Origin of the sequence: Actinomadura sp. NPDC048955 (assembly GCF_040649435.1) — a bacterium.
Taxonomy (GTDB): Bacteria; Actinomycetota; Actinomycetes; order Streptosporangiales; family Streptosporangiaceae; genus Spirillospora; species Spirillospora luteofluorescens.
Genome location: NZ_JBEZJI010000001.1, coordinates 167,634 through 224,623 on the forward strand (window position 1 = coordinate 167,634; position 56,990 = coordinate 224,623).

At 73.6% G+C, this 56,990-nt stretch carries 52 protein-coding genes (2 of these 52 cut by a window edge); 40 read left to right on the plus strand and 12 right to left on the minus strand.

Annotation, left to right across the window (positions count from 1 at the left end; genetic code table 11):
* The 5 genes from AB0C84_RS00820 to AB0C84_RS00840 all read left to right on the plus strand — a co-directional run.
* Positions 1–170 carry the final stretch of a pyridoxal phosphate-dependent aminotransferase gene (locus AB0C84_RS00820; RefSeq protein WP_361059774.1) on the plus strand. The gene continues 994 nt to the left of window position 1, outside the view, so 170 of the gene's 1,164 nt are visible here — the last part of the coding sequence; its start codon lies beyond the left edge, outside the window; it ends in the stop codon at positions 168–170.
* A gap of 107 nt (positions 171–277) precedes the next feature.
* A complete protein-coding gene (locus AB0C84_RS00825) occupies positions 278–1,264 on the plus strand; it encodes a carbamate kinase (RefSeq protein WP_361059777.1) in 987 nt (328 codons plus the stop codon).
* A 39-nt stretch (positions 1,265–1,303) separates the two neighbouring features.
* Positions 1,304–2,416, plus strand: a complete 1,113-nt coding sequence (locus tag AB0C84_RS00830) for a ring-opening amidohydrolase (protein WP_361059780.1) — start codon at positions 1,304–1,306, stop codon at positions 2,414–2,416.
* 71 nt (positions 2,417–2,487) lie between these two features.
* Positions 2,488–3,183, plus strand: coding sequence for an SseB family protein (locus tag AB0C84_RS00835; protein ID WP_361059783.1), 696 nt, complete (start codon positions 2,488–2,490; stop codon positions 3,181–3,183).
* 71 nt (positions 3,184–3,254) lie between these two features.
* The gene (locus AB0C84_RS00840) at positions 3,255–4,007 is read left to right on the plus strand and encodes a phytanoyl-CoA dioxygenase family protein (protein ID WP_361059786.1); all 753 of its coding nucleotides are present in this window, start codon (positions 3,255–3,257) and stop codon (positions 4,005–4,007) included.
* A 2-nt stretch (positions 4,008–4,009) separates the two neighbouring features.
* Here AB0C84_RS00840 and AB0C84_RS00845 read toward each other — a convergent pair whose 3' ends face one another.
* A complete protein-coding gene (locus AB0C84_RS00845; protein ID WP_361059789.1) occupies positions 4,010–5,080 on the minus strand; it encodes a DUF2332 domain-containing protein in 1,071 nt (356 codons plus the stop codon).
* Between the two features lie 77 nt (positions 5,081–5,157).
* On the opposite strand from AB0C84_RS00845, the gene aroC reads away from it, so the two are divergent.
* From aroC to aroQ, 4 genes are read left to right on the plus strand one after another with little or no spacing between them, the layout of a single operon-like run.
* The gene (gene aroC, locus AB0C84_RS00850; RefSeq protein ID WP_179842803.1) at positions 5,158–6,336 is read left to right on the plus strand and encodes a chorismate synthase; all 1,179 of its coding nucleotides are present in this window, start codon (positions 5,158–5,160) and stop codon (positions 6,334–6,336) included.
* A gap of 8 nt (positions 6,337–6,344) precedes the next feature.
* Positions 6,345–6,854: a shikimate kinase gene (locus AB0C84_RS00855; protein ID WP_361059792.1), complete on the plus strand. Its 510-nt coding sequence runs from the start codon at positions 6,345–6,347 to the stop codon at positions 6,852–6,854.
* Positions 6,851–7,924 (plus strand): 3-dehydroquinate synthase, encoded by a 1,074-nt coding sequence (aroB, locus tag AB0C84_RS00860; RefSeq protein WP_338742407.1) that lies wholly within the window; start codon positions 6,851–6,853, stop codon positions 7,922–7,924. The genes AB0C84_RS00855 and aroB overlap by 4 nt, the downstream gene beginning before the upstream one ends.
* Complete coding sequence (gene aroQ, locus AB0C84_RS00865) at positions 7,921–8,364, plus strand: type II 3-dehydroquinate dehydratase (RefSeq protein WP_361059795.1); 444 nt, start codon at positions 7,921–7,923, stop codon at positions 8,362–8,364. The genes aroB and aroQ overlap by 4 nt, the downstream gene beginning before the upstream one ends.
* Positions 8,365–8,377: 13 nt before the next feature.
* Here the strand turns inward: aroQ and AB0C84_RS00870 are convergent, their stop codons facing one another.
* Positions 8,378–8,953 (minus strand): TetR/AcrR family transcriptional regulator, encoded by a 576-nt coding sequence (locus AB0C84_RS00870; RefSeq protein WP_179842799.1) that lies wholly within the window; start codon positions 8,951–8,953, stop codon positions 8,378–8,380.
* Positions 8,954–9,124: 171 nt separating this feature from the next.
* Here AB0C84_RS00870 and AB0C84_RS00875 point away from each other — a divergent pair, with 171 nt between their 5' ends.
* Together AB0C84_RS00875 and AB0C84_RS00880 are read left to right on the plus strand one after the other, a co-directional pair.
* Complete coding sequence (locus tag AB0C84_RS00875) at positions 9,125–9,790, plus strand: enoyl-CoA hydratase-related protein (RefSeq protein WP_361059799.1); 666 nt, start codon at positions 9,125–9,127, stop codon at positions 9,788–9,790.
* An 80-nt stretch (positions 9,791–9,870) separates the two neighbouring features.
* The gene (locus tag AB0C84_RS00880; RefSeq protein ID WP_361059802.1) at positions 9,871–10,917 is read left to right on the plus strand and encodes an LLM class F420-dependent oxidoreductase; all 1,047 of its coding nucleotides are present in this window, start codon (positions 9,871–9,873) and stop codon (positions 10,915–10,917) included.
* On the opposite strand, the gene AB0C84_RS00885 is transcribed toward AB0C84_RS00880, so the two are convergent.
* Together AB0C84_RS00885 and AB0C84_RS00890 are read right to left on the minus strand one after the other, a co-directional pair.
* Positions 10,892–11,596, minus strand: a complete 705-nt coding sequence (locus AB0C84_RS00885; protein WP_361059805.1) for a hypothetical protein — start codon at positions 11,594–11,596, stop codon at positions 10,892–10,894. The two genes, AB0C84_RS00880 and AB0C84_RS00885, sit on opposite strands and share 26 nt — an antisense overlap.
* 129 nt (positions 11,597–11,725) lie before the next feature.
* The gene (locus tag AB0C84_RS00890; protein WP_361059808.1) at positions 11,726–13,204 is read right to left on the minus strand and encodes an FAD-dependent oxidoreductase; all 1,479 of its coding nucleotides are present in this window, start codon (positions 13,202–13,204) and stop codon (positions 11,726–11,728) included.
* Between the two features lie 157 nt (positions 13,205–13,361).
* Here AB0C84_RS00890 and AB0C84_RS00895 point away from each other — a divergent pair, with 157 nt between their 5' ends.
* The 6 genes from AB0C84_RS00895 (at position 13,362) to AB0C84_RS00920 (ending at position 18,443) form a co-directional block, all read left to right on the plus strand.
* Positions 13,362–14,453 (plus strand): Xaa-Pro peptidase family protein, encoded by a 1,092-nt coding sequence (locus AB0C84_RS00895; protein ID WP_361059811.1) that lies wholly within the window; start codon positions 13,362–13,364, stop codon positions 14,451–14,453.
* Positions 14,454–14,486: 33 nt separating this feature from the next.
* On the plus strand, positions 14,487–15,044 hold the full coding sequence (gene efp, locus AB0C84_RS00900; RefSeq protein WP_179842794.1) for an elongation factor P: 558 nt from the start codon (positions 14,487–14,489) through the stop codon (positions 15,042–15,044).
* Position 15,045: 1 nt separating this feature from the next.
* The gene (gene nusB / locus AB0C84_RS00905; RefSeq protein WP_179842793.1) at positions 15,046–15,462 is read left to right on the plus strand and encodes a transcription antitermination factor NusB; all 417 of its coding nucleotides are present in this window, start codon (positions 15,046–15,048) and stop codon (positions 15,460–15,462) included.
* 385 nt (positions 15,463–15,847) lie between these two features.
* Positions 15,848–16,633, plus strand: coding sequence for a methyltransferase domain-containing protein (locus AB0C84_RS00910; RefSeq protein WP_361059816.1), 786 nt, complete (start codon positions 15,848–15,850; stop codon positions 16,631–16,633).
* A 4-nt stretch (positions 16,634–16,637) separates the two neighbouring features.
* The gene (locus AB0C84_RS00915) at positions 16,638–17,903 is read left to right on the plus strand and encodes a DNA polymerase IV (RefSeq protein WP_361059819.1); all 1,266 of its coding nucleotides are present in this window, start codon (positions 16,638–16,640) and stop codon (positions 17,901–17,903) included.
* A 147-nt stretch (positions 17,904–18,050) separates the two neighbouring features.
* Positions 18,051–18,443 (plus strand): DUF3040 domain-containing protein, encoded by a 393-nt coding sequence (locus tag AB0C84_RS00920; protein WP_179842790.1) that lies wholly within the window; start codon positions 18,051–18,053, stop codon positions 18,441–18,443.
* Positions 18,444–18,536: 93 nt separating this feature from the next.
* On the opposite strand, the gene AB0C84_RS00925 is transcribed toward AB0C84_RS00920, so the two are convergent.
* The 3 genes from AB0C84_RS00925 to AB0C84_RS00935 are packed head-to-tail and all read right to left on the minus strand — an operon-like array spanning position 18,537 to position 23,450.
* Positions 18,537–21,089, minus strand: a complete 2,553-nt coding sequence (locus tag AB0C84_RS00925; RefSeq protein WP_361059822.1) for a DUF3488 and transglutaminase-like domain-containing protein — start codon at positions 21,087–21,089, stop codon at positions 18,537–18,539.
* Positions 21,090–21,098: 9 nt separating this feature from the next.
* Complete coding sequence (locus AB0C84_RS00930; protein WP_361059825.1) at positions 21,099–22,367, minus strand: DUF58 domain-containing protein; 1,269 nt, start codon at positions 22,365–22,367, stop codon at positions 21,099–21,101.
* A gap of 3 nt (positions 22,368–22,370) precedes the next feature.
* The gene (locus AB0C84_RS00935; RefSeq protein WP_312879030.1) at positions 22,371–23,450 is read right to left on the minus strand and encodes a MoxR family ATPase; all 1,080 of its coding nucleotides are present in this window, start codon (positions 23,448–23,450) and stop codon (positions 22,371–22,373) included.
* Between the two features lie 374 nt (positions 23,451–23,824).
* Here AB0C84_RS00935 and mraZ point away from each other — a divergent pair, with 374 nt between their 5' ends.
* The 19 genes from mraZ to AB0C84_RS01030 all read left to right on the plus strand — a co-directional run bounded on the left by mraZ (position 23,825) and on the right by AB0C84_RS01030 (position 45,650).
* On the plus strand, positions 23,825–24,256 hold the full coding sequence (mraZ, locus tag AB0C84_RS00940) for a division/cell wall cluster transcriptional repressor MraZ (protein ID WP_179842788.1): 432 nt from the start codon (positions 23,825–23,827) through the stop codon (positions 24,254–24,256).
* Positions 24,257–24,501: 245 nt separating this feature from the next.
* Positions 24,502–25,524 carry a 16S rRNA (cytosine(1402)-N(4))-methyltransferase RsmH gene (gene rsmH, locus AB0C84_RS00945; protein ID WP_258938989.1) on the plus strand — a complete coding sequence of 341 codons (1,023 nt, stop codon included), beginning with the start codon at positions 24,502–24,504 and terminating at the stop codon, positions 25,522–25,524.
* Complete coding sequence (locus AB0C84_RS00950; protein WP_361059830.1) at positions 25,521–26,318, plus strand: hypothetical protein; 798 nt, start codon at positions 25,521–25,523, stop codon at positions 26,316–26,318. Before rsmH ends, AB0C84_RS00950 begins: the two co-directional genes overlap by 4 nt.
* A gap of 34 nt (positions 26,319–26,352) precedes the next feature.
* The gene (locus AB0C84_RS00955; protein ID WP_361059833.1) at positions 26,353–28,662 is read left to right on the plus strand and encodes a penicillin-binding transpeptidase domain-containing protein; all 2,310 of its coding nucleotides are present in this window, start codon (positions 26,353–26,355) and stop codon (positions 28,660–28,662) included.
* A gap of 81 nt (positions 28,663–28,743) precedes the next feature.
* Entirely contained in the window at positions 28,744–30,318 is a 1,575-nt protein-coding gene (locus AB0C84_RS00960; RefSeq protein ID WP_361060198.1) for a UDP-N-acetylmuramoyl-L-alanyl-D-glutamate--2,6-diaminopimelate ligase, read from the plus strand.
* On the plus strand, positions 30,315–31,712 hold the full coding sequence (gene murF / locus AB0C84_RS00965) for a UDP-N-acetylmuramoyl-tripeptide--D-alanyl-D-alanine ligase (RefSeq protein WP_361059836.1): 1,398 nt from the start codon (positions 30,315–30,317) through the stop codon (positions 31,710–31,712). Before AB0C84_RS00960 ends, murF begins: the two co-directional genes overlap by 4 nt.
* A complete protein-coding gene (gene mraY / locus AB0C84_RS00970; protein WP_179842783.1) occupies positions 31,709–32,767 on the plus strand; it encodes a phospho-N-acetylmuramoyl-pentapeptide-transferase in 1,059 nt (352 codons plus the stop codon). Before murF ends, mraY begins: the two co-directional genes overlap by 4 nt.
* Positions 32,749–34,221, plus strand: a complete 1,473-nt coding sequence (murD, locus tag AB0C84_RS00975) for a UDP-N-acetylmuramoyl-L-alanine--D-glutamate ligase (RefSeq protein WP_361059841.1) — start codon at positions 32,749–32,751, stop codon at positions 34,219–34,221. Before mraY ends, murD begins: the two co-directional genes overlap by 19 nt.
* A gap of 2 nt (positions 34,222–34,223) precedes the next feature.
* The gene (ftsW, locus tag AB0C84_RS00980; protein ID WP_179842781.1) at positions 34,224–35,480 is read left to right on the plus strand and encodes a putative lipid II flippase FtsW; all 1,257 of its coding nucleotides are present in this window, start codon (positions 34,224–34,226) and stop codon (positions 35,478–35,480) included.
* 40 nt (positions 35,481–35,520) lie between these two features.
* A complete protein-coding gene (murG, locus tag AB0C84_RS00985; RefSeq protein ID WP_089312300.1) occupies positions 35,521–36,615 on the plus strand; it encodes an undecaprenyldiphospho-muramoylpentapeptide beta-N-acetylglucosaminyltransferase in 1,095 nt (364 codons plus the stop codon).
* Positions 36,612–38,051, plus strand: a complete 1,440-nt coding sequence (murC, locus tag AB0C84_RS00990; protein WP_361059846.1) for a UDP-N-acetylmuramate--L-alanine ligase — start codon at positions 36,612–36,614, stop codon at positions 38,049–38,051. The genes murG and murC overlap by 4 nt, the downstream gene beginning before the upstream one ends.
* Positions 38,052–38,184: 133 nt before the next feature.
* The gene (locus tag AB0C84_RS00995; RefSeq protein WP_361059849.1) at positions 38,185–38,952 is read left to right on the plus strand and encodes an FtsQ-type POTRA domain-containing protein; all 768 of its coding nucleotides are present in this window, start codon (positions 38,185–38,187) and stop codon (positions 38,950–38,952) included.
* Positions 38,953–39,283: 331 nt separating this feature from the next.
* A complete protein-coding gene (gene ftsZ, locus AB0C84_RS01000) occupies positions 39,284–40,732 on the plus strand; it encodes a cell division protein FtsZ (RefSeq protein ID WP_361059852.1) in 1,449 nt (482 codons plus the stop codon).
* A complete protein-coding gene (gene pgeF, locus AB0C84_RS01005) occupies positions 40,729–41,457 on the plus strand; it encodes a peptidoglycan editing factor PgeF (protein WP_361059855.1) in 729 nt (242 codons plus the stop codon). Before ftsZ ends, pgeF begins: the two co-directional genes overlap by 4 nt.
* Positions 41,454–42,212: a YggS family pyridoxal phosphate-dependent enzyme gene (locus AB0C84_RS01010; protein ID WP_361059858.1), complete on the plus strand. Its 759-nt coding sequence runs from the start codon at positions 41,454–41,456 to the stop codon at positions 42,210–42,212. The genes pgeF and AB0C84_RS01010 overlap by 4 nt, the downstream gene beginning before the upstream one ends.
* A 105-nt stretch (positions 42,213–42,317) precedes the next feature.
* Positions 42,318–42,854, plus strand: coding sequence for a cell division protein SepF (gene sepF, locus AB0C84_RS01015; RefSeq protein WP_089312294.1), 537 nt, complete (start codon positions 42,318–42,320; stop codon positions 42,852–42,854).
* A gap of 21 nt (positions 42,855–42,875) precedes the next feature.
* Entirely contained in the window at positions 42,876–43,172 is a 297-nt protein-coding gene (locus tag AB0C84_RS01020; protein ID WP_179849209.1) for a YggT family protein, read from the plus strand.
* A gap of 57 nt (positions 43,173–43,229) precedes the next feature.
* Positions 43,230–44,153 carry a DivIVA domain-containing protein gene (locus tag AB0C84_RS01025; protein WP_258939001.1) on the plus strand — a complete coding sequence of 308 codons (924 nt, stop codon included), beginning with the start codon at positions 43,230–43,232 and terminating at the stop codon, positions 44,151–44,153.
* Positions 44,154–44,306: 153 nt separating this feature from the next.
* Positions 44,307–45,650, plus strand: a complete 1,344-nt coding sequence (locus AB0C84_RS01030) for a hypothetical protein (protein WP_361059863.1) — start codon at positions 44,307–44,309, stop codon at positions 45,648–45,650.
* A gap of 68 nt (positions 45,651–45,718) precedes the next feature.
* Here AB0C84_RS01030 and AB0C84_RS01035 read toward each other — a convergent pair whose 3' ends face one another.
* The gene (locus AB0C84_RS01035; RefSeq protein ID WP_361059866.1) at positions 45,719–46,543 is read right to left on the minus strand and encodes a DUF1707 domain-containing protein; all 825 of its coding nucleotides are present in this window, start codon (positions 46,541–46,543) and stop codon (positions 45,719–45,721) included.
* Between the two features lie 135 nt (positions 46,544–46,678).
* A complete protein-coding gene (gene ileS / locus AB0C84_RS01040; protein WP_361059869.1) occupies positions 46,679–49,852 on the minus strand; it encodes an isoleucine--tRNA ligase in 3,174 nt (1,057 codons plus the stop codon).
* Between the two features lie 884 nt (positions 49,853–50,736).
* Here ileS and AB0C84_RS01045 point away from each other — a divergent pair.
* Genes AB0C84_RS01045 through AB0C84_RS01055 form a run of 3 tightly spaced genes read left to right on the plus strand, consistent with a single transcriptional unit; the run spans position 50,737 to position 52,759 of the window.
* Complete coding sequence (locus AB0C84_RS01045; protein ID WP_218906031.1) at positions 50,737–51,117, plus strand: TraR/DksA C4-type zinc finger protein; 381 nt, start codon at positions 50,737–50,739, stop codon at positions 51,115–51,117.
* 38 nt (positions 51,118–51,155) lie between these two features.
* The gene (lspA, locus tag AB0C84_RS01050) at positions 51,156–51,827 is read left to right on the plus strand and encodes a signal peptidase II (RefSeq protein ID WP_361059872.1); all 672 of its coding nucleotides are present in this window, start codon (positions 51,156–51,158) and stop codon (positions 51,825–51,827) included.
* Positions 51,827–52,759, plus strand: coding sequence for an RluA family pseudouridine synthase (locus AB0C84_RS01055; protein WP_258939005.1), 933 nt, complete (start codon positions 51,827–51,829; stop codon positions 52,757–52,759). Before lspA ends, AB0C84_RS01055 begins: the two co-directional genes overlap by 1 nt.
* 14 nt (positions 52,760–52,773) lie before the next feature.
* Here AB0C84_RS01055 and AB0C84_RS01060 read toward each other — a convergent pair whose 3' ends face one another.
* The 3 genes from AB0C84_RS01060 to AB0C84_RS01070 are packed head-to-tail and all read right to left on the minus strand — an operon-like array spanning position 52,774 to position 54,133.
* On the minus strand, positions 52,774–53,085 hold the full coding sequence (locus AB0C84_RS01060) for an AzlD domain-containing protein (protein ID WP_361059877.1): 312 nt from the start codon (positions 53,083–53,085) through the stop codon (positions 52,774–52,776).
* Positions 53,082–53,843, minus strand: coding sequence for an AzlC family ABC transporter permease (locus AB0C84_RS01065; RefSeq protein ID WP_361059880.1), 762 nt, complete (start codon positions 53,841–53,843; stop codon positions 53,082–53,084). Before AB0C84_RS01065 ends, AB0C84_RS01060 begins: the two co-directional genes overlap by 4 nt.
* Entirely contained in the window at positions 53,840–54,133 is a 294-nt protein-coding gene (locus AB0C84_RS01070; protein WP_246396564.1) for a chorismate mutase, read from the minus strand. Before AB0C84_RS01070 ends, AB0C84_RS01065 begins: the two co-directional genes overlap by 4 nt.
* 525 nt (positions 54,134–54,658) lie before the next feature.
* Here AB0C84_RS01070 and dnaE point away from each other — a divergent pair.
* On the plus strand, positions 54,659–56,990 hold the 5' portion of the coding sequence (dnaE, locus tag AB0C84_RS01075; protein ID WP_361059883.1) for a DNA polymerase III subunit alpha. The gene runs 1,199 nt beyond the window's last position; only the first 2,332 of its 3,531 coding nucleotides appear in the window; it begins with the start codon at positions 54,659–54,661; its stop codon lies beyond the right edge, outside the window.

Genomic DNA, 56,990 nt, shown 5'->3' on the forward strand with positions numbered 1-56,990 from the left:
ACGGCAGGGAGCTGGCCCGCGCGCTGCCGGAGAAGGCGGGCGTCGTCGCGATCCCGAGCCAGGTGTTCTACGACCACGCCGAGGCTGGCGCCCACTTCGTCCGGTTCGCCTTCTGCAAGAAGGACGAGGTCATCGACGAGGCCGTGAGCCGCCTCGCGCGCCTGCGCTGAGGGGCCCGCGCGGCGCGGAGCATCGCCGGAACCTGCCGAAGAAACGCCGTTCCTTGGGCGGAATTCGCCCGTGAGGGGCGGCCGCCGCGCGGGTTAGCGTCCGTCCCGTGACCTGGGGCCATGCAGAAGGACGCGACCGCGGGCGCGGCGGGACGCTCGGCGGCGAGCGGATCCTGATCGCCCTCGGCGGGAACGCCATGACCGCACCGGACGGCAGCGCCACCCCGGACGCGCAGGCGGCCGCGATCGAGGCGGCGATGGCGCGCGTGGCGGACCTGGTCGCGGCGGGCGCGCGGGTCGCGCTCACGCACGGCAACGGCCCGCAGGTCGGCAACCTGCTGATCAAGAACCAGCTGGCGGCGGGCGTGGTGCCGCCCGTCCCGCTGGACTGGTGCGGCGCGCAGACCCAGGCCACCGTCGGCGTGATGATCATGAACGCGCTGGAGCGGGCGCTGGCCGCGCGGGGCGCCGCCCGCCCGGTGTCCACGGTGGTGACGCGGACGCTCGTGGACGCCGCCGACCCCGGGTTCGCGGCCCCCGCCAAGCCCGTCGGCCGCTACTTCCCGGAGGCCGAGGCCCGCCGCTCGATGGCGCTCGGCGAGGTGTGGAGGCGGTTCGGGGACCGGGGCTGGCGGCGCGTCGTCGCCTCGCCCGAGCCGCTGGAGATCCTGGACGCCGACGCGGCGGCGCTGCTGCTGGACGCCGGGCACGTCGTGGTCGCCGCGGGCGGCGGGGGAGTGCCCGTGGCCCGGGCGGACGGGGCGCTGCGCGGCGTCGAGGCCGTCGTCGACAAGGACCTGGCCGCGCAGCTGCTGGCGCGCCGCCTGGAGGCGACCACCCTCGTGATCGCCACGGACGTGGAGCACGCGATGACCGGGTTCGGGACGCCGCGGGCCCGCCCGCTGCACCGCACGACGGCCGCGGAGCTGACCGCGCTGGCCGCCGCCGGGCACTTCGCCGGCGGCAGCATGGGCCCGAAGGTCGAGGCGGTGCGGCGGTTCGTCGCGGGCGGCGGCCGGCGCGCCGCGATCGCCTCGCTGGCCCGGCTCGGCGACGCCGCGCACGGCAGGGCCGGGACGGTCGTCGAGGGCTGACCCCGGGTAGAGACCGATCACCAGAGCAGCTGAGGAGCGATGACGGTGCCCGATCCGATCGAAGTCCGCAAGATCCCCATCGAGAGCGTGACCGACGCGTCCGGGCTGGCCCGGCTGATCGACGACGGCGTCCTGGAGGCCGACCGGGTCCTCGCCGTCGTCGGCAAGACCGAGGGCAACGGCGGCGTGAACGACTACACGCGGCTGCTCGCCGACCGGGCGTTCCGCGAGGTGCTCCTCGCCAGGGGCACCCGGACGGCGGAGGAGGTGGCGCGGGTCCCGCTGGTGTGGTCGGGCGGCACGGACGGGGTGCTCAGCCCGCACGCGACCGTCTTCGCGACCGCCGACCCCGCCCGCGTCCCCGCCTCCGGCGAGCCGAGGCTGTCGGTCGGCGTCGCGATGAGCGAGGTCATCCTGCCCGAGGACATCGGCCGTCCCGCGATGGTGGAGACCGTCGCCGCCGGCGTCCGCGAGGCCATGAAGACCGCCGGGATCGACGATCCCGGCGACGTCCACTACGTGCAGACCAAGACGCCGCTGCTCACCCTCGACACGATCAACGACGCGAAGGCGCGCGGCCGCGACGTCGTCACCGAGGACACCCTCAAGTCGATGGACATCTCCAACTCCACGACCGCGCTCGGCATCGCCGTCGCGCTCGGCGAGATCGAGGCGCCGTCCGCCGAGCAGATCCACAAGGACCTGTCGCTGTACTCGTCGGTGGCGTCCTGCTCGTCCGGCGTGGAGCTGGACCGGGCGCAGATCGTGGTCGTCGGCAACGTGCGCGGCATCGGCGGCCGCTACCGGGCCGGGCACGGGGTGATGAAGGACGCGCTCGACGCCGACGGGATCTGGGACGCCGTCCGGTCGGCGGGCCTGGACCTGCCCGAACGGCCCCGCACGTCCGACCTCGGCGACCGGCTCGTCAACGTGTTCATCAAGTGCGAGGCCGACCCGGGCGGCTCGGTCCGGGGCCGCCGCAACATCATGCTGGACGACTCCGACGTGCACTGGCACCGGCAGATCAAGGCGTGCGTCGGCGGCGTCGCCGCCTCCGTCACCGGCGACCCGGCGGTGTTCGTGTCGGTCGCGGCGGTGCACCAGGGGCCGTCGGGCGGCGGCACCGTCGCGGCCATCGCCGACCTCGGCTGAAAGCACCTCAGGTGCGGAGAGTATCCGTGGAGTAGCCCCTTGTGGTCGCCGGAGGCTATAGCCTTCCTGGCGTGTCCGGACTGACCATTCCCGAACCACAGTTCCCCGGGGACGACGGAAGCGCCGACCCCCGGTTGTGCGAGGCGCTCGCCGGGTACGCGTCCGGCCGCGTCGGCGTGCACACGGTGCTGCGGCGGCTGCAGGGGGCGCGGCTGCTCGTGCCGATCGTCGCCGTCCTCACCGAGGAGGAGCCCGCGGCCCCCGGCGAGCTGCGGCGGGAGAAGTCGAGCGACATGGCGCTGCCCACCCTGATCGGCGCCGACGGGCGCCGCGGCGTGCTCGGCTTCACCTGCACCGAGACGATGAAGGCCTGGCGCGCCGACGCCCGCCCGGTCGCGGTGCGGGCCGGCGACGCCTGCCGCGCCGCCCTCGACGAGGGGGCGGACGCCCTGGTCGTGGACGTGGCGGGCCCGGTCCCGTTCGCCGTGGACGGGCTGCGCCTGCACCTGCTCGCCGACGGCCGCCCGATCCCGCCGCCCCACGAGGACCCCGACATCCTCGCCGCGGTCGAGGCCGCGTTCGGCTCGGACCCCTCGGTCAGCGGGGTCCGCGTCGTCGAGGGCACCTCCGCCGAGATCGCCGTCCGGTTCGCCGTCGTCCCCGGGCACGACGAGCGCGGCACCGTCCAGCGGGTCTCCGATCGCCTCGCCGAACTGCTGCGCGGCCGTATCGTCGGCGGCGTCGAACTGAACGTGCTGCGCAGGTAGCCCGCCTGCGGGCGGCCGGGGGCGCGGTAAATCGCTGGCCTCCGCCGCGGCCGCTCTGCGACGCTGGCGCCATGGTGGACGTCGACGCATTCCTCGCTGACGGGTACGTCCGGGTGGAGCAGGCGTTCCCCCGGGAGCTGGCGGCCGAGTGCCGCGACATCCTGTGGCGCGACACCGGCTGCGATCCCGCCGACCCCGCGACGTGGACGCGCCCGGTCGTGCGGCTGGGCGAGCACGCCGAAGAGCCGTTCCGGGCCGCCGTGAACACCGGCGCCCTGCACGCCGCGTTCGACGCCGTCGCCGGGAAGGGCGCCTGGCTGCCGCGCAGCGGCCTCGGCACGTTCCCGGTGCGGTTCCCCAGCGATCAGCCGCCCGGTGACGACGGCTGGCACATCGACGCGAGCTTCCCCGGCGACGACCCGGCCGACTTCCTGTCCTACCGGGTGAACGTCGCGTCGAAGGGCCGCGCGCTGCTGATGCTGTTCCTGTTCTCCGACGTGGGGGAGGACGACGGGCCGACGCGGCTGCGCGCCGGCTCCCATCTGGACGTCCCGCCGATCCTGGAGCCCGCGGGGGAGGCGGGCCTGGCGTTCATGGACCTGGCGGGCAAGGCCGTCCCCGCCACCGGGCACCGCCCGCTCGCCTACGCGACGGGGCAGGCAGGCGACGTGTACCTGTGCCACCCGTTCCTGGTGCACGCCGCGCAGGCGCACCGGGGCGCCACCCCCCGCTTCATGGCGCAGCCGCCCCTGCTCCCGGCGGGCCCGCTGCCCCCGTCGTCCCCGGTGCGGGTCGCGATCGAGAAGGCCCTCGGCCGGTCCTGACGTCAGGCCGAGGGCGACCAGGTCGTGGGGAGGCCGTGGGACGGGCCCTCACCGAGGACCACCGGCTCCCCGCCCGGCCACAGCCGCAGCGTCACGACGTGCTGGACGTCGAGCCGCGAGGCGTCGCGCCCCTCGAACGACAGATGCGCCACGGGCGCGTCGGGGGTGGCCGCCGCGCCCGCCCGCTCGATGCTGCGGTCGACGCGCGCCGCCTCCTCCTGCGACAGGTAGGCGCGCATCGTCGAGTGCCACACGACCGTCACGACGCCCTGTTCGGGGGCCAGCCCGTCCAGGAAGTCCGCCGCGCCCGCCTCCACGACCGTCGCGGGGACCCGCGCGGCGACCTCGAACGCCGCCCGCAGCCGCGCCACCCGCGCCGCCTGGTCGGGCCACACGTACGACAGGAGCCGCCGCCGCCCGGCGGGCGAGGCCGTGTCCAGCGGGTTCGGGTCGCATCCGCGCCGCTCGGCGACGGCGAGCGGCGCGCCCACCGGGGGAAGGCCCCGCCAGGCGTCCGGCAGGACGACCGGCGACTCCGGCCCGTACGCGCCGTTCTCGTGCAGGAACCGGAAGTGGTCGGCGCGCAGGTTCAGGCCCGCGCTGGCCCCGATCTCCAGCAGCCTGATCGGCAGGGACCGGGCCGGATCGTGCGCGAGACGGCAGGCGTCCGCGATCGTCAGGAGCCCGCCGACGAGCGGCGCCGCCCGCCCGACCTCGTTGGTCTGCGGCGGGTCGAGGAGGCCGTCGCGGATCTCGGCCGCGTGCCCGGCCAGCACGTCCCGGAACGCGGGCCAGGCCTCCAGCGGGTCGCTCGTCCCGCCGGCGGTCGGGTAGTGCGCGGCCAGTTCCGGCACCCGTCCCTCGAGGACGAGCCGGTGCACCGTCCCCAGCATGCCCAGGATTCGGCCGGTCTCCGTGCGCTCCCCGAGCACCCCCGTCACGACCCCGCCCGGATCGTCCGCCGCCCGCGCGAGCAGTTCGGCGTACATCGGCGACCCGAGCTGGGCGGACGCCCGCGCCTGGCCCAGCAGTGCACGCCTCGTGTCGGCCCCTCCCGGACCCGCTCTCCTCATCGCCACCTCCACGACGAGCCTCTCAGATGCTGGACGCCCGTCCCGGGCGGGGGCGCGGAGTCAATAGGATTCGTCCCATGCTGCGCTGGTTGACCGCGGGGGAGTCCCATGGCCCGGCCCTGACCGCGATCGTGGAGGGGCTGCCGGCCGGTGTGCGCGTGACCTCGGAGGACATCGCCGAGGAGCTGCGCCGCCGGAGGCTCGGCCATGGGCGGGGCGCCCGGATGAAGTTCGAGCAGGACAAGGTCACGATCATCGGCGGCGTCCGGCACGGGGTGACGCTCGGCGGGCCGGTCGCGATCGAGGTCGGCAACACCGAGTGGCCCAAGTGGGAGACGGTCATGTCGGCCGACCCCGTGGCCGCCGACGTCCTCGCCGCCCAGGCCAGGAACGCCCCGCTGTCGCAGCCGAGGCCCGGTCACGCCGACCTCGTCGGCATGCAGAAGTACGGCTTCGACGACGCCCGGCCCGTCCTGGAGCGGGCGAGCGCGCGCGAGACGGCCGCGCGGGTCGCGCTCGGCACCGTCGCCAAGGCGTTCCTCAAGCAGGCGCTCGGCGTGGACGTCCTGAGCCACGTGATCGCGCTGGGCGAGGTCGAGGCCCCCGAGGGCGTCCTGCCGGAGCCCGGCGACCTGGCGCGGGTCGACGAGAGCCCGGTGCGCTGCTTCGACGGCGAGGCGTCGGCGCGGATGGTCGCGCACATCGACGAGACGAAGAAGGCCGGCGACACCCTCGGCGGCGTCGTGGAGGTCCTCGCCTACGGGCTCCCGCCCGGCCTCGGCAGCCACGTCCACTGGGACCGGCGGCTGGACTCCCGGCTCGCCGGCATCCTCATGGGCATCCAGGCGATCAAGGGCGTGGAGCTCGGCGACGGGTTCACCACCGCGCGGCGGCCCGGCTCGCGGGCGCACGACGAGATCGACGCGACCCCCGGCGGGATCCGCCGCCGCACCAACCGGGCCGGCGGCGTCGAGGGCGGCATGACCACCGGCGAGGTGCTGCGGGTGCGCGCCGCGATGAAGCCGATCTCGACCGTCCCGCGGCGGCTCGACACGATCGACGTCACGACCGGCGAGCCCGCCAAGGCGATCAACCAGCGCAGCGACGTGACCGCCGTCCCGGCCGCCGGGGTGGTCGCCGAGGCGATGGTCGCGCTCGTGCTCGCGGACGCGGCGCTGGAGAAGTTCGGCGGCGACTCCGCCGAGGAGACCGCCCGCAACCTGCGCGGATACCTGTCCTCTCTGACGATCAAGTGAGCGGTGCCATGCGACCGAAGGCCGTCATCATCGGGCCGCCCGGCTCGGGCAAGTCCACGATCGGCGCCGCGCTCGCCGAGCGTCTCGGCGTCTCGCTGCGCGACACCGACGCCGACGTCGAGCGGGCCGCGGGCAAGCCGATCGGCGAGATCTTCATCGACGACGGCGAGGAGCGCTTCCGCGAACTGGAGCGCGCCGCCGTCGCCGAGGCGCTGGCCGGCCACGAGGGCGTCGTCTCGCTCGGCGGCGGCGCCGTCCTCGCGCCGGAGACGCAGGACCTGCTCGCCGGGCACACCGTCGTCTACCTGCGGGTCGGCCTGTCGGAGGCGATCAAGCGGGTCGGCCTGGCGTCGGCGCGGCCACTGCTCGTGCTGAACCCCCGCAGCCAGATGCGCAAGCTCCTGGAGGAGCGGCTCCCGATCTACGAGCGGCTCGGCACCGTGCACGTCGACACCGACGGCCGCGAGCCCGCCGACATCGTCGAAGAGGTCGTGAAGGCCCTGGAGGGGGACGCGTGACGGAGGCGCGGGTGCACGTCGGCGGCGCCGACCCCTACGACGTCGTCATCGGGACGGGCGTCCTCGGCGAGCTGCCCGCCATGATCGGGGAGCGGGCGCGGACCGTCGCGGTCGTCCACGCCGAGGGGCTGCCGCAGATCGCCCGCCCCGTGTGCGGGGCGCTCGAACAGGCCGGGTACGCCGTGCACGCGCTGCCCGTCCCGGACGGCGAGGCCGCCAAGGAGGTCGGCGTCCTCGCCGGGCTGTGGTCGTCGTTCGCCCGCCTCGGCATGACCCGGACCGACGTCGTCGTCGGCGTCGGCGGCGGGGCCACCACCGACCTCGCCGGGTTCGCGGCCGCCTCGTGGCTGCGCGGCGTGCGGGCGGTGCTCGTCCCGACGACGCTGCTCGGCATGGTGGACGCGGCGGTCGGCGGCAAGACCGGCATCAACGTCCCCGAGGGCAAGAACCTCGTCGGCGCGTTCCACCCGCCCGCCGGCGTCGTGTGCGACCTCGCCACGCTGGTGACGATGCCGCGCGAGGACTACATCAGCGGCCTCGCCGAGATCATCAAGGCCGGGTTCATCGCCGACCCGGAGATCCTCGCCCTCGTCGAGGACGACCCCAAGGGCGCCGCGCACCCCGACGGCCCGCACACCCGCGAACTCGTCGAACGGGCCGTGCGGGTCAAGGCGGGCGTCGTCTCGGCCGACCTGAAGGAGAGCGGCCTCCGCGAGATCCTGAACTACGGCCACACCCTCGCGCACGCGATCGAGAAGAACGAGGACTACCGGTTCCGCCACGGCCACGCCGTCGCGATCGGCATGGTGTACGCCGCCGAGCTGTCCCGCCTCGCGGGGCGGCTGCCCGCGGACGTCGTGCGGAGGCACCGGGACGTCCTGGAGTCCGTGGGCCTGCCGGTCTCCTACGCCGCCGACTGGCCCGGCCTGCGCGCCACCATGACCATCGACAAGAAGTCGCGGGGCGCCACGCTCCGGTTCGTCGTCCTCGACGGCATCGCCGAGCCGGGCCGCCTCGAGGGTCCGGACGAGGACCTGCTCGCCGCCGCCTACCGGGAGATCACCCGATGACCCGCGTCCTGGTCCTGAACGGCCCCAACCTGCGCCGTCTCGGCGTCCGCGAGCCCGACACCTACGGGACGGCCAGCTTCGACGACCTGGTCGCCGTCTGCCGCGACGCCGGCCGCCGCCTCGAACTGCAGGTCGAGGTGCGGCAGACCGACGACGAGGCCGAGATGATGCGCTGGCTGCACGAGGCGGCCGACGAGCGCGTCCCCGTCGTGCTGAACCCGGCGGCGTTCACGCACTACTCCTACGCGCTGCGGGACGCGGCCGCCCAGCGCACCGCCCCGCTCATCGAGGTCCACATCACGAACCCTGCCGCGCGCGAGGAGTTCCGCCACATCTCCGTCGTCGCCGGCGTCGCCACCGGCACCATCGCCGGATTCGGCACCATGTCCTACGTCCTCGCCCTCCAGGCCGTGGCCGAACTGGTCGCCGAGAGCTCCTAGTCCTCCTGCGCGCCTACCCCTCTTTCGCGGCGCTGCGGGCCATGTCCTTGAGTTCGGCGACGACGTCGTCCAGCGGCGCGACGTCGCGGTGGGCGCGGCACAGGATCGTGGCGCCCTCGACGGCCGCGACGATGAGGCGGGCCAGGCGGGACGCGCGGTCGTCGGGGACCCCGGCGTTGCCGAGGCCGGTGGCCAGGGTGTCCTGCCAGCGCCCGAACGCGGCCGCGGCGGCCGCGGCGAGCTGCGGGGCCTCGTCGTGGGACTCGACGGTGACGGCGACGACGGGGCAGCCGGCGCGGAACTCGCTCTTGATCAGGACCTGCCGCCACCAGCCCGTGAAGGCGTCCACGGCGGACGCGGCGTCGCCGCCCTCGGTGGCGGCGAGGATGCCGGCGTTGAGGAACTCTCCTGCGTAGCGGACGGCCTCCTCGGCGAGCTGCGCCTTGCCGCCGGGGAAGTGGTGGTAGATCGACCCGCGCGGGGCGCCGCTGTGCGCGATGACGTCGCGGAACCCGGTGCCGCTGTAGCCGCGCTCGCGGAAGAGGTAGGCGGCGCTGCGCACCATGCGTTCCCTGCTGTCCGTCCCCATGGGGACGATTATGACATTCATCATACGGTCTTCGCGTTGACCATGACGACCGTCATGGCGAATTTTGGCTATGTCGGACGTCATAGCTACTACCCGCGAGTAGGGTCGGCTCAGGCACGCGATGCAGGCACGGGCTCCGGGACCGGGGCCGGCCGGGAGAAGGAGACGTTCGTGATCGACCTCCAGCGCGACGGAGACGTGTACGTCCTGCGGTTCGACGCGGGCGAGAACCGGTTCGGCCCCGGCTTCCTCGACGCGGTCGAGGGGGCCCTCGACTCGGTGGCCAAGAACGACGGCCCGGGCGCGCTCGTCACCGTCGGCACCGGCAAGTTCTACTCCAACGGCCTCGACCTGGAATGGCTCGGAGCCAACCAGGACCGGTTCGAGGAGTACCTGCGGCGCGTGCACGCCCTGTACGCGCGCGTCCTGTCGCTGCCGATGCCGACGGTCGCGGCGCTGAACGGCCACGCCTTCGCGGGCGGCGGCATGCTCGCCCTCGCCCACGACTTCGCCGTCATGCGCACCGACCGCGGCTACTTCTGCCTGCCCGAGGTCGATCTCGGAATGAGCTTCACCCCGGGGATGAACGCGCTGATCACGGCGCGGCTGCCGAAGGCCACCGCGCACGAGGCGATGCTCACCGGACGCCGCTACGCCGCGGAGCAGGCGCGCGAGGCCGGGATCGTGCAGCGCGTCGCGCCCGAGGAGGAGGTGCTTCCCGCCGCCGTGGAGTGGGCGGCGTCGCTGGCGAGCAAGAACGGGGCGGTCGTGGCGACGATCCGCACCGCGATGTACCGGCAGACGCTGGACGCGCTGAACGGTCCCGCACTGCCGTGACCCCTCCTCCCGGGCGGCTGCCGGGAGTAGGTTACGTTCGACTGGAATCGGATTCGGTTTAGGAAGGGGCGCGGGACACCATGCGCATCGGTATGGCGCTCAGCTACTCGGGCGGTTTCAAGGAGACCGTCGAGGAGCTCGCCGACTACGAGAAGGCCGGCCTCGACATCGTCTACGTCGCGGAGGCCTACAGCTTCGACGCGGTGAGCCAGATGGGCTACATCGCCGCCAGGACCGAGCGGGTCGAGATCGCCTCCGGCATCCTCAACATCTACTCGCGCACCCCGACCGCGATCGCCCAGACCGCCGCGGGGCTGGACTACGTCTCCGACGGGCGGTTCACGCTCGGCATCGGCGCGTCCGGCCCGCAGGTCATCGAGGGCTTCCACGGGGTCCCCTACACCGCGCCGCTCGGCCGCACCCGGGAGATCATCGAGATCTGCCGCAAGGTGTGGCGCCGCGAGCGGGTGCAGCACGACGGGAAGTACTACCACCTGCCGCTGCCGGAGGGGCAGGGCACCGGCCTCGGCAAGGCGCTCAAGCTCATCAACCACCCGGTGCGGGCCGACATCCCGATCATGGTCGCCGCGATCGGCCCGAAGAACGTCGAGCTGACCGCCGAGATCGCCAACGGCTGGGAGCCGATCTTCTACGTGCCGGAGAAGGCCGCGGACGTGTGGGGCGCCTCCCTCGCGGCCGGGAAGGCCAAGCGCGACCCCGCCCTCGGCGAGCTCGACGTGGTCGGGCAGTCCCCGCTCGCCATCGGCGAGGACGTGAAGGGCTTCCTGGAGTTCGGCCGCCCGATGGCCGCCCTCTACATCGGCGGCATGGGCGCCAAGGGCAAGAACTTCTACAACGACCTCGCCCGGCGCTACGGCTACGAGAAGGAGGCCGAGGAGATCCAGGACCTGTACCTGGACGGCAAGAAGGACGAGGCCGCCGCGAAGGTCCCGCAGGAACTGCTGGAGAAGATGTCCCTCATCGGCCCGGAGGGGCACGTCCGCGAGCGGCTCGCCGCGATGAAGGACTCCGGCGTCACGACGCTCAACGTGTCCCCGATCGCGGGCGACCACAAGGGCCGCCTCGCGCTGATCGAGAAGGTCAAGGAGATGGCGGCCGGACTCTGACGGGCCGCCTCCGCCACCGGCGGAGGCGGAGCCGGAGCCCCTTTCCGGGCCCGAACGGCGGGACGCCCAGCTCGAACAGCACGCGGAGCAGGACACCGCCGCCGAACAGGGCGGCCCCCCATGCCAGGGAGCCGCCCGGATCGCCCACCGAGCCGGCCGGGCGCGGGTCGAGGCGGCCGCGCGGGTCGTACACGACCTGGACGCGTTCGCCCCGGCCCGCGACCCTGGACCCGGTCGTCATCGTCCGCACCCGCGGCTCGGCGCAGGCGAGGTCGTGGTCGTAGAAGACGTTCGTTGTCCTGTTCCCCTCGCCGTCGGTGCTGGTGACCTCGCGCCGGTCGACCTTCTGGACCGTGCACGCCGTGGTCCGGCCGCGCTCGCGCATCGCCTGGTCAGACACCGCGCCCGCGACCATGGACGCCCCGATGGTCAGCAGGAAGAAGGCGCCGAAGAAGACCAGGACGTTCTCGTAGCGCAGCTGGGTGAAGACCAGCAGGGCGTATCCGGCCATCATCATCACGAAGAGCAGCGCCGAGCCCGCCCAGTTGCCCGCCAGCGCCGACGGCCCGTAGGCGTCCAGGGCGGCCCGCGCGACGATCAGCGCCGCCCCGGCCAGCGGCGCGCCGACCGCCAGCAGCGCCGCCGGGGCCCATCCCGGCCGATTCCCGTACCCCGCCATCGGAACCCGTCCCGTCGTCCATCCGTGTCCCTGGATGAGACGCGCGGATCCGCCGACCGGATCGGCATCCGATCCTTACTTCTCGCGGCTGGCGGAACCGTGCCGGGTAATAGCCCGGGAGAGGCGGGCTCAGAGCGCCGCGTCGACCTCCTTGGCGACGCGCTCGCCGGAGCGGACGGCGCCGTCCATGTAGCCCGTCCAGTAGCCGGACGTCTCGGTGCCCGCCCAGTGGACCGGGCCGCACGGCTCCCGCAGGGCCGGGCCGAACGCGGTGAGCGCGCCGGGCGGGGCGACGCCGACGGGGCCGCCGCCGCTCCACGTCTCGTTGTCCCAGCGCTGGAACGCGGTCAGCTTCGGGTTCGCGGCCTTGTCGCCGAACAGCTTGGTGAACGAGGCGAGTCCCGCCGCCCGGACGTCCGCGGCCGGCGCGCCGTCCAGCCTCCTGATGTTGGCCTGGTTCATGAAGCCCATCAGGATGCCCCGCGACCCGTCCGGCGGGCTGTTGTCGAACGTCGCGTCGATCGCGCCGCTGTCGGCCACGGCCTGCCCGGTCAGCCCGTCCGCCCGCCAGAACGGCGTGTCGTAGACGGCGACGAACTTGGAGACCGAGCCCATCGGGTAGCGCTGCATGAGCTGCGCCCGGCTCGCGGGCAGCGCCGGCGAGAAGTCGATCCTCCCGGCGATCGCCGGGGACATCGCCACCACGACCCGCCGGGCCGACACCGTGATCCCGTCGGCCGTCACCGTCGCGCCGCCCGCCTCCGTGGCGATCGACCGGACCGGCGCGTTGTAGCGGACGATGTCGCCGAGCCGCGCCGCCAGCCGGATCGGCACCTCCTGCGACCCGCCGACGAACCGCGACTCCTGCGCGCCGCCCCTGGTGTTGATCAGCCGGTCGATCGTTCCCGGGGTGGTCTCGTTGCCCGCCGAGGCCGCGTAGTTCAGCAGGTACAGCAGCGACACCTCCTGCGAGCGCATCGACAGCGTGGAGGAGGCGAACGCGTCCATCAGGAACCGCGCGCCGCTGCTCAGCGAGTTGGACCGCGACCAGGTGTGGAAGGTCTGCGCGTCCCACTCCTCGGCCTTGGCCGCCCTCCACGGCTCGCCGACCGGCACCTCCTTGACCATGCCGCCGAGCTTCAGCAGCGCCAGCTCCAGGTCGACCACGCCCCAGTCCGGCGGGACCGCGCCGAGCAGCCCGTCGGTCGCGTAAAGCGACCGTTTGCCGTCCCGGTAGTAGACGTTCTTGCCCTCGTTGTAAGTCGCGTAGGTGTCGACGCCCATGTCCTCGGCGAGCGCGGCGATGCGGTCCTGCGTCGGGCCGATGAACTCGGCGCCGCCCTCGTTGGTGGTGCCGTCGCCGAGCGGCATCCCGTAGACGCGGCCGCCGGGACGGTCCCGCGCCTCCAGCACGATCACGGCCCGGCCCGCCGCGACGAGGTCGCGGGCGGCGGTGAGCCCGGAGAGCCCGGCGCCGACGATCACCACGTCCGCGGTCAGGGGCGCCGTGCGGGCGGAGGCGCAGGGGGCCGCGGCGGCGGAGACGACGGCTCCCGCGGCGGTGAGCGCGCCTGTGCCCAGCAGTCTTCTACGGCTGACTCGGGTCAAGGGAAATCACTCCTGGGGAAGTCCATGGGGGAGGGACATTCGGGGGACGGAGCACACGCCCGGTCACGCTAGGCCAGCCCTCGACGAAAAGTCGAGGGTTCTTCATGTTCGTGACCGCGTTGAGACGGCCGTACCGCGATGACCTAGAGTCCTGGCCATGGGGGAGACTCACTACGCGCGGCGCCGCCGGCTCGCCGCGCTCGTCGCCGACCGGGGCGCCGCCGCGCTGCTGGTGACCCGCCTGGTCAACGTCCGCTACCTGACCGGCCTGGACAGCTCGCGGGCCGCGCTGCTCGTCCCGGCCGACGGGCCCGCCGTCCTCGCCACCGACGGCCGCTACGCCGGCATGGCCGCGCAGGTCTGCCCGGAACTGCCCGTCGTGGTCGACCGGCAGGTGGCGGAGGCACTGGTGAGGCAGGCGGCCGCGGACGGCCACGGCCGCGTCGGCTTCGAGGCCCACGACCTGACCGTCGAGCACCACACGGCGCTCCTCGGCGTCGAACATCCCGGCGGCGCCGCCGTGGAACTCGTCCCGCTCGGCCACCTCGTCGAAGAGCTGCGCATGGTGAAGGACGAGGAGGAGATCGGCCTGCTGCGGGAGGCGTGCGCCGTCACCGACCGCGCGTTCGAGGCCGTCCTGCCCGAGATCCGCGCCGGGGTCACCGAGCGCGCCGTCGCGATCGCCCTCGAACGCGCCATGGTGGACCACGGCGCCGAAGGCCCCGCGTTCGACTCGATCATCGCGTCCGGCCCCAACGGCGCCGTCCCGCACCACCACCCGGGCGGCCGCGAACTCCAGCGCGGCGACCTCGTCACCATGGACTTCGGCGCCCTCTACGGCGGCTACCACGCCGACATGACCCGCACCGTCGCGATCGGCGAGCCCGCGGCCTGGCAGCGGGACCTCTACGACCTCGTCCACCGCGCCCAGGCTGCCGCGCTGGCCGCCGCGCTGCCCGGAGCCGACACCAAGGACGTGGACGCCGCCGCCCGCGAGATCATCGGAGAGGCCGGGCACGCCGAGGCGTTCACCCACGGCCTCGGGCACGGCGTCGGCCTGGAGATCCACGAAGCGCCGCTCATGGGGTACGACAAGACCGGTAAGCTGATGGATCGGGTTCCGATCACCGCGGAGCCGGGGGTCTACCTCACGGGCCGGGGCGGGGTCCGCATCGAGGACACGCTGGTGGTCCGCGCGGGCGGGCCGGAGCTCCTCACCACATCGACCAAGGACCTGCTCGTCCTGTAGGACGCGCGGGCCCGCGACCGGGAGAACAACGCAGTGGCGACGACGAACGACCTGAAGAACGGCATGACGCTGAACATCGACGGCCAGTTGTGGACCGTCCAGGAGTTCCAGCACGTCAAGCCAGGCAAGGGCGGCGCGTTCGTCCGCACCAAGCTCAAGAACGTCCTGTCGGGCAAGGTCGTCGACAAGACCTTCAACGCCGGCACCAAGGTCGAGGTGGCCAGCGTCGACAAGCGCGAGATGCAGTACCTCTACCGCGAGGGCGAGGACTTCGTCTTCATGGACACCGAGACCTACGACCAGCCGCACATCCCCGCGTCCGTCGTCGGCGACGCCGCGAACTACCTGCTCCCCGAGCAGAACGCCGTGATCGCCTTCAACAACGAGAACCCGCTGTACGTCGAGCTGCCCGCCGCCGTCGTGCTGGAGATCACCGAGACCGAGCCCGGCCTGCAGGGCGACCGCTCCACCGGCGGCAGCAAGCCCGCCACCCTGGAGACCGGCGCGCAGATCCAGGTCCCGCTGTTCATCACCACCGGCGAGAAGGTCAAGGTCGACACCCGCTCCGGCGAGTACCTCGGCCGCGCCTGAGATGGCCGCGCGCACCAAGGCCAGAAAACTCGCCCTGGACATCCTGTTCGCCGCCGAACTCCGGGAGGAGCAGCCGACGGCGGTGCTCGCCGCCCGCGGCCGCCCCAACCAGGACGAGCTCGCCGAGTACCCGCACGCCGTCCGGCTGATCGAAGGCGTCCAGGAGAACCGGGAACGCATCGACGAACTGCTCGCCACCTACGCCACCGGCTGGACGCTCGAACGCATGCCCGTCGTCGACCGCAACATCCTGCGGATGGGGACGTTCGAACTCCTGTGGGTCGACGACGTCCCCGACGGCGTCGCGGTGAGCGAAGCGGTAGGCCTCGCCACCGAACTGTCCACCGACGAGTCCCCCCGCTTCGTCAACGGCCTCCTTTCCCGCCTCCAACAACTCAAGCCTTCGTTGAGTCTCTGAGCTTTTCTCTCCTCCTTCGGGCCTGGCGGCCCTGCTGTGTTCACGGCAGTCGCCTTCTCCTTCGGGCCCGGAGGGCCCTCCATCGTCGGCAACTGCTGGCGATCGCTGGCATCGCTCCGGCTCGCCTTGCGGCTCGCTTCGCGATCAGGTTCTCGCAAGCTCGAACCTGCCTTCGGACGCGATCGCGGCCCCTCAGGTTGTCGCGTGGCTGGTGTGGGGGCTGGGGTGGTCGGGATGGTGGGGGCTTGGTGGCTTAGCGGCCCTTCATCGTCGGGCACTGCGGCGATCGCTGGCATCGCGTCGACTCGGGCCTCAGGTCGTCGCGGTGCACTGCTTCTTGGGGCTGGCGGTCCTCTGACGGCGGCACTGCAATAAGCTCTCCTTGATGACGAACGTAAAGGGAGCGGCCGTGACGGGGCGGCAGCAGAAGCGGGGGCGGGGTGGCGGCCGGGTGCGCAGTGCCGTCCTGTGGGACGCTCTGCGCGCGGTCCTCGAACGCATCACTCCCGAGGCCGGCCTGAGCGATGTCGTGGACGTCGGCGGCGGGACCGGGGGGTTCGCCGTCCCGCTCGCCGAGCTCGGGCACCGGGTCACCGTGGTCGACGCCAATCCGGACGCGCTGGCCGCGCTGGAGCGGCGGGCGGCCGAGTCGGGGGTGCGGGTGCGCGCCGTCCAGGGCGACGCCGTCGACCTGCCCGACCTGCTCGGCCCGGACGCCGCCGACCTCGTGCTGTGCCACAGCGTCCTGGAGTACGTCGACGACCCGGCCGCGGCGATGGCGGCGCTCACCGGCGCCGTCCGCCCGGGCGGCTCGGTCAGCGTGCTGGCGGCCGGGCAGATCGCGGCCGCGCTGCACCGCGCGGTGTCCGGGCATTTCGACGACGCGCGGCGGGTGCTGACGGACCCGTCCGGACGGTGGGGCGAGGGCGACCGGATGCCCCGCCGGTTCACCCGCGAGTCGCTGTCGGAGCTGGTGCTCGGCGCCGGACTGCGGGTCGCCGAGCTGCACGGCGTACGGATCTTCGCCGATCTGGTGCCGAGCGGCCTGGTGGACGGCGACGCCGACTCCGCCGACGCGCTGATCGCGCTGGAGTCCGTCGCGGCCGTCCATCCCGTCCTGCGGGACCTCGCCACCCAGCTGCACCTGGTGGCGGACAAACCGGCCGGCTAGCACCGTGAGCCGCAAGCAGCAGCTGCACCGGCCGGGGCCGCAGCCGGGTCCGCCGGCCGACGACACCGGCTGCGCCATCCTGCACGTCGACATGGACGCCTTCTTCGTCAGCGTCGAGCTGCTGGAGCGGCCCGAGCTGCGCGGACGCCCCGTCGTCGTGGGCGGGGCCGGGCCGCGCGGCGTCGTCTCCGCGGCCTCCTACGAGGCACGGAAGTTCGGCGTCCACTCGGCGATGCCGATGACGCGGGCGCGGCGGCTGTGCCCGCAGGCCGTGGTGCTGCCCGTGAGCCACGGCAAGTACGGCCGCGTGTCCGCCGCCGTCTTCGAGATCTTCCGCTCCATCACGCCGCTGGTGGAGGGCCTGTCGCTGGACGAGGCCTTCCTGGACGTGGCGGGCGCGCGGCGGCGGCTGGGCCGTCCCGCCGCGATCGCGCAGCTCATCCGCGACCAGGTGCGCGACCAGCAGGGCATCACCTGTTCGGTCGGCGTCGCGAACACCAAGTTCGTCGCGAAGCTGGCCTCGACCCGGTGCAAGCCCGACGGGCTGCTCGTGGTGCCCGCCCACGGCGTCGTCGACTTCCTGCACCCGCTGCCCGTCGCGGCCCTGTGGGGCGTCGGTGAGCGGACGGAGCAGAACCTCACCCGCCTCGGGCTGCGCACCGTCGGGCAGCTCGCCCAGGTGCCCCTCTCCACGCTGCAGCGCGAACTCGGCAACGCGCTCGGCGGGCACCTGCACGAGCTGGCGTGGGGACGCGACCCGCGGGAGGTCGTCCCGCACACGCCCGACAAGAGCATCGGCGCCGAGGAGACCTTCGACACCGACGTCGACGACCCCGAGGTCATCCGGCGTGAGCTGCTGCGGCTCGCGGAGAGGGTCGGCGCGCGGCTGCGCGAGAGCGGGAACGCCGGCCGGACGGTCAGCGTCAAACTGCGGATGGCCGACTTCAAGACGATCACGCGGGCGCGCACGCTGGCCGAGCCGACCGACCTGGCTCGTGTGATCTATGTCACAGCCCGCGAGCTGTACGAGGCGTCGGGCCTGGAACGGGTACGACTCCGACTGGTCGGGGTGCGGGTGGAGAACCTGGGCCCCGCCGGCGAGGCCCCCCGTCAGCTCGCCTTCGACGAGCCGGACAGCGGCTGGCGTGAGGCCGAGCGAGCCATGGATCAGGTCGCGCACCGGTTCGGGCGCGGCGCGGTGCGCCCCGCCGCGCTGGTTCGGCGTGCGGCGGAGGGTGACGCACGGGACGGCAGGGACGGAAGACAATGAAAGAAGGCTGTGAGGTGACCGGCGCCGGGCCCTCGGCGGGCCGTTCGCTTTCGTACGCTCGAGAGTCCTCGTATTCTGGGCATATCACCGTTGACGTTCGCGTCCCGCATCGGATACTCCGTCGCGGAGCTGTCGCTGGGAGGTGCCGTGCCGCTCTCTGAGCACGAGCAGCGCATGCTCGAACAGATCGAATCGGCGTTGTACGCCGAAGATCCCAAGTTCGCTCACGCGGTTCGCTCGACCAACCCCCAGGTCCATTACAAGCGCCGGATCGTCAAGGCGGCCCTCGGCTTCGTGGTGGGCGTGTGCGCCCTGATGGCCGGTCTCGTGATCAACAAGGGCACGGTCACGATCGCCATCAGCGTGACGGGATTCCTGCTGATGGTCGTGTGCTGCGTGTGGGCGCTGACGAGTTGGAAGCGGATGGCGGGCATCGGCAACGAGCCCGCGCGCGGAGGCGGCCGGCAGGCGCGTCCCGCCAAGGCCGGCTTCATGGAGCGCATGGAGGAACGCTGGCGACGCCGCACCGAGGGTGACTGACGCCGTCGTTGTGACGAGACGACTCGTCCCGGCCGTGTGCGGGATCTGACCGCGAGGCCGGGACGAACGTGTGTCCGGGGGCGGGCGTGGCGCCTACCTGCGGCGGAGGCGCGACGGTAGGTCGTTCACACGGGCGGTGACGTCGAGAGCGCGGTTGGTGGCGGTCCGGAGCGCGGTGCGGGTCTGCGCCATCGTCGACGGCGGCAGCAGGCGGGCGCGCCACCGGGTCCGGCGCCCCACGGACGCGGCGAACGCCTCCCGGACGGTCCGCACGTCGGCGCGCAGCTGCTCGGCGGGTTCGGTGGGGCGGGTCCGCGAGTAGCGCGCCAGTTCCTCGGCGCGAGCGATCCGGTTGAGGGCCTGCAGGCTCGGCGCGTCCAACTCCAGCAGCTCGCCGAGCCGGCGGGCGGTGGCGCGCGGGGAGTCGCTGGCCCGCCATTCCAGGCCGTAGTCGAGCGTGTCCTCGCGCATCTCCTGCCAGGCGGCGTGCGCCACCCCGGCCGGATCCGGCCCCCGCGTCCCGAGCACGGGCCCCGAAGTCTCGGCCGGGTCGGGTTCCCGCCCTCGCCGCGCGGGTTTCACCTTCCAGGCCTGATCGGGGGCGGGCGTCCGCCGTGCGGGCATCGGCGTCCCGGTGGGCGGCGGCGCAAGGGCCGCCCAGCGGCGCCACCGGGTGAGGATCCGCAGCGTCATCGGCACGGCCGTCAGCAGCAGCACCAGCAGTACTCCGGCGAGCCACCCCGCCGTGGAGAACCCGCTGCCGTCGTCCTCCTGGGCGCCGGTCGCGTCGCCCGCGCCCTCGTCGTTGCGGTGCCGGGGGCCGGCGGGCGCGGAGGTCGAGCCCGCGTCCGGGGACGAGGGGTCCGGCGCCCGCGTGGCCTCGTCCTCCGGCCCGCCGCCGGTGCTGGCCTCGGGCTGGCTGTAGGCGGGGGCGAGGGCGGTGCCCTGCCCGGCGGCGCCGCTCGGCGTGGGTTCGAAGCGCACCCATCCCGAGCCCTCGAAGTACAGTTCGGGCCACGCGTGCGCGTCGCGCGACCGCACCACCCACTCGCCGGGCTTCTCCTCGCTGCCCGGCGTGTAGCCCATCGCGACCCGCGACGGGATGCCGAGGATCCGCGCCATCAGCGCCATCGCGGCGGCGAACTGCTCGCAGTAGCCGCGCTTGCTGTGCAGCAGGAAGTCGACGAGCTCGCTGCCGTGCTGGGGCGCGGGCGCGGTCAGGTCGTAGCTGAACCCGCCGGACATGGTGAACCAGCGCTGCAGCCGCACGGCCTGGGTGAACGCGGTCGCCGACCCGGCGGTGACGTCCGCCGCGAGCTTCCGGACCTGCGGCGGGACGTTCTTGGGCACCGCCGTGTAGCGGGCGACGACCTCGGGCGGGTAGGGCCCCGCGCCGGCGAGCTGGCCCGGGGTCGGCTGCGGGAGCAGGCTCTTGACGGTGTAGGAGCGCCCGCCCGCCGAGTCGCGCAGCGAGTAGATCATCAGCGACGGGCCGTGCACCCGCCAGTCGCCCTTGATCGACACTTTGGCCGGGGCGTACGGCACCGGCAGGAACGTCATGTTCCTGACCTCCGGCCGCACCCGCACCTCGGTCGTCACCTCGCGCGAGGGCGCGACGGTCAGCCCCGGCGGGGCGGGCAGGGCGCGGTCGCCGCTCAGCCGGTCCCTGGCGCTGCTCTTCAGCGGGCTGTAGGTCCACCGGTCCCCGTCGAACCGGTCGAGGGCGTAGAGGCGCAGGTAGCCGGGGCTCTCGGGGGCGTCGCTGCGGTAGGTCAGGACGGTCGAGTCGTCCAGCCGGGTCAGCTCCCGCTTCAGGCTGACCAGCGGGTCGGGCGTCGTCACGGTCTGCGTGCCCCGGCCGGAGCCGCCGCCGCCGACGCCGAACACGCCGCGCGGGTGCAGGCCCGGCACCGCCGCCGGCAGCAGCACCGCGACGGCGACCGTGCCGGCCGCGATCCGGCGGCCGCTGGACGCCAGGGCCGAGGAGTCGGGCCGGTCGGCGGGGTCCCCGGGCGGCGGCTGCGATCCCGCCAGCGGCACCTCCCGGGGTCGGCGGCGCGTCGTCACCGTCCGGCCCCAGCCGCCGACCTGCTCGCGGGCGTCGGCCATGAGCAGGGCGAGGAAGGCGAACGCGCCGACGCCGAAGGCGAGCCAGCTGACACCGTCCTCGCGGATCGCCGCGGGCACGCTGTACATGGCCAGCAGCGGCAGCCCGGCGGGCGCGGCGCGGCGCAGCCGCACGGCCAGCAGGTCCACCAGGACGGCGACCAGGCCGACGCCCGCGGCGGCCAGCATCGAGATGCCGGGGACGAGCGGGACGGGCGCCGCGTACCGGTTGGCGGCCCGCCAGCCCTCGTCCGCGAGCTCGCCGAGGCGCCGCAGCGACTCCGGGGACGGGACGACTCCGAGCCACGCCTCGCCGCCGGCGAACGCGAGGTTGAGGTACAGCAGGAGCGCCGCCAGCCCGAACAGCAGGCCGATCGGAGCGGGCATGCGCAGGCGCCGCGCCAGCAGGCCGCCGCCGGACACGGCCAGCACCGCGCCGAGCCCCGCCCAGAACCAGCCCGCGTTCTCGAACAGCGGGTACAGCCCGAGCGAACCGGCGAGCGTCGCCAGCCCGGCCATCACCGTCATCCGGACCCTCATGCACTGCCCTTACTCACGCGCTGCCCCTGACACGAAATCCTCGCCCGCCTTGCCTGCCCGCGCCCACGCCCCGGCGAGCTCCGCCGCGGATCGGACGGTCAGCACCCGCCAGCCGCCCGCGCGCAGCAGACCCGCGGCCGTCCCACCGTCCTGCGGTGTGCCGTCTTCGGGCCCGCCCCGCAGGAGTACCGCGACGCACGTGCCGGTGCCGCGCCGGGCCGCGGCGACCGCGCGGGCCTCCTCGTCCGACAGCACGCCGAACACCCCGACGACCAGGCCGTCGCCCTCCCGGCCCGCGCCGCGGCCGCGCAGCGCGGCCAGTCCCGCCGACAGCGAGCCGCCCTTGGACCGGCGGGCGACGGCCAGCGCGTCGAGCAGCAGCCCCTCGAACGCGCCCTCGGAGGGCCCGGTCGGCAGCGCCTCCCCGCCGTCGGTGACGTACCGCAGGCCCATCCCCGTCCGGACGAGGTGGACGCCGATCGACGCGGCCGCCGACACGGCCTGCTCGAAGGAGCCGGCCGGCCCGTCGCCCCAGTGCGCGGAGCGGCGGGTGTCGAGGAAGAGGGTGCCGCTGCTCTGGAAGTGCTGCTCCTCGCGCCGCACCATCAGCTCCCCGTGCCGGGCGGTGGACCGCCAGTGCACGCGGCGCAGGTCGTCGCCGTGCCGGTACTCGCGCGGGGCCACGTCGTCCTCGCCCGCCGCGGAGACCGCGCGGGCCACGCTGTCGCCGCCGCCCGTCCACGCGCCCGACAGCCGGCCCGGCGGCAGCGGCACGATGGTCGGCGTCACCGTGAGCGTGTCGGACAGGCTGAACGAGCGGACCAGCTCCACCATCCCGAACGGGTCGGCGAGCCGGACGGTCAGCGGCCCCACCCGGTAGCGCCCGCGCACGTCCGAGCGGATCCGGTAGCCGAGCTCACGGAACGCGTGCGGCTCGATCCGTTCCAGCACGAACCGGGCCCGCCCGCCGAGCGCGTAGGGGACCCGGTCCTCCACCATCAGCAGCCCGCTCGGCAGCCGCGACACGTTCTCCAGCCGCAGGTCGACGCGGGACTCGTGGCCGACCGGCAGCCGCGCCGGCTCCAGCCGCCGCGCGCAGGCCAGCCGGTACCGCGTCCGCGCCACCGCGATCGTGCACAGCAGGGGCAGCGCCAGCACGAGCACGCCGGCGCGGAGCAGGTCGCGCTCCCCGAGCGCCACCGCGCAGACGATCGCGGTCGCCCCGGCGGCCACGAACGACCGCCCGCGCGTGGTGAGGCCGGCCAGCGCCCGTCGCACCCCTCACCTGCCGGGGGAGGGCACCGGCAGGCGCTTCACCAGATCGGCGACCACCTGCTCGGGGAGGCGGCGCTGCACCTGCGCCTCGGCGGTCGGCAGCAGCCGGTGCGCGAGGACGGGGACGGCGAGGTCCTGGACGTCGTCGGGGACGACGTAGTCGCGGTCGTCGAGCGCGGCGTAGGCCCGCGCGGCCCGCACCAGGTGCAGGGTCGCCCGGGGGGACGCGCCGAGCCGCAGATCCGGATGCCTGCGGGTGGCGGAGACGAGGTCGATGGCGTACTGCCGCACCGCCGGCGCGACGTGCTGGGCCCGCACCACCTCGATGAGGTCGCGGACGTCGGCGGCGTGGGCGACCGGGGTGAGCCGGTCGAGCGGGGACGTCTCGCCGTGCGTCTCGAGCATCTCCAGTTCGGCGGCGGGGTCGGGGTAGCCCATCGAGATGCGGGCGGTGAACCGGTCGCGCTGCGCCTCGGGCAGCGGGTAGGTCCCCTCCATCTCCACCGGGTTCTGCGTGGAGATGACCATGAAGGGCGGCTCCAGCGCGTAGGTGGTGCCGTCGACGGTGACCTGGCGCTCCTCCATGCACTCCAGCAGCGCGGACTGCGTCTTCGGGGACGCCCGGTTGATCTCGTCGCCGACCACGATGTTGGCGAACACCGGGCCCGGCTTGAACTCGAACTCGCGCCGCTCCTGGTTGTAGGCGCTGACCCCGGTGATGTCGCTCGGCAGCAGGTCGGGCGTGAACTGGACGCGCCGCACCGAGCAGTCGACCGAGCGCGCGAGCGCCTTGGCGAGCATCGTCTTGCCGACGCCGGGCACGTCCTCGATGAGCAGGTGCCCCTCCGCGAGCAGCACCGTCAGCGCGAGCCGCACCGCCGAGGGCTTGCCCTCGATCACCGACTCCACGGCGTCGCGGATCTTGTTCGCGACGTGGGCGAGCCCGTCGAGCCCGCCGCCGGCGCCGCCACGGCCCGCGTCACGGCCCCCGGCGTCGCCCCCGGCGTCACGGCCGCCGCGCCGGGCCGGGTGGGATGCCGGGGGGTCGGTCTCCATGAACGACTCGCCGTGCGTGCCTACTGCCACCAAACCCTCCTCAGCCGTTCCAAACGACAGTACGTCGTTGGAACGCCCCCTGCGATGTTCATGTGGAACGCGAGCCAATTGTGCTCCACAGGGACGACGACAAACGACGCGCGCAACGCACCACTTCACTCCACCCCGTCCCTCAGGACCGTGCCGTGCCCCCGCGCGGGGGCGTCGCGGACCGGCTCGTGCCGGTGCGGCGCGCAGAGGGGCGCCGCTGGGCCTCACTCCACACCACCCCCGTTGACCTGCGATTTCGTCGCAGAAAACGGCGCGTGGACGGTGTTTTTCTTGTTGACGGTGGGGAAGAGTGGAGTAGAGTGGGGCGCCGTGGGGGGCGGTAGCGCCCCATGCGGCGCGGGAGGTGGGGCCCGGTGTTTCTCGGCACCCACTCGCCGCGCCTCGACGACAAGGGACGACTGTTCCTGCCGGCGAAGTACCGCGAGGAGCTGTCGGGGGGATTGGTGATCACGAAGGGCCAGGAACGCTGCCTGTACGTCTTCCCTATGGCGGAGTTCCAGCGGATTACCGAGGCTCTGCGTGCCGCGCCGGTCACCGAGAAGACGGTCCGGAGCTACAGCCGGGTCTTCTTCGCCAGCGCCTCCGACGAGGTGCCCGACAAGCAGGGCCGCGTCACGATTCCCCCGCCGCTGCGCAAGTACGCGGGTCTCACCCGCGACTGCACGGTCATCGGGGCCAACACGCGTCTGGAGATCTGGGACACCCAGGCCTGGGAGACCTACCTGGAGCAGGAGGAGCAGACCTTCTCCGACGTCTCGGAGGAGGTGTTGCCAGGGATTCTCTGAGATACGACTCGTCGGTCCGTTGACCGGCACTGGCCCACGTTCGGCCAGGTCTCCAGCCGCTCTCCAGTCAGCTGGCGCAGCTTCCCCGGTGCCAGACGGCGACCCCCCGCGGGCAACGCGGTGATCTTCCTCCAGGGCAGCGGATGGGGACCTGGCCGGGCGAGGCCGCCGCCGGGGGCGCGGGACGGTCCGGTCCGGCGATGCCACACAGTCCGCGAGCGAGGTGGCAGTACAGGGGGTGAGGCATGGACGGCGTTGAGAACGGAGCGGGGAACGGCGCAAGGAACCACGCGGCGCACGACCAGGGGCCCGGCAGCGGGCACGTCCCGGTCATGCTCGGCCGCGTACTCGAACTTCTCGTCCCCGCGGCCGAGGCCGTCTCGGGCCGCGCTCCCGTGTACCTCGACGCCACGCTCGGCATGGGCGGTCACGCCGAGGCGATGCTGCGGGCCGTCCCGGCGCTGCGCCTGATCGGCCTCGACCGCGACACCACGGCGCTGGAGCGCTCCGCGCGCAGGCTCGCCCCGTTCGGCGACCGGGTGACGCTGGAGCACGCCGTCTACGACGAGATCCCCTCCGTGCTGCGCCGGCTCGGCGTCCGGGCGGTCGACGCCGTCCTGTTCGACCTCGGTGTGTCCTCCCCGCAGCTCGACGAGGCCGACCGCGGCTTCGCCTACTCCTACGACGCCCCCCTCGACATGCGGATGGACCGTACCCAGAGCCTCACCGCGGCCGAGGTCGTCAACGGCTACCCGCCCGCCGAGCTCGCCCGCATCCTGCGCGAGTACGGCGAGGAGCGGTTCGCCCAGCGCATCGCCGCCGCGATCGTCCGGGAGCGCGAGCGCGCCCCGCTGGAGTCCACCCGGCGGCTCGCCGACCTGGTGCGCACCTCCATCCCCGCCGCGACCCGCCGCACCGGCGGCAACCCGGCCAAGCGCACCTTCCAGGCGCTGCGCATCGAGGTGAACGCCGAGCTCGACACCTGGCGCCGGGCGCTGCCCGCCGCTCTGGACGCGCTCCCGGTCGGCGGGCGGGTCGTCGTCCTGTCGTACCACTCGCTCGAAGACCGCATCACCAAGCAGGTCCTCGCCGCCCAGGCGGCCGACACGACCCCGCCGGAGCTGCCGGTCCCGCTGCCCGAGCACGAGCCGAGGTTCCGGCTCCTGACACGCGGGGCCGAAACGGCGTCCGACGAGGAGACCACGACCAACCCACGGGCCGGATCGGTGCGGATGCGCGCCGCGGAGCGCGTCCGGGAGGCGACATGACCACGACGAGCAGGCGGCCGCCGACCAAGGCGCCGAAGAAGAGGGCTCCCGAGCGTCCGGACGGGTCCGCCGCGGTCAGGCCCGCGCCGGCGAAGGGCCGCTCCGCCGGGACGGCCCCCGCCAAGCCGACGCCCGCGAAGCCTGCGCCCGTCAAGGCGGCGCCCGCGAAGGCGGCGCCCGCGAAGGCGGCGCCCGCGAAGGCCGCGCCCGCGAAGGCCGCGCCGGCCAAGAGCACGAAGGCCGCGAAGGGCGCGACCGCGTCGCGGCGCACCGGGCAGGCCGCGCCGCGCGCCCCGTTCGTCCTGCTCATCGTCGGGCTGCTCGGCGGCGCGCTGGTCAGCCTGCTGCTGCTCAACACCGTCCTCGCCAAGGACGCGTTCACGCTGACGCGGCTCCAGCAGAGCAACAAGCAGCTGGAGCAGCAGCGCCAGGCCTACGAAGAGGAGATCGCCCGCGAGGGGGCCCCGCAGCAGCTGTCGAAGAAGGCCGAGGGGCTCGGCATGAAGCAGGCCAAGGACCCGGCCTTCTTCTCCACCGAGCCCGGCCGCCCCGGCGGCACCATCCGCCCCGTCCCGCAGTCGGCCGCGGCGTCGGCCGGCGCGGCGGGCGTCCTCGGCGTTCCCGGCACCGTGATCCCCGGCGACGGCGTCCCGCCCGCCGACGCCCGGACGAACGGCACCGGCGCGGGGGCCCGCAACGGGCAGGGCGCCGGAACACGGAACGGCGCGGGAACAGGGAACGGCGCCGGAGCACGGAACGGCGCGGGGGCACAGCCCGGGCACGGGGCACCGTGAGCGGGCGCGGGTACGGCGGGGAGCGGGTGGCACGGTGACGAAGGGCCCGGGACGCGGTTCCGCCGGCCCGCCCCCCGGCCGCAGGCGCGGCTCGGACGGGCGCGGCCCCCGCGGCGCGGCCGGGCGTGACGACAAGAGCGGCCCGGGCGCGGCGCGCGCGTCCGGGCGTCAGACAGGGAGTGCGCCGCGCCCGCCCGCAGGACGGGCGGACGGCGCGGGACGGCCGGGCGCGAAGGGCGGCGCCCGCCGTCCCGCGCGCAGCGGCATGGCCCCCACCCCCCGCAAGGAGACCCCGCGCAAGGAGACCCCCGCTAAGGACACGGCGCGGAAGAACGCTGCCCGTAAGGACACCGCGCACAAGGACGCTGCGCGCAAGACCTCCGCGCGCAAGGAGAAGCCGAGCGGGCAGACGGGCGCCGCCACGGCCACGAAGCGCTCAGCGCGGAAGAAGGTGCCCGCCAAGGCCTCGACCGCGGAGAGCCGCACGGTCCGCAACGCCCAAAGCTCGCCGCCGAAGAAGGACGACGCGGGCCCCCGAGGCCCGCGCCCCGGCGGCGGCTCCGGCCGGCGCCCGCCTCCCGGCCGGCCCCCGCGGGCCCGGGTCCCCTTCCATCGGCGCGACCCGCTCAAGCGGCTCAACGTCGGGCTGCTCGTCGTCGCGTTCGTGCTGTCGCTGTTCGCCGGCCGGCTCGTCCAGCTCCAGACGATCGACTCGGAGCAGTACACCGAGCAGGCGATGCTCCAGCGGATGCGGGAGCTCACGCTGCCCGCCGTCCGCGGCGACATCACCGACGCGCAGGGCAACCCGCTCGCCATGACGGTGGAGGCCCGCGCGATCTTCGCGGACCCCTCGCTGATCAAGGCGGACAAGCGGCAGTCGATCGTCAACGCGCTGGCCCCGACGCTCGGGCTGAACCCCGCGACGCTGCTGAAGCAGATCAGCAGGCCCGAGACGAGGTTCGTGTACCTCGCGCACGGGGTCCGCCCCGACCAGGCGCGGCTGGTCAGCTCGTGGAACTTTCTCGGCATCGGTACTTTGCCGGAATATCGCCGGGAATATCCCAACGATTCGCTGGCCGCCAGCGTCATAGGTTTCGTGAACGACACGGGGAGCGGGGCCGCCGGCCTGGAGAGCTCGCTGAACGGCGTGCTCGCCGGCAAGGCGGGCTGGCAGCGGGTCGAGATCAGCCCCGAGGGCCAGCACATCCCCATGGGCGAGGACCAGAAGCGCCCGTCGGTGCCCGGCAGCGGGGTCCGCCTGACGCTGCAGCGCGACCTGCAGTTCAAGGCGCAGCAGGCGATCGAGCAGCAGGTCAAGGCGAGCCGGGCCAAGAGCGGCACCGTGATCGTCATGGACCCGCGCACCGGCCGGCTCCTCGCGATGGCCTCCGCGCCGGGATTCGACCCGAACGACTACGCCGACTCCGACCGGTCCCGCTGGGGCAGCCCCCTGGTGCAGGACGCCTACGAGCCGGGCAGCACCGGCAAGGTCGTCACCGCCGCGGCCGTCATGGAGCACGGCGGCGTCACCCCGCAGACGCCCTACACCGTCCCCGACAAGATCAAAAAGTACGACGTGGTGTTCCACGACTCGCACCCCCACCAGCCCGAGCGGCTGACGTTCGCGGGCGTCCTCGCCAAGTCGAGCAACGTCGGCACGATCATGGCCAGCGAGAGCATCGGCCAGGAGCGGCTCTACCAGACGCTGCGCGACTTCGGGTTCGGCCGGCGGACCGGCCTGCCGCTGCCCGGCGAGACGGCGGGCCTCCTGGAGCCGCCGGCCAAGTGGTCGGGCACCGACCGGTACCCGATCGCGTTCGGGCAGACGGTCTCGGTGAACGCGGTGCAGATGGCGAGCGTCTACGCGACGATCGCCAACGGGGGCGTCCGAGTCGCGCCGAGCCTGGTCGCGGGCACCGTCGGGGAGCACGACAAGTTCACCCCGGCGCCCGAGCCGGAGCGCGAGCAGGTCATCAGCGCGAAGACGGCCCGGCAGATCAGCGACATGCTGGAAGGCGTCACGACGAAGGAGGGCACCGCCCCGAAGGCGCAGATCAAGGGGTACCGCGTCGCGGGCAAGACCGGGACCGCGGAGATCGTCAACCCGCGCTGCGGCTGCTACGACGGCGGCGGCTACACCGCCTCGTTCGCCGGGTTCGCGCCCGCGGACGACCCGCGCCTGGTGGTGCAGGTCGTCCTGCAGGATCCGAAGCGCGGGAGCCACTATGGTGGCGATGCGGCGGCACCGGTCTTCAAGGACGTGATGAGCTTCGCGCTTCAGTCCGAGAAGATCCCGCCGACGGGGAGCAGGCCGCCGATCATCGAGATCCGCGCCCGCGACTGATCGCAGCGAGTACCCTCCTCGCCTGTGAGTCCACCACCCGTGTCCCACCAGTCCCGTACCGTCCGCAACGAAAGAAACGCCATGCGTCCCACCACCAACCCGGCTCGTCCGCTGAGCGGACTCGCGGCGCTCCTCGGAATCGGACATGACGGGCAGGACGGGCGGAGCGCATGGGACGCGGTGTCCGCCACGGGGATCACACACGACTCGCGCGCGGTGGCGCCCGGCGACGTCTACGCGGCGCTGCCCGGCGCCCGCGCGCACGGCGCCCAGTTCTCCGCCCAGGCCGCCGAGGCGGGCGCCGTGGCGATCCTCACCGACCCCGACGGGTACGACCGGGCCGCGGCGACGGGCCTTCCCGTCCTGGTGACGGGCGACGTCCGGGCGCGGCTCGGCGACGCGGCGGCGTGGGTGTACGGCGAGCCCGGGCGTGACATCACTCTCATCGGCGTGACGGGCACCAGCGGCAAGACCACCACGGCGTTCCTGCTGGAGGCGGGCCTGCGCGCCGCCGGGATCGAGACGGGCCTGGTCGGCGGCGTCGAGATCCGGGTGGGCGGCGACCGGGTGCCGAGCGCGCTCACCACGCCGGAGGCGACCGACCTGCACGCGCTGCTGGCGATGATGCGCGAGCGCGGCGTCGGCGCCGCCGCGATGGAGGTGTCCAGCCACGCGCTCGTGCAGGGCCGGGTCGGCGGGGCCCGCTTCGAGGTGGCGGTGTTCACGAACCTGTCCCAGGACCACCTCGACTACCACCCGACCATGCAGGACTACTTCCTCGCGAAGGCGCGGCTGTTCACGCCCGGGTACTCGCGGGTCGGCGTGATCAACCTCGACGACCACTACGGCCGCGAGCTGCTGGAGATCGCCACGGTGCCGGCGACGACGTTCTCCCCGACCGGGGACCCGGCGGCCGACTGGCGGGCCGAGGACGTGCGCGTCGGCGCCGACGGCAGCGTGTTCCGCGTCGTCGGGCCCCTCGGCATCGAGGCCGACGGCGAGGTCCGCCTCGCCGGGCCGTTCAACGTCGCCAACGCCCTGGCCGCGATCGTCGCGCTGGTGGAGGCGGGGATCCCGCTGCAGGCGGCGGTGCGGGGGGTGGCGTCGCTGCCGGGCGTCCCCGGGCGGCTGGAGCGGGTCGACGAGGGGCAGGACTTCACGACCCTCGTCGACTACTCGCACAAGCCGGGCGCGGTCGAGGCCGTCCTGAACGCCCTGCGGCCCGTCACCGGCGGCGACCTCGCGGTGGTGATCGGCTGCGGCGGCGACCGCGACCGCGGCAAGCGGCCGCTCATGGGCGAGGCCGCCGCGCGGCTGGCCGACATGGCGTACCTCACCAACGACAATCCGAGGTCGGAAGATCCACTGGCCATCCTTGCCGCTATGGTCGAGGGCGGGCTCAAGGTGCCGCAGCCGGAGCGCGCGCACATCGTCGTGGAGCCCGACCGCGCCGCCGCGATCGACCTGGCCGTCGGCCGCGCCCGCCGCGGCGACGTCGTCGTCGTCGCGGGCAAGGGGCACGAGCAGGGCCAGAACGTGGCGGGCGAGGTACATCCGTTCGACGACCGTGAGGTCGTGCGCGCCGCGCTCCGGCGCCGTGCGGACGCGCTCCGGCGCCAGGGACAAGGGACAAGAGGGGACGGGACGCAGGCGTGATCCCACTTCCGCTGTCGACGATCGCGGAGATCACGGGAGGGGTCCGGCACGGGCCGCCGGACCCGGTGGTGGACGACCCGGTGGTGGACGGCCCCGTGGTGATCGACTCCCGCGCGGTGGAGCCCGGGGCGCTGTTCGCGGCGCTGAAGGGCGACCGCGCGGATGGGCACGACTTCGCGGCCGGGGCCCTCGCCGCCGGGGCGGCGGGCGTGCTCGCCCAGCAGCCGGTGGACGGACCGTGCGTGGTCGTCGGCGACGTGCAGGAGGCGCTCGGACGGCTCGCGAGGGCCGTCCTGGAGCGGCTGCCGGACGTGACGGTCGTCGCGGTCACCGGCTCGGCCGGCAAGACCTCCACCAAGGACCTCATCGGGCAGGTCCTGAGCGGCGCGGGCCCGACGGTCTACCCGCCCGGGTCGTTCAACAACGAGATCGGGCTGCCGCTCACCGTGCTGCGCGCGGACGCCGCCACCCGGCACCTGGTGCTGGAGATGGGCGCCCGCGGCATCGGCCACATCGCCTACCTGACCGGCATCGCGCGCCCGGACGTCGGCGTCGTGCTGAACGTCGGCACGGCGCACGTCGGGGAGTTCGGCGGCCGGGAGAACATCGCGCGGGCCAAGGGCGAGATCGTGGAGGCGGTCCCGCCGGGCGGCACCGCCGTCCTCAACGCCGACGACCCGCTGGTCAGCGCGATGGCGTCCCGGACCCGGGGCGAGGTCGTCATGTTCGGCCGGTCGCCGGGCGCCGCGGTCCGCGCCGAGGACGAGACCCTCGACGAGCAGGGCCGGGCGCGCTTCACCCTCGTCACGCCGGAGGGCGCGGCGCCGGTCGCGCTGCGCCTGCACGGCGCGCACGCCGTCCCGAACGCGCTGGCCGCGGCCGCCGCCGCGCGCGCGGCGGGGCTCGCGACCGGGGCGGTCGCCGAGGCGCTCTCGGCGGCCGTGCCGGTCAGCCGGTGGCGGATGGAGGTCACCGAGCGGGCCGACGGGGTGACCGTGGTGAACGACGCCTACAACGCCAACCCCGACTCGACCCGCGCCGCGATCGACGTGCTCGTCCACATGGCCCGCGGCCGCCGCGCCTACGCGGTGCTGGGCGAGATGGCCGAACTAGGTGACTCTTCCATGGCGGAACATGCCAGGATCGGACAGCATGTCGCGCGCAGCGGGATCGCCGGATTCGTGGTGGTCGGCTCGAACGCGACGGCGATGGCCGAAGGGGCCGGGCAGGTGGCGTCATGGACGGGAGAGTGCGTACAGGTGGATGACGTCGGCGCGGCGGTGACCGTGCTCAGGGAGCGGCTCGCGCCGCGGGACGTCGTGCTGGTGAAGGGCTCCCGCGTGGCCGGCCTGGAACGGGTGGCCGAGGCGATCCTCGCGGAGGACGGCCGATGACCAACATCATCATCGCCGCGGGCATCGCGCTGGTCTTCGTGATGGTCGGCACGCCGGTGTGGATCCGCATCGTCAACCGGCTCGGCTACGGCCAGATGATCCGCGACGAGGGCCCCGAGGCCCACCTGAACAAGCGCGGCACCCCCACGATGGGCGGGACGGTCTTCATCGTCGGCTCGCTCGTCGGCTACGCGGCCGCGCACCTGTTCACCGGGGAGGTCCCCACCATCTCGGGGATCCTGGTGCTGTTCCTGATGACGGGCCTCGGCCTCGTCGGGTTCGTGGACGACTACATCAAGGTGTTCAAGCAGCGCAGCCTCGGCCTGCGCAGCGGCGCCAAGATGATCGGCATCGTCCTCGTCGGCGTCGTGTTCGCGGTCGGATCGCTGAACTTCCCCAACGGCTACGACGTCACCCCCGCCGACCCCCACATCTCCTTCCTGCGCGACTTCGGCCCCTCGATCGGCCCGTACCTGTTCGTGGTGTGGGCTCTGCTGCTCATCGCGGCCATGTCCAACGGCGTGAACCTCACCGACGGGCTGGACGGCCTCGCGGCGGGCCCGGCCGGCATGGTGCTGGCCGCCTACGTCATCATCGGCAACTGGCAGCTGCGCAACAGCTGCGCCGCCGCCCTCGCCCCCAACTGCTACAGCGTCCGCGACCCCCTCGACCTCGCGGTGGTCGCCGCGGCCGTGCTCGGCGGCGTGTTCGGGTTCCTGTGGTGGAACGCCCCGCCCGCGAAGATCTTCATGGGCGACACCGGCTCGCTGGCCCTCGGCGGCGTGCTGGTCGGCCTGGCGATCCTCACCCGCACCCAGCTGCTCCTGGCCATCCTGTGCGGGCTGATCGTGATGATCACGCTGTCGGTGATCATCCAGGTCGGCGGGTTCAAGATGACCCGCAAACGCGTGTTCAAGATGGCGCCGCTGCAGCACCACTTCGAGCTGTCGGGCTGGGCCGAGACCACGATCGTCGTGCGCTTCTGGCTGATGTCCGCGACGTTCGTGGCGATCGGCATCGGCCTCTTCTACCTGGAATGGATGCCCAAGAAGTGACTGAGCGCCCCTGGGACGGCCTGAGCGTGTGCGTGGCCGGGCTCGGCGTGTCCGGCCGCGCCGCCGCCCGCGTCCTGGCCGCGCGCGGCGCCCGCGTCACCATCGTGGACGCCCGCGACGGCGAGGAGCAGCGCGGGCACGCCGCCGAGCTGGAGGCCCGCGGGGTCGCGGTCCGGCTCGGCGACGGCGAGTCCCTCCCGGCGGGCACCGGCCTCGTCGTGACCTCGCCGGGCTGGCGGCCGGACGCGCCGCTGCTCGCCGCGGCCGCCGCGGCCGGCATCGAGATCATCGGGGAGGTGGAGCTGGCGTGGCGGCTCCGCCCCGAGGGCGCGGCGCCCTGGCTGGCCATCACCGGGACGGACGGCAAGACCACCGCCGTGCGGATGCTGGCCTGCATGCTCACCGCCGCCGGCCACAGGGCCCTCGCCGTCGGGAACGTCGGAACGCCGATCGTGGAGGCCGTCGCGGGTGTCCCCGGGGAGCCCGGGGAGCCCGGGGAGTCCTCGCCCCGGGAGGAGCAGGAGCCCTACGACGTGCTGGCGGTGGAGCTGTCGAGCTACCAGCTGCACTGGTCCGGCTCGCTCGCCCCGTACGCGGCCGCGGTGCTGAACGTCGCGCCCGACCACCTCGACTGGCACGGCTCCATGGACGCCTACGTCGGCGCCAAGGCCAAGATCTTCGCTCCGGGCTGCGTCGCCGTCTACAACGCCGACGACGACACCTCCGCGGCGCTCGCCGAACGCGCCGAGGGCGTGTCCCGGCGGATCGGCTTCACCCTCCAGGTGCCGCGCCCCGGGGAGCTCGGCGTCGTGGAGGAGCTGCTGGTCGACCGGGCCTTCACCGACGACCCCGCGAGCCAGGCCGCCGAACTGGCCGCGCTCGGGGACGTGCGGCCGTTCGCGCCGCACAACGTCGCGAACGCGCTCGCCGCCGCCGGGCTGGCCCGCGCGTTCGGCGTGCCGCCCGAGGCCGTCCGGGAGGGGCTGCGGGCGTTCGTCCCCGACCCGCACCGCATCCAGCACGTCGCCGACGTCGCGGGCGTCGCCTACGTCAACGACTCCAAGGCGACCCAGCCGCACGCCGCCGCCGCGTCGCTCGCCGCCTACGACAGCGTCGTGTGGATCGCCGGCGGCCTCCTCAAGGGCCTGGACGTCGACGACCTGGTGCGCTCGTGCGCCGGGCGGCTGCGCGGCGCCGTGCTGATGGGACGCGACCGGCACCGGATCGCCGAGGCACTCGCGCGACACGCCCCGGATGTCCCCGTGGTGGACGTCCCCGACACCGACACTGGGGCCATGGACCGCGTCGTCGCCCACGCCTCCGGCCTCGCCCGGCCCGGGGACACCGTGCTGCTCGCGCCCGTCGGCGCCTCCTTCGACATGTTCGCCAACTATCCGGCCCGCGGGGACGCCTTCATCGCGGCGGTCGAGCGCCTCTCCCGGGACGCCCGGTAACGATGACCACCGCGGCCGGGGAGGACGGCGCCGCCCGGCGTCCGGGGCCACGGGAGCAGGTGGTCGCCGCCGTCGGGCTGCTCGACCGCCCCCTCACCTCCTACTACCTGGTGCTGGGCTGCTCGGTGATGCTGCTCGCGCTCGGCCTGACGATGGTGCTGTCGGCCTCCAGCGTGAAGCAGCTCCAGGCGACGGGCTCGGCGTACACGCTGTTCCAGAAGCAGGCCGTGTGGGTGGCGATCGGGCTGCCCGGCATGTGGCTGGCGTCGCGGCTGCCGGTGAAGACGTTCCGCGCGCTCGCCTACCCGCTGCTGCTGCTGTCGGTCGTCGCGCTGGCGATGGTGCTGATCCCCGGGCTCGGGCGCAGCGCGGGCGGCGCGACCCGGTGGGTCGCCCTGGGCCCGGTGCAGATCCAGCCGTCGGAGCTGGCCAAGCTCGCCCTGGTGCTGTGGGGCGCCGACCTGCTGGCCCGCAAGGACCGGCTCGGCCAGCTCACCGAATGGCGGCCGCTGCTGGTGCCGCTGATGCCGGGCGCCGGGGTGCTCGTCCTGCTGGTGATGCTGGGCAGCGACCTCGGCACCACCCTGGTGCTCCTCACGATCTTCCTGGCGCTGCTGTGGGCCGTCGGCGCGCCCGGGCGGCTGTTCGTCGGCATCGCGGGGCTGGTGTGCCTGCTCGTGTCGATCCTCGTCATCGTCGAGCCGTACCGGATGCAGCGGCTCACCGGGTTCCTCGACCCGTCCGGCAACCAGCTCACCACCAACTACCAGGGCACGCAGGGCCTGTTCGCGCTCGCCTCGGGAGGACTGTTCGGCACGGGCCTCGGCGAGGGCCGCGCCAAGTGGGACTACCTGCCGCACGCCGAGACCGACTTCATCTTCGCGATCGTGGGGGAGGAGTTCGGCCTCGTCGGGACCCTCGTCGTGCTCGGCCTGTTCGGCCTGCTCGCCTACGCGGGACTGCGGATCGCCAAGCGCGTGAAGGACCCGTTCACCAGGCTCGCCGCCGCGGGCGCCACGGCGTGGGTGGTGGTGCAGGCGATCGTGAACATCGGCGCCGTCATCCGCGTCCTGCCCATCACGGGCATCCCCCTCCCGCTGGTGTCCTACGGGGGCTCGGCGCTCATCCCGACCCTGTTCGCGCTCGGCATGCTGCTCGCGTTCGCCAAGCGCGAGCCCGGGGCGCGGCAAGCACTCTCCGCACGGGGTCCCGGACCGGTCGTGAGGGCTCTAAGCTGGCTGGGTCTGGCACGGCGTTGAAATCCCCCCTTCGAACCACGCTGAGGAGTTGTCAACGGACATGAGGGTTGTCCTGGCCGGCGGCGGCACCGCCGGACACATCGAGCCCGCCCTGGCGCTCGCCGACGCGCTGCGCCGCAACGACCCGAACACCGGGGTCGTCTGCCTCGGGACCGAGCGGGGCCTGGAGACCCGTCTGGTCCCGCAGCGGGGCTACGAGCTCGCCCTGATCCCGCCGGTGCCGCTGCCGCGCACGCTCACCCCGCAGCTGCTGTCGGTGCCCGGCCGGCTGCGCGGGGCGATCAACGCGGCCGCCTCCGTCCTCGACCAGGCCCAGGCCGACATCCTCGTCGGCTTCGGCGGCTACGTCGCCACCCCGGGCTACCTCGCGGCGCGCAAGCGCAAGGTGCCGATCATCGTGCACGAGGCGAACCCGAAGCCCGGCCTGGCCAACAAGCTCGGTGCCCGCTTCACCGAGCACGTCGCGGTCTCGCACGCCGACTCGCCGCTGCCGAACGCCCGGTTCGTGGGGATCCCGCTGCGCCGCGAGATCGCGACCCTGGACCGGCTCGCGATGGGGGACAAGGCGCGCTCCTACTTCGGGCTGCTCCCCGACCTGCCCACGCTGCTGATCTTCGGCGGCTCGCAGGGCGCCCGGTCGCTGAACCAGGCCGCCGTGGCCTCCGCGCCGTACTTCCGGCAGGCGGGCATCCAGGTGCTGCACATCGTCGGGCCGAAGAACACCGAGGAGCCCGAGCCCGCGGCCGGCGGCCCGCAGTACGTCACGATCCCCTACTGCGACCGCATGGACCTCGCCTACGCCGCCGCCGACATGGCGATGTGCCGCGCGGGCGCGATGACCTGCGCCGAGCTGGCCGCGGTCGCGCTCCCCGCGGTGTACGTCCCGCTGCCGATCGGCAACGGCGAGCAGCGGCTGAACGCCGAGCCGATCGTCGCGGCGGGCGGCGGCATGCTGGTCGACAACGCCGAGCTGTCGCCTGACTGGATCGCCCGGCACCTGCTGCCGGTGCTGGCCGACCCGGCCCGCGTCGCGCACATGTCGGAGGCCGCCGGACGGATGGGCCGCCGCGACGCCGACGTCGCGCTCGCCCAGATGGTCTACGAAGTGGTCCGCTCCGCGGGCGCCGCCCGATGAGCCTGATCGACCCGGGGGAGGTGGTGCCGGCCGCCGAGCTCGGCCGGGTCCACTTCATCGCGATCGGGGGCGCCGGGATGTCCGGCGTCGCCCGCATCATGCTGCGGCGCGGCATCGCCGTGTCCGGCAGCGACGCACGCGACTCCGAGCTGCTCACCCAGCTCGGCGACCTCGGCGCCAAGGTCTTCGTCGGGCACGACGCCGCGCACGTGGGCGACGCCGACACCGTCGTGGTGTCCACGGCGATCCGCGACACCAACCCCGAGCTGGTCGCCGCCCGGTCGCGGGGCCTGCGCGTCCTGCACCGCTCGGCCGCGCTCGCCTCGCTGATGGCCGGCCGCCGGGCCGTCGCGGTCGCCGGCACGCACGGCAAGACCACCACCACCTCGATGATGACGGTGGCGCTCCAGCACGCGGGCGCCGACCCGTCCTACTGCATCGGCGGGCAGCTCGTCACCACCGGCCTCGGCGCCGACGAGGGCACCGGCGACGTGTTCGTCGCGGAGGCCGACGAGAGCGACGGCTCGTTCCTCATGTACACCCCGCGCATCGCGGTCATCACCAACGTCGAGGCCGACCACCTCGACAACTACGGCGGCTTCGAGAAGGTCAAGGAGAACTTCGCCCGCTTCGTCGACCGCGTCGAGCCGGGCGGCACCCTCGTCGCCGGCGCCGACGACCCGGTCGCGATGGAGATGGCCGAGCGGGCGCGGGCCCGCGGCCTGACCGTGCTGACCTACGGGGAGGCCGAGGGCGCCGACCTGCGGGTGACCGGGTTCACGCCGCGCGGCCTCGGCTCCCGCTTCGAGATCGAGGGCGACGGGGAGTTCACGCTCGCGGTGCCGGGGCGCCACAACGCGCTCAACGCCGCCGCCGTCATCGCGGTCGCGCGGTCCCTCGGCCTCGACGACGCGCCGGTGCGCGACGGCCTCGCCGCGTTCGGCGGGGCGATGCGGCGGCTGGAGCGCAAGGGCGAGGCGGGCGGCGTCGAGGTGTTCGACAGCTACGCCCACCACCCGACCGAGCTGACCGCCGACCTGGACGCCACGCGCGACTACCTGGGGGAGAAGGGCGCGGGTCCGGGCGGCCGGGGCCGCATCGTCGCGGTCTTCCAGCCGCACCTGTACAGCCGCACCCGGTTCTTCGCCGCCGAATTCGGCGCCGCGCTCGGCCTCGCCGACGTCGCGGTCGTCCTCGACGTCTACGGCGCCCGCGAGGACCCCGAGCCCGGCGTCACGGGCGCGCTGGTCGCCGACGCCGTCCCGGCCGGCACCGAGACCGTCTACGCGCCCGAACGGGACGAGGTGCCCGGTATCGCGGCGTCGCTCGCCCGCCCCGGCGACGTCGTCATCACGTTGGGCGCCGGGGACGTGACGCAGCTCGGCCCGCTCATCCTGGAACGCCTCGCCGGGGCGCGGGGCCCGTCGGGCCGCTAGGGCCCGCCGGGGGATCGGGCTTGCCGAGGGGGTCGGGTTTGCCGGGGCATACGGCTTGCCGGGGGACGGGACGTGACACGCCGCCGCTCGCGCGGTCGGCCGCGGACGCGGGGATCACTGTCAGGCTTGGGGCATGACCGAGGCGCAGACGGGCCGCCGCGCGTCGCCGGAGCCGGAGCACGATCCGGACCCGGAGGCCGCGGCGCCGGACGGGCGCGCCCGCGCGAACCGCTGGAAGGTGGTGTTCGTCACCCTCCTGGTGGTCGGCGCGCTCGGCGCGGTGTCCTGGGTCCTGCTCGGGTCGAGGCTGCTGGTGGTGCGGCACGTCGAGGTGACCGGCACCCGCCTCGCGTCCTCCGACCAGGTATCGGCCGCGGCCGGGATCGATCTCGGCACGCCGTTGGTGCGGCTCAGGACCGGCGCGGTCCGCGACCGCGTCGAGCGGCTCCGCGAGGTCGAGTCGGCGGCGATCGAGCGGCGCTGGCCGGGGACGGTCCGCATCGTCGTGCGGGAGCGCCGGCCGGTCGCGGTCTTCCGCAACGGAGGCGGCTACCACCTGCTCGACCGGCACGGCGTGACCGTCGCCGACGAGGAGTCCCGCCCGGCGGGGCTGCCCGTGCTCACCGTCGCCTCGCCCGGGCCGTCCGACCGGGCGACCCTGGCGGCGCTCACCGTGCTGTCGGCACTGCCCGAGCGCCTCAGCGGCAAGCTCACCGAGGTGGAGGCGAGCGGTCCGGAGGAGGTGACCCTCTACATGGCGGGCGGGCAGACGGTGGTGTGGGGCGCCGCCGAACGGGCGGACGAGAAGATCAGGTTGCTGGACGCCGTGCGGCGGACGGCGGCCGGGCGCGCCGTCCGCACGGTCGACGTGAGCTCGCCGGAGGTCCTCAAGACGAAATGAGGCCCGTCCGCCGGACCGGGGCGGGGACCTGCGGAGGCGGACGGTCCGCGACACGCCGGGGGAGTTCGGGGGAGGTTAGTTGACCCTGGCGGTAAGGCCGCCCTACTGTCCGTATCAGTCCTCAGGTTGACATAACTGTAAGCCTCAAGTTGAGGGTGAGGGTTTACCTCGCCCGCCGAACGGCTTCACAGCACGACCGCACGGCACTGCTACACAAACCAGTTCGAAGACAGACTCGAAGAACAGTCCGGAAACACAGGTCGGGAACACCGCGGCGGCACGGTCGGCAGACCGGGCAGGGCGGTCGGAGAGAGCGGAAAGGCCCCTCGTCGTGGCAGCACCGCAGAATTACCTCGCGGTCATCAAGGTCGTCGGCATCGGCGGCGGCGGCGTCAACGCCGTCAACCGGATGATCGAAGAGGGACTCAAGGGCGTCGAGTTCATCGCGATCAACACGGACGCCCAGGCGCTGCTGATGAGTGACGCCGACGTGAAACTCGACGTGGGCCGCGAGCTCACCCGGGGCCTGGGCGCCGGGGCGAACCCCGACGTCGGCCGCAAGGCCGCCGAGGACCACCGGGAGGAGATCGAGGAGGTCCTCAAGGGCGCCGACATGGTGTTCGTCACCGCCGGCGAAGGCGGCGGCACCGGCACCGGCGGCGCGCCCGTGGTCGCCAACATCGCCCGCTCGCTCGGCGCCCTGACGATCGGCGTGGTCACCCGCCCGTTCAGCTTCGAGGGCAAGCGCCGCGCGATGCAGGCCGAGGCCGGCATCGAGACGCTGCGCGACGAGGTCGACACCCTCATCGTCATCCCGAACGACCGGCTGCTGTCGATCTCCGACCGGCAGGTCAGCGTGCTGGACGCCTTCAAGGCCGCCGACCAGGTGCTGCTGTCCGGTGTCCAGGGCATCACCGACCTGATCACCACCCCGGGCCTGATCAACCTGGACTTCGCCGACGTCAAGTCCGTGATGTCCGGCGCCGGCTCGGCGCTGATGGGCATCGGCTCGGCGCGCGGCGACGACCGCTCGGTCGCGGCCGCCGAGATGGCGATCTCCAGCCCGCTGCTGGAGGCCAGCATCGACGGAGCGCACGGCGTGCTGCTGTCCATCTCCGGCGGCTCCGACCTCGGGCTGTTCGAGATCAACGAGGCGGCGCAGCTGGTGTCCAACGCGGCCGCCCCCGACGCCAACATCATCTTCGGCGCGGTCATCGACGACGCGCTCGGCGACGAGGTCCGGGTCACGGTGATCGCGGCGGGTTTCGACGAGGGGCGTCCGGCCAAGCCGGTCCCTGAGCCGGAGAGCAAGCGGCTGCCTCCGCCCCCGCGGCCCGTCCCGCCGCCCGCGTCCCCGCCCGCGCCGGCCAACCCGATCCCCAGCAGGGTCGGGCGGTCCGAGCCCCCGGGCCCGCAGCCGACCGCGCAGCAGTCGGTGGCGCAGGCCGCCGCCGCGCCGCCGCCTCCGGCCCCCGTGCAGCAGCGGCCGGAAGGCGACCGGGCGCAGGCGCCCGCGCGCGCCCAGGACGACCGGTCTGCCGGGCGCGGCGAGCAGTCCCGGCCCGAGGGGCCGGCGTCCGGGCAGCCGGGGCCGCCGGCCGACCGGGACGCCGGCGAGTCCGGCGGTTCGCGCGCCCCCGCGCCCCGCCCGCCCTCCGAGCAGCCCTCCCCCCGCGTGCACGCGGGGGAGAACGACGGCGGCCCCGCCTCCGGGCAGCGCCGCCGTCCCGTGGTGTTCGACGAGGACGACGACCTCGACGTCCCCGACTTCCTGAAGTGATCTCCGCCGTCGCCCTGGGCGACGGCGTCGGCGCCGGCTTCACCGGCCGCGCCGGCGGCGTGAGCGGGCCCCCCTTCGACTCCCTGAACCTCGGCGGTGCGGTCGGCGACGACCCGGCCGCCGTCCTGGACAACCGGCGGCGCGCCGCCGTCGCGCTCGGCGCCGACCCCGAGCGCACCGTCTTCATGCGGCAGGTGCACGGCGCCGACGTCGCGTTCGTCACCTCGACCGCGCTGCCCGGCCCGGTCGACGCCGTCGTCACGACCGTGCCGGGGCTCGCTCTCGCCGTCCTCGTCGCCGACTGCGCGCCCGTCCTGCTGGCCGACCCGGCCGCCGGGGTCGTCGGCGCCGCGCACTCCGGCCGTCCCGGGACGGCCGCCGGGGTCGTCCCGGCCCTGGTCGAGGCGATGTGCGAGCGGGGCGCCGACCCCGCCCGGATGGTCGCGGCCATCGGACCCGCCGCCTGCGGCAGCTGCTACGAGGTCCCCGCTCGGATGCGGGACGAGGTGGCCGCCGCCGTCCCCGCCACGTACGCCACCACGTCCAAGGGCACTCCCGGCCTCGACATCCGCGCCGGCGTCGCCGGGCAGCTCGCGTCCGCGGGGGTGGCCCGCGTGACCGCCGACGGCCGCTGCACGATCGAGGACCCGGGCCTCTACTCCTACCGCCGCGAGGGACGCACCGGCCGATTCGCCGGATATGTCTGGTTGAAGGAAGGCACGTGACCGACCAGGACCACACCGGCGCCGCCGCGGACGGCGCCGCCGCCGAGCGGCGCGCCGAGATCGCCGAGGGCCTGGCCGCCGTCCGGGAGCGCATCGCCGCGGCGTGCGCGGCCGCCGGCCGCGGTGAGGACGAGATCACCCTGATCGCGGTGACCAAGACGTTCCCGGCGTCCGACGTGCGGCTGCTGGCCGGGCTGGGCGTCACCGAGGTCGGGGAGAACCGCGACCAGGAGGCCCGCCCGAAGGCCGCCGACTGCGCCGACCTCCCGCTCACCTGGCACTTCGTCGGCCGGCTCCAGACCAACAAGGCGCGAGCCGTGGCCGGCTACTCCGACGTCGTGCACTCCGTGGACCGCTCGCGGCTGGTCACGGCTCTCGCCGAGGGCGCCGCCCGCACCGGCCGCACGCTCCGCTGCCTCGTGCAGGTCTCCCTCGACGAGGCGGGGAAGCGGGGCGAGGTGGGGGAGCGGGGCGGGGCCGTGCCCGGCGACGTCCCCGGCCTGGCGGACGAGATCGCCGCCGCCCCCGGCCTGGAACTCGGCGGCGTGATGGCCGTGGCGCCCCTCGGAGCCGACCCGCTGCCCGCCTTCGCCCGGCTCGCGGAGACGGCGGAGCGAATGAGGCGGAACCATCCGGATGCGCGGATCGTCAGTGCGGGTATGAGCGGCGATCTGGAGCAGGCGATCGCGTGCGGCGCGACACACCTGCGGATCGGTACGGCGTTGCTCGGCGGCCGACGGGCAATCGTCAGGTAATGTCCCCCCAGTGGTACCTGCCTGAACGCGGGGCGCCACAACGGATCAGTCCAACGGCGGGGCCGGACGCGCCCGGCGCCGAGGCCACAGGACACGGAGGGACGCATGGCCAGCGCGATGCGCAAGATGGCGGTCTACCTCGGCCTTGTGGAGGACGATCGCTACGACGACAAGTACGGCGAATACGACGAGTACGAGGTCTACGACGAGGAGACCGACACCGGGCAAGGCCGCCGTCGCGATGACGAATCCGGCGGTCAGCTTACCCGAGCCGAAGAGGCGTCGGACCGCGATCGCGACCATCACTCCACGTCGACCATCGAGCGACGGTCCGTGGCGCTCTACGAGTCCGGTACCACCGACCTTGCGCGTATCACTACGCTGCATCCGAGGACCTACAACGAGGCGAGGACGATCGGGGAGCACTTCCGGGAGGGCACGCCGGTGATCATGAATCTGACCGAGATGGTCGACAGCGACGCCAAGCGCCTGGTCGACTTCGCGGCGGGTCTCGTGTTCGGGCTGCACGGCAGCATCGAGCGTGTTACTAACAAGGTGTTCCTGCTGTCGCCCGTCAACGTCGAGGTGACGGCGGAGGACAAGGCCCGGATGGCAGAACGTGGGTTCTTCAACCAGAGCTGAGAGTCGCATGCGAGAGTGTCCGTGAACATCGTTGGATCCGTCCTGCAGGGCATCCTGTACCTCTTCCTGCTGTTCCTGATCGGCAGGCTGGTCCTGGAGGTACTGCAGTCGTTCGCCCGGCAATGGAAGCCGACCGGGGTGGTGCTGGTGATCGCTGAAGCGACCTACACGGTCACCGATCCTCCGCTGAAACTCCTCAGGCGTTTCATCCCGCCCATCCGGCTGGGTAACGTTGCCCTGGACCTCAGCTTCACGGTCCTCATCCTTGTGGTCTGGGTCTTGATCGTCTTCGTCGGTTCCATATTCGGCGGAGGTTAGGTCGATCGGATACCGTCCTTCGGGGACAGACTCCAAGCGCGCCAAGGAGACGAGAACATGCCGCTGACACCCGCCGATGTGCGGAACAAGCAGTTCAGTACCACCAGGCTGAGGCCGGGGTACGACGAGGAGGAGGTGGACGCCTTCCTCGACGAGGTCGAGGCGGAGCTCGACCGCCTCATCCAGGAGAACGAGGAGCTGCGGGCCAAACTGGCCGAGTGCCTGCGCGGCAAGGTTCCCGCCATGGCCGCTCCCATCGTGGAGCCCAAGCCGGACATCCAGAAGATCCCCGAGCCTCCCCGCCCCGAGCCGCAGCCGCAGCCCGAGCCGGAGCCCGTCCTCGGCGGTCTCGGCATGTCCTCCCCCGCCCCCAGCGGCGAGGACAACATGGACACCGCGGCCCGCGTGCTCGCGCTCGCGCAGCAGACGGCCGACCAGGCGATCGCCGACGCCCGGCGCGAGGCCGACGAGACGCTCGGCCGCGCCCGCCGCGAGGCCGAGGAGATCCTCGGCAAGGCCCGCCGGCAGGCCGACCAGATCGTCAGCGAGGCCCGCTCCCGCGCCGAGGCCCTCGACCGCGACGCCCAGGAGCGGCACCGCCAGGTCATGGGCTCGCTCGTGCAGCAGCGCGAGGAGCTCGAGCGCGAGGTCGACAACCTGCGCGCCTTCGAGCGCGAGTACCGCAGCCGCCTGAAGGTCTACCTCGAGGGCCAGCTGCGCGACCTGGAGGCGGGCAGCACCGAGACCGGCGCGTTCGCCGCCGTCCCGGGCGCGGCGCCCGTGCAGACGCAGCAGAACACGCCGCAGACCGGTCCGCAGACGGGCCCGCAGAACGCTCTGCCGCACGCCGACAACCGCAACGGCGGCGGCGCGCCGGCACCGGGCACGTTCCCCGCGCCCGAGCACGCCCAGCAGGTCCAGCACTCGGCGACGGGCGCTTTCCACTCCGGCGGTGACAACCCGCCGCACGACAGGCGCTGACACGGACGCCTCAGGCGATAGTGTCGTTCCGATCGCCGCGCCGGGGATGGCGCGCCGCCATCCCCGCGGCGCCGGGCGGTCGTGCCCTGGGCCGGCCGCCGGCCCTCTCGCGCGGTCCGGAGCCTAGCGGTCTGAACGAGTGGGAGTGACCCTGTGATCATCCTGAGTGGCGTTCTCGTGGTGGTGGCGATCGCCCTGCTGGTAGCGGGAATCGTCGCGGGCAACGGAGACAGCGCCCAGGTCTTCGGCCTGGACGCCCTGGTGGTCATCTACATCTCGATCGCCGTCAGCATCGTCTCCGCGGTGTGCCTGGCCATCGGGGTGTTCCTGCGGCGCAAGGAGCTGTTCGGCCCAGGCGCGTCGCCGGGCCCGGCCCGCCCGAGCAAGAAGGCGCAGAAGGCCAAGAAGGACAAGCGGTCCAAGCGCCAGGAGAGCGCCCCGGCCGCGACCACTCCGGCCACGGACGCGCAGGGCGCCGCGAAGCCCGAGTCCCCGACCGCCCCGATCGAACCGGCCGGCGACGAGGTCGAGATCCCCGCCCCCGCCGTCGACGTCCCCGACGACGCGCTGGTGTTCGTCGTCCGCGGCCGCAAGCGCTACCACCTCGACACCTGCCGGCAGCTCGCCGGGCGGGACACCGAGGAGCTCACCTACGCCGAGGCCAAGGAGGAGGGGTTCAGCCCCTGCACCGCCTGCATGCCCGACACCGCACTGGCGGCGCGCGCCGCGGCGTCGGCACCCGCGTCCTCCGACGCGAGCAAGGCGGAGGGGGACGCACCCGCGCCCCGCAAGCCCGGCGCCGAGCGATCCGAGAGCGGCCTCGCGGGGCTCGCCAAGCCCGCGCCCGCCTCGTTCGACAAGCCCGCCTCCTTCGACAAGCCCAGTGCGTTCGACAAGCCCGGCGCCTTCGACACGACGGCCGAGATTCCGCGGGCCGGTGACCCCGCCGCCGACGAGACCGAAGACGGGAAGGCCGGCGACGCGAGCGCCCCGAAGCGGGCCACGGCCGGCCCCACCCGCACCGACAGGCCCGTCGCGGGCCTGTTCGCGTCCGGAGACGCCGCCGAGAAGGCGCCCAAGGCGCCGCAGAAGGCCGAACCCGCCGACGCGGAGGCCGAAGACCGGCGCAGTGCGGAACAGGGCGCTGCGACCGAATCCGCGCCGCCGGACGTCACCGCCGATCTCGGTACCGCTCCGTTCGGCGGCTCCGACGCAGAGGACGTCCCCGCGCCGGAGCACGAGCCGTCCGACGCCGAGCTCGCCGGTGAGCCCGAGCCCGAGCCCGAGCCGTCCGCCCTGGACGACGCCGGCGACGACGGCCCGCAGGTCCGCATCCTGAGCGGCACCAAGCGCTACCACCGTGTCGACTGCGCCCTCATCGAGGACATCGGCGACGAGGCCGACGACCTGGAGTCGCTGTCACGCGCGGACGCCAAGGCCCGGGGCTGCACGCCCTGCCTGGTCTGCCAGCCCGACCGCGAGCACGCCCGCGACTGACTCCGGCCCGGCCCCGACGGGTCCGGCCGGTATCCGATCGAGCCCCGGGCGGCCGGAGCCGTCCGGGGTCAGCGGCCGTGGTGCCGTTCGTCGCGCAGCTCGCGGAGGCGGTCCCGGCGCGCGTCGCGCCGCTCCCCGCGCCGCTCGCGGTGCAGCCGCCGCATCTCCTCGTGGTGCTCGCGGCGCAGCTCCTGGTGCTGGCGGTGCAGTTCCTGGTGTTCGCGGTGGAGCTGGTGGCGCTCACGGTTCCGGGAGCGGCCGCGCTTCTCGCCCACGGCCCTGCGCGCGACCGAGATGCCGCCGAACAGCAGCATCCCGGTCAGCTTGATGACCGGGGCGTCCGGATCGGTGGTGTCGTCCTCGGGCAGGTCGGTGCCGCCGAAGACCGCGAAGTTGGACCCGACGACCCGCACGCCCGGCGGAACCACGATGTCCACGCCGCCGAACACGCAGGTCACGGAGAGGGTCACCTCGCCCCTGCTGAGGACCGCCTGCCGGAAGTCCAGTTCCACGCCGCCGAACACGCAGGTGACGGTGGTGGTCGGCTCGACCAGCCAGCGCCCCTTGCGCTCCACGCCGCTGAACACCGCCACGAGGTGCGGCGACTGCGGCGAGGGCGGGGCGGGCACCTGCTCCTTGCGCAGGTCGACCCGCGGCTGCGGCGCGTGCTGCGAGGGCAGGTCGCTGAGCACGGGCTCCAGCTCGGCGTAGGTCTTGGCGTTGTAGACGACGTCGATGCGCTCGGCGTGCTCCTCCGGCGTGAGGCGTCCCTCGGCCAGGGCCTCGCGCAGGCGGTCGGCGACCTCGTCGCGGTCGGCGTCCGACGCGCGCATGCTCGCGGGGGACGGACGCGCGGGCGGCTCGGAACCGGGCGGCTGCTCGGGAAGGTTCACGGGTCCATCATCGCAAACGCGATGTGTCGCGAAGAACCCCATCGTGAAATTTCTCCGATACCGCGAAGAACTCCGCCGCGGCCGGTCCCGGAAGGGGCGGCCGCGGCGGAGGGGATCACGCCGTGCGCGGGCGGGTCACGCCTTGCGGAGGTAGTACGTGAGGCCGAGGTCCTCGTCGCGGGTGGCGGCGAGGTTCTCCGGGCGGCCCTCGGACACCGTGGCGGCGAGGACCTCGGCGGCGACCTCGTCGCCGTGGGCGCGCAGCGCCTCGGCGAGGTCGGTGCCGGTGGCCTCCCACCACAGGTCGATGCGGTCGGTCACCTCCAGCCCGGCGGCCTTGCGGCCCTCCTGGACGAGCCGGACGGCCTCCCGCACCAGTCCCGCGCGGCGCAGCTCGGGCGTGACGGTGAGGTCGAGCGCGACCGTCTCGCCGGCGGCGCTCTCGACCGCCCAGCCGCTGCGCGGGCGCTCGGTGACGATCACGTCGTCCGGGCCGAGCGGCACCGCGCCGACGCCGTCGGCCTCGACCCGCGCCTCGCCCGCCCGCAGCGCCTGGACGAGGGCGGCCGGGTCGGCGGAGGTGATCGCCTTGGCGACCTTCGGGGTGTCCTTGGCGTACCGCTTGCCCAGCTCGCGGAAGTTGGGCTTGACCTCGTACTCGACCAGGTCGCCCCCGATCGAGGACAGCTCCTCGAAGCCGAGCACGTTCAGCTCCTCGGAGATCTGCGCGCGCAGCTGCTCGGGCAGCGCGGACCAGCCGGGGGCGCCGACGAGGGCGCGGCCGAGGGGCTGCCGGGTCCGCACGCCGCTGGCGGCGCGCGCGGACCGGCCGAGCTCGACCAGCCGGCGGACCAGTGCCATCCGCTCGGTGAGCTCCTCGTCGAGGAGGCTCTCGTCGATGGCGGGCCAGTCGGTGAGGTGCACCGACTCGGGGCCGTCCTCGGGGCGGATCACGTCCCAGACGTGGTCGGTGACGAACGGGACGATCGGCGCCATCAGCCGGGTGAGGGTCTCCAGGCACTCGTAGAGCGTCGCGAACGCGGCCGAGCCCTCGGGAGTCTCCGGTCCCTCCCAGAAGCGCCGCCGGGAGCGCCGCACGTACCAGTTGGACAGGTCGTCCACGAACTGCGAGAGCCGGCGTCCCGCGCGGGCGGTGTCGAACTCCTCCAGCGCGGCGTCGACCTCGCGGACGGTGCGGTGCAGCTCGGCGAGCGCCCAGCGGTCCAGGAGCGGCCGGTCGGCGGGGGCGGGTGCCTCGGACAGCCGGTCGGGCGTCCACGCGCGCCCCTGCGCCTGCGCCGCGTTCGCGTACAGGACGAAGAAGGACGCGGTGTTCCAGTAGGTGAGGAGGACCTTGCGGACGATCTCCTCAAGGGCGCCGTGCCCGACGCGGCGGGACGCCCAGGGCAGCCCGCTCGCGGCCATGAACCAGCGCACCGCGTCGGCGCCGTGCTGGTCCATCAGCGGGATGGGGCGCAGCACGTTGCCGAGGTGCTTGCTCATCTTGCGGCCGTCCTCGGCCAGGATGAGGCCAAGGCAGACGACGTTCTCGTAGGACGACCGGTCGAACACCAGGGTCCCGATGGCCATGAGGGAGTAGAACCATCCGCGGGTCTGGTCTTGGGCCTCGCAGATGTACTGGGCCGGGTAGGCGTCCTCGAAGACCTCGTTGTTGCGGTAGGGGGCGCCCCACTGCGCGAACGGCATGGACCCGGAGTCGTACCAGGCGTCGATGACGTCCGGGACGCGCCGCGCCTCCGCCCCACAGTGCGGGCAGGGGAACGTGACGTCGTCCACGTACGGGCGGTGCGGGTCGAGCGCGGACAGGTCGCGGCCCGCCAGCTCGCCCAGTTCCTTGAGCGACCCGACGCAGGTGACGTGCTCCTCGTCCTCGCCGCAGACCCACAGGGGGAGCGGCGTGCCCCAGTAGCGGCTGCGCGACAGCGACCAGTCGACGTTGTTGCGCAGCCACTCCCCGTACCGGCCGTGCTTGACGGTCTCGGGGTACCAGTTGGTCTTCTCGTTCTCCTCCAGCAGCCGGTCCTTGATCTGCGTGGTGCGGATGTACCAGGCCGGGAGCGCGTAGTAGAGCAGCGGCGTGTGGCAGCGCCAGCAGTGGGGGTAGCTGTGGTCGAAGTGCCCGCCGCGGAACAGCAGCCCGCGGGCGCGCAGGTCGTCGGTGAGCGGCTCGTCGGCGTCCTTGAAGAACTTGTTGCCGACCAGGGGCACCTCGCGCAGGAACCGCCCGTCGGGCCCGATCGGGTTGACGATCGGCATGCCGTAGCGCTTGCAGACGGTCATGTCGTCGCCGCCGAACGCGGGCGCCTGGTGGACGAGCCCGGTGCCGTCCTCCACGGTGACGTAGTCGCCCAGGACGACGTAGTGGGCGTCGGGGATGTCGACGAGGTCGAACGGCCGCCGGTAGGGGGTCCGCTCGAGCTCGGTGCCCTGGAACGTGGCGAGCCGCTCGGCGCCCTCGCCGAGGACCTGGTCGACCAGGGGCTCGGCCACCACGAGCACCTCGTCGGACCCCTGCGGCCGGGCCGCCACGTACGTGACGTCCGGGTGGACGGCCACGGCGGTGTTCGACACCAGCGTCCAGGGGGTCGTCGTCCAGATCAGGAGCGCGGCGCCCATCTCGGCCAGCGGCCCGGACGTGACGGGCATCCGCACGAACACCGACGGGCTGGACACGGTCTCGTACCCGCCCGGCTGACCCAGCTCGTGGTCGGAGAGGCCGGTCCCGCAGCGCGGGCAGTACGGCGTGATGCGGAAGTCGCGGAACAGCAGGCCCTTGTCGAACACCTGCTTCAGGGACCACCAGACGGCCTCGACGTACTCGGGGTCCATCGTGCGGTAGGCCTGGTCGGTGTTGACCCAGTAGCCCATCCGCTCGGTCATCTCTTCGAAGGCGTCCACGTGGCGCAGGACCGATTCGCGGCAGCGGGCGTTGAACTCCGCGACGCCGTACTCCTCGATGTCCTTCTTGCCGGTGAGGCCGAGTTCCTTCTCCACGGCGACCTCGACGGGCAGGCCGTGGCAGTCCCAGCCGGCCTTGCGGGGGACGTGGTGGCCCTTCATGGTCTTGAAGCGCGGGAAGACGTCCTTGAAGACGCGGGCCTCGACGTGGTGGACGCCGGGCATCCCGTTGGCGGTCGGGGGCCCCTCGTAGAACACCCACGGGGTCCCCGACGCGGTGCGCTCCAGCGACCGCTCGAAGACCTTGTTCTCCTGCCAGCGGCGCAGCATGTCCCGCTCCAGGGCGGGCAGATCGACCTGCGCGGGCAGCGGCCGAAAAGCTCGGCTCACGATGGCGGACCTCCGGATCGACGCGAACACGTTGACCGGAGGGACGAGGCGGCTGCCCCGCGGTACCACCCTCCTTGACCGTGCCCGAACGGCGCGGTCCGCTTCGTTCCAGTCTGGTCGGCCGGGTCTACTGGGCCCCTCGGCGGGGCGGTTCTTCCGGCGGCTCCGGGGTGATCAGACCGCCGGGCTCGCCCCCGGGCTCGCACCGTCCCCGGGTCGCTCATGGCTGCGTGCGGCGGCAGGTGTCCCCATCAGTGCCTGCCATGCGACTGCTCGTCCCGACTTTAACGCACGCCGGGCCCCGGCTCTTCCCCTTTTCGCGCCCCGGCGACACGGTTCCTTTGCGATCTCGTACGACGCGCTGGAGTTTCCATGCGTTCGGCGACCGGGCATAAGCGGTCGGTAACACGGCCCAGGTTGTTTACCGTGCCCGAGAGAGGGGACCAATGCTGCCCGCACTGCCCGTCGAGGCGACCAGCGCGAGGGAGGCCGACATGGCCGGCGCGATCAAGGGCGCGACGCCCGCCGCAAGCAAGAGCCGGGGCACGGCGCGGCCGTCCCAGACGAGGACGCCCGCCGCGGGAACGGGCACGAGAACGGGAGCGGGGAAAGGCGTGGCGGAAAAAGGGACGGCCGAGAATGACACCGCGGTCGTCGCCGATCGTGAAAAGGGCGCCGCCGGAAAGGGCACGGCGAGAAAGGGCCCGGCCAAGCCGGGCGCCGCCAAGCCGGGCGCCGCCAAGAACCCCGCGAAGGGCGCGGCCGTGAAGCCGGGCAGGGCGGCGGCCGGGCGCGGACCCGCGAAGCCGGGCAGGGGCGCCGCGGCCGCGGGTAACGGCGAGGCGCCGGACGCGCGGGAGCCGGCGAGGACGGCGGCCGCGGAGCTGCCGGTCCGCGAGGGGGAGCACCAGTGGACGCCGGGTGAGCTGGCCGAGGTGCGGGCGGGCCTGGAGGAGCAGATCGTGGCGCTGCGCGGGGAGATCGCCGCCTCCGCCAGCCAGATCGCCGAGGGCGACTCCAGCGACGGGGCCGGCGACGACCAGGCCGACGCGGGCGCCAAGACCTACGAGCGCGAGCACGAGCTCGCACTGGCCTACAATTCACAGGACCTGCTCGCCCAGATCGAGCGGGCCGTCCAGCGGATGGACGCCGGCACGTACGGGATCTGCGAGTCCTGCGCCAGGCCGATCGGCAAGGCGCGCCTCCAGGCCTTCCCGCGTGCGACCCTGTGTGTGACATGCAAACAACGCGAGGAACGTCGCTGAGCGACTCAACGAACCCAGAGCGGCAGGCCGGGGAGACCGTGGGATCTCCCCGGCCGCGCCGCGTCGGCGTGCTGGTCGCCGTGGCCCTGGCCGCGCTCGCCGCCGACATCGTGTCCAAGATCATTGTGGTGTCGTCGCTGCAGGACCGCGCGCCGGTCCGGCTGCTCGGCGGGCTGCTGACGCTGCGCGAGACCCGCAACAGCGGGGCCGCGTTCTCGATCGGCACCGGCTACACCATCGTGTTCACGCTGATCGCCTGCGGGGTGGTCGTGGCGATCCTGCGGACCGCCCGGAACCTGCGCAGCGTGCCGTGGGCGGTCTGCCTCGGGCTGCTGCTCGGCGGCGCGGTCGGCAACCTCATCGACCGGCTGCTGCGGGCCCCGGCCCCGCTGAAGGGCCACGTCGTCGACTGGATCCAGCTGCCGCACTGGCCGGTGTTCAACCTGGCCGACTCCGCGATCGTCTGCGGCGGCGTGCTGGCCGTCCTGCTGGCGGCACGCGGCCTCCAGGTGGACGGGACGCGCCTCAAGGACGAGGGCTCCGGCGCGGACGAGACCCCGAGCACGGGTGGGAGTCCGGACGAGAAGGTCACCCCCGGTAAGGGTGTCGCGGCCGAAAGTGACGCGGCCGAAAGTGACCCTGCCAAGGACGCGGCCGCCGGTGAGCCGGAGGACGGCTCCGAGGTCGCGGCGCCGGAGGAGAAGTCGTGATGGGCGACGTGCGGAGCCTCCACGTCCCGGACGGCCTGGAGGGCGAGCGGATCGACGCGGCCCTGGCGCGGCTGTTCGGGCTGTCGCGCGGCAGCGCCGCCGACATCATCGCCGCGGGCGACGTCGTGCTGGACGGCGCGCCCGTGGCCACCAAGTCCGAGCGGCTGCACGCCGGAGCCTGGCTGGAGGTCATGCTCCCGCCGCCGCCCGCGCCGCCCGCCCCGGTCGCCGAGCCCGTCCCCGGCATGGGCGTGCTGTTCGAGGACGACGACATCGTCGTGGTGAACAAGCCGGTCGGCGTCGCCGCCCACCCGACCACCGGCTGGACGGGCCCGACCGTCCTCGGCGGGCTCCTCGGGGCCGGGCACACGATCGCCACCAGCGGCGCGTCCGAGCGGCAGGGGATCGTGCACCGGCTGGACGCCAACACCACCGGCGCCATGGTCGTCGCGAAGAGCGAGGTCGCCTACTCGCGGCTCAAGCGGGCGTTCAAGGAGCGCCGCATCGACAAGCGCTACCAGGCGCTCGTGCAGGGCCATCCCGACCCGTTCCGCGGAACGGTCGACGCCCCCATCGACCGGCACCCCTCCGGCGACGGCCGGTTCGCGGTCGTCGCGGGCGGGAAGCCGTCCGTCACCCACTACGACACCGTCGAGGCGTTCCGGGCGGCGTCGCTGCTCGACATCGACCTGGAGACGGGCCGCACGCACCAGATCCGCGTCCACATGTCCGCGATCCGGCATCCGTGCGTGGGCGACATGGCCTACGGCGCCGACCCGACCCTGGCGGAGCGCCTCGGCCTCAGACGGCAGTGGCTGCACGCCGTCCGGCTGGGCTTCGAGCACCCCACCAGGGGCGAGTGGGTGGAGTTCGAGAGCCCCTACCCGGACGACCTGGCCCGCGCCCTGGAGATCGTCGCGGCGGAGTCCTGAGCCCGATCGGGCCGTCAGAGACCGAGCAGGCGCAACCCCGCCGCGACCCCGGCCGCGACGGCCAGCACCACCAGGAACGGCGCGCGCAGCAGGAGCGCGGCCACGGCGGCGCCCAGGCCCGACAGCCGCGCGGCGTCGAACTCCAGGGTCCGGCCGTCGCTGAGCGCCTGGACGGCGATCAGCGCGGTGAGCAGGGCCACCGGGACGAGCTCGGTGAACCGGCGCACCCGCGGGTCGTCGAGCATCCGGCGCGGGGTGACGAGCCCGCCGAGCTTCAGCGCGTAGCAGCCGAGCCCGGTGGCGATCACCGCGATCCAGACGCTCACGGCGCCGCCCTCCGTCCGAGGAGGGCGGGCAGCGCGGCGACGGCGCCCAGCATGACCGGCACGCCCGGCGGCAGCACCGGCGTCGCCGCCACCGCGATGACGGCCGCGGCGACGGCGACGCGGACCGCGGTCCGCCCGCTCGTGAGCCGCGGCCAGAGCAGGGCGAGGAACGCCGCCGGGCCGAGGACGTCCAGGCCCACGGCGTCGGGGTCGCCCAGCCGCGCCGCGCCCACCGCGCCCAGCAGCGTGGTGAGGTTCCACGCCAGGTAGAGGGTGATCGCCGTCGTGTAGAACCCGGCGCGGGCGGCGGCCCGGCCGTGCTGCGCGGTCGCCACGGCCGCCGTCTCGTCGATGACGACGTGCGCGGTCGCCAGCCTGCGCCGGCCGCGCACGCCGAGCGTCGCGGCGAGCCGCATCCCGTACAGGGCGTTGCGCCCGCCGAGCAGGACCGCGCCGAGCGTCCCGGCGACCAGCCCGCCGCCCCCGCCGACCACCCCGGCCAGCGCGAACTGGGACGCGCCCGTGAACGCCAGCAGGCTCAGCGCGCACGCCTGCGCGACCGTGAGCCCCGCCGTGACCGCCGCCGCGCCGAACGCCAGGCCGGACACCCCCACGGCGACGCCCACGCCGAGCCCGTCGCGGACCGCCGCGGCACGCGCGGCCTCGTCCTCGGCGCTCTCCTGCCGGGCGATCCCGTCCGGAGCCTCCTCGTCCGGGACGCCCTCTCCGGCCGCCCGCGCGGACCCGGCCGCGCTCATCGGCCGGACTCGGCCGCGTCCAGCCCCGCCTCGATGATCGCGTTCACGATGGGGGCGAGCCGCTCCGGGCCGAGCGAGGGGGCGCGGGCCGCCATGGCCTCGACGATCCGCCGCTCGCGCTCGGGGTCGCGGCCGGCGAAGCCGCCGACCGGCTTGAGCCGCTGGACGACGGCGGCGACCGCGGTGCGGTGCTCCAGCAGCGTCGCGAGGGCGGCGTCGAGGCCGTCGATCGCCTCGCGGGCCTCGGCGAGCGTGGTGACGGCGTCGGCCGACGGCAGCGCGACGCGCATCTCCCCGGACGGCCCGCAGGCCGGGCAGTCCGCGTCCGCGCCGACGGGATCGATCACCTGGTCGTTCATCTCGGGTCCCCTCTCGCGCGGCCCGTCCGGGCGAGGGGAGCAGGTGCCCCGGGCCGCGCCTGATCAGCGAAAAGGCGTTTCAGCAGAAGGGCGGAGCCCCTCGGGGACTCCGCCTCGCCGGCTCCGGGGTCGTCGCTAGGTCGCGGGGGCGACCGGCTCACCCGGAGCCGGCCGCGTAAACCTGAAATGGCGACGTTCCACGGAGCCGATCGTATGCCGTGCCGCCCGGCGGGCCAAACTCCGGACATCCCGTCCCGGGTTTCGAGACGACCGGAAGGGGTCCCCGGCGATTGGGCGCGTCGGGGCGCGAGTGACCAGGGATGCGGGTTAGGCTCTCAGAGCCGTGTCGTCCCGGCGCCCGCCGGCCCGACGACCTTCCCCCGGTACCGATGCCGCGACCACGTGCCGAACCCGCACGTGGGCGGTCGCATGCGACGAGCAGGAGGCGCAGCACGCATGGCCGACTCTTTCGTTCACCTGCACGTTCACACCGAGTACTCCATGCTCGACGGAGCCGCCCGGTTGAAGCAGATGTTCGAGGAGGTCGGGCGGCAGAAGATGCCGGCGATCGCCATGACCGACCACGGCAACATGCACGGCGCCTACGACTTCCACAAGCAGGCGACCGCGGCCGGCGTCACCCCGATCATCGGCATCGAGGCCTACATGGCGCCGGAGTCACGGTTCCACAAGAAGAAGATCCAGTGGGGCGAGCCGAGCCAGAAGCGCGACGACGTCTCCGGCGGCGGCCTGATCAACCACATGACGCTGTGGGCGCGCAACCGGTCCGGCCTGCACAACCTCTTCAAGCTCTCCAGCCGCGCCTACACCGAGGGCTTCGTCTTCAAGTACGCCCGCATGGACGAGGAGCTGCTCGCCGAGCACGCCGACGGCCTGATGGCCACGACCGGCTGCCCGTCCGGCAAGGTCCAGACCCGGCTGCGGCTCGGCCAGTTCGACGAGGCGCTGAAGGCCGCCGCGAACTTCCAGGACATCCTCGGCAAGGAGAACTACTTCCTGGAGCTGATGGACCACGGCCTCGACATCGAGCGCCGCGTCCGCGACGGCCTCATCGAGATCAGCAAGCGGCTGAACATCCCGCCGGTCGTCACCAACGACTCCCACTACACGCACGAGTCCGAGGCCACCGCCCACGACGCGCTCCTGTGCGTGCAGGTGGGCAAGCAGCTCGCCGACCCCGACCGGTTCCGCTTCGACGGCAGCGGCTACTACCTCAAGACCGCCGACGAGATGCGCGCCATCGACTCCTCCGACATCTGGGCCGAGGGCTGCCGGAACACCCTGCTGATCGCCGAGCGCGTCGACCCCGCCGGGATGTTCGAGTACCGCGACCTCAGCCCCCGCTTCCCCGTCCCGGAGGGCGAGACCGAGGAGAGCTGGTTCCGCAAGGAGGTCTGGCAGGGCCTGGAGCGCCGTTTCCCGGACGGCCTCCCGGAGGGCTACAAGGAGCAGGCCGAGTACGAGATGGGCGTCATCCTCGGCAAGGGGTACCCGTCCTACTTCCTCGTCGTCGCCGACTTCATCATGTGGGCCAAGGAGAACGGCATCCTGGTCGGCCCGGGGCGCGGCAGCGCCGCGGGCTCGCTGATCGCCTACGCGATGGGCATCACCGACCTCGACCCCATCCCGCACGGACTGATCTTCGAGCGGTTCCTGAACCCCGAGCGCGCGTCCATGCCCGACATCGACATCGACTTCCCTGAAGACCGGCGGGCCGAGGTCATCAAGTACACGACCGAGAAGTGGGGCGCCGACAAGGTCTCCTTCATCGCCACGTTCGGCACCATCAAGGCGAAGGCCGCCATCAAGGACGCGGGCCGCGTCCTCGGCTTCCCGTACGCGCTCGGCGACCGGATCTCCAAGGCGTTCCCGCCCGCCGTCATGGGCAAGGACATCCCGCTGTCGGGCATCTTCGACGACAAGCACCCGCGCTACGGCGAGGCGGGCGAGCTGCGCAGGCTGTACGAGGAAGAGACCGACGTCAAGCAGATCATGGACCTGGCGCAGGGCCTGGAGGGCCTGATCCGCCAGACCGGCGTGCACGCCGCCGGGGTCATCATGTCCGGCGAGACGATCACCGACCACATCCCGATCATGCGCCGGGACGCCGACGGGGCGATCATCACGCAGTTCGACTACCCGACCTGCGAGTCGCTGGGCCTGCTCAAGATGGACTTCCTCGGCCTGCGCAACCTGACGATCATCGACGACGCGCTCAAGGGCATCCAGAAGAACAAGGGCGTCGACGTCGACCTGCTCGCCCTCCCGCTGGACGACCAGAAGACCTACGACCTGCTCGCCCGCGGCGACACCCTCGGCGTCTTCCAGTTCGACGGCGGCCCCATGCGCTCCCTGCTCCGGCTGATGAAGCCGGACAACTTCGAGGACATCTCCGCCGTGGGCGCCCTGTACCGGCCGGGCCCGATGGGCGCCAACTCCCACACCAACTACGCGCTGCGCAAGAACGGCGCGCAGGAGATCACCCCGATCCACCCGGAGCTGGAGGAGCCGCTCAAGGAGATCCTCGACACCACCTACGGCCTGATCGTCTACCAGGAGCAGGTCATGGCGATCGCGCAGAAGGTGGCGGGCTACACGCTCGGCAAGGCGGACCTGCTGCGCCGCGTGATGGGCAAGAAGAAGAAGGCCGAGCTGGACGCCCAGTTCGTCGGGTTCGAGCAGGGCATGATCGACAACGGCTTCTCCAAGGAGGCCGTGAAGACGCTGTGGGACATCCTCGTCCCGTTCTCCGACTACGCCTTCAACA

Coding starts and splice junctions, on each gene's coding strand:
- AB0C84_RS00830 (WP_361059780.1), top strand. CDS start 1,304: ATGACGGTGCCCGATCCGATCGAAGTCCGCAAGATCCCCATCGAGAGC.
- AB0C84_RS00840 (WP_361059786.1), top strand. CDS start 3,255: ATGGTGGACGTCGACGCATTCCTCGCTGACGGGTACGTCCGGGTGGAG.
- AB0C84_RS00845 (WP_361059789.1), bottom strand. CDS start 5,080: ATGAGGAGAGCGGGTCCGGGAGGGGCCGACACGAGGCGTGCACTGCTG.
- aroC (WP_179842803.1), top strand. CDS start 5,158: ATGCTGCGCTGGTTGACCGCGGGGGAGTCCCATGGCCCGGCCCTGACC.
- AB0C84_RS00855 (WP_361059792.1), top strand. CDS start 6,345: ATGCGACCGAAGGCCGTCATCATCGGGCCGCCCGGCTCGGGCAAGTCC.
- aroQ (WP_361059795.1), top strand. CDS start 7,921: ATGACCCGCGTCCTGGTCCTGAACGGCCCCAACCTGCGCCGTCTCGGC.
- AB0C84_RS00870 (WP_179842799.1), bottom strand. CDS start 8,953: ATGGGGACGGACAGCAGGGAACGCATGGTGCGCAGCGCCGCCTACCTC.
- AB0C84_RS00880 (WP_361059802.1), top strand. CDS start 9,871: ATGCGCATCGGTATGGCGCTCAGCTACTCGGGCGGTTTCAAGGAGACC.
- AB0C84_RS00885 (WP_361059805.1), bottom strand. CDS start 11,596: ATGGCGGGGTACGGGAATCGGCCGGGATGGGCCCCGGCGGCGCTGCTG.
- AB0C84_RS00895 (WP_361059811.1), top strand. CDS start 13,362: ATGGGGGAGACTCACTACGCGCGGCGCCGCCGGCTCGCCGCGCTCGTC.
- nusB (WP_179842793.1), top strand. CDS start 15,046: ATGGCCGCGCGCACCAAGGCCAGAAAACTCGCCCTGGACATCCTGTTC.
- AB0C84_RS00910 (WP_361059816.1), top strand. CDS start 15,848: ATGACGAACGTAAAGGGAGCGGCCGTGACGGGGCGGCAGCAGAAGCGG.
- AB0C84_RS00925 (WP_361059822.1), bottom strand. CDS start 21,089: ATGAGGGTCCGGATGACGGTGATGGCCGGGCTGGCGACGCTCGCCGGT.
- rsmH (WP_258938989.1), top strand. CDS start 24,502: ATGGACGGCGTTGAGAACGGAGCGGGGAACGGCGCAAGGAACCACGCG.
- AB0C84_RS00950 (WP_361059830.1), top strand. CDS start 25,521: ATGACCACGACGAGCAGGCGGCCGCCGACCAAGGCGCCGAAGAAGAGG.
- AB0C84_RS00960 (WP_361060198.1), top strand. CDS start 28,744: ATGCGTCCCACCACCAACCCGGCTCGTCCGCTGAGCGGACTCGCGGCG.
- mraY (WP_179842783.1), top strand. CDS start 31,709: ATGACCAACATCATCATCGCCGCGGGCATCGCGCTGGTCTTCGTGATG.
- murD (WP_361059841.1), top strand. CDS start 32,749: ATGGATGCCCAAGAAGTGACTGAGCGCCCCTGGGACGGCCTGAGCGTG.
- ftsW (WP_179842781.1), top strand. CDS start 34,224: ATGACCACCGCGGCCGGGGAGGACGGCGCCGCCCGGCGTCCGGGGCCA.
- murG (WP_089312300.1), top strand. CDS start 35,521: ATGAGGGTTGTCCTGGCCGGCGGCGGCACCGCCGGACACATCGAGCCC.
- murC (WP_361059846.1), top strand. CDS start 36,612: ATGAGCCTGATCGACCCGGGGGAGGTGGTGCCGGCCGCCGAGCTCGGC.
- AB0C84_RS00995 (WP_361059849.1), top strand. CDS start 38,185: ATGACCGAGGCGCAGACGGGCCGCCGCGCGTCGCCGGAGCCGGAGCAC.
- sepF (WP_089312294.1), top strand. CDS start 42,318: ATGGCCAGCGCGATGCGCAAGATGGCGGTCTACCTCGGCCTTGTGGAG.
- AB0C84_RS01025 (WP_258939001.1), top strand. CDS start 43,230: ATGCCGCTGACACCCGCCGATGTGCGGAACAAGCAGTTCAGTACCACC.
- AB0C84_RS01055 (WP_258939005.1), top strand. CDS start 51,827: ATGGGCGACGTGCGGAGCCTCCACGTCCCGGACGGCCTGGAGGGCGAG.
- AB0C84_RS01065 (WP_361059880.1), bottom strand. CDS start 53,843: ATGAGCGCGGCCGGGTCCGCGCGGGCGGCCGGAGAGGGCGTCCCGGAC.
- AB0C84_RS01070 (WP_246396564.1), bottom strand. CDS start 54,133: ATGCGCGTCGCGCTGCCGTCGGCCGACGCCGTCACCACGCTCGCCGAG.